56 protein-coding genes and 2 pseudogenes (1 of these 58 running past the window's edge) are annotated in these 57,369 nt (G+C 49.7%); 24 read left to right on the top strand and 34 right to left on the bottom strand.

Translation table 11 applies throughout. From position 1 onward, the window contains the following. The 7 genes and pseudogenes from rsxC to AACS05_RS10720 form a co-directional block, all read right to left on the bottom strand. The coding region (gene rsxC, locus AACS05_RS10690) for an electron transport complex subunit RsxC (protein WP_045442565.1) at positions 1–1,762 on the bottom strand (1,762 nt) is incomplete at its 3' end. Continuing rightward, positions 1,755–2,333 (bottom strand): electron transport complex subunit RsxB, encoded by a 579-nt coding sequence (gene rsxB / locus AACS05_RS10695; protein WP_045442568.1) that lies wholly within the window; start codon positions 2,331–2,333, stop codon positions 1,755–1,757. The genes rsxC and rsxB, both read right to left, overlap by 8 nt. Next, positions 2,333–2,914, bottom strand: a complete 582-nt coding sequence (rsxA, locus tag AACS05_RS10700) for an electron transport complex subunit RsxA (protein ID WP_005121199.1) — start codon at positions 2,912–2,914, stop codon at positions 2,333–2,335. Before rsxA ends, rsxB begins: the two co-directional genes overlap by 1 nt. Positions 2,915–2,990: 76 nt before the next feature. Further along, positions 2,991–3,431 (bottom strand): DUF2569 domain-containing protein, encoded by a 441-nt coding sequence (locus tag AACS05_RS10705; protein ID WP_045442573.1) that lies wholly within the window; start codon positions 3,429–3,431, stop codon positions 2,991–2,993. 90 nt (positions 3,432–3,521) lie between these two features. Beyond that, entirely contained in the window at positions 3,522–3,737 is a 216-nt protein-coding gene (ydgT, locus tag AACS05_RS10710; protein ID WP_045442575.1) for a transcription modulator YdgT, read from the bottom strand. Positions 3,738–4,032: 295 nt separating this feature from the next. Then, positions 4,033–4,161, bottom strand: coding sequence for a division septum protein Blr (gene blr / locus AACS05_RS10715; RefSeq protein WP_045442577.1), 129 nt, complete (start codon positions 4,159–4,161; stop codon positions 4,033–4,035). A 236-nt stretch (positions 4,162–4,397) separates the two neighbouring features. Further along, positions 4,398–4,751: pseudogene (locus AACS05_RS10720) on the bottom strand (Gfo/Idh/MocA family oxidoreductase); the annotation flags it as partial. Between the two features lie 2 nt (positions 4,752–4,753). Between AACS05_RS10720 and AACS05_RS10725 the strand changes: the two are divergent. Continuing rightward, positions 4,754–5,443, top strand: a pseudogene (locus tag AACS05_RS10725) (oxidoreductase); the annotation flags it as partial. Between the two features lie 81 nt (positions 5,444–5,524). On the opposite strand, the gene add reads toward AACS05_RS10725, so the two are convergent. After that, positions 5,525–6,526, bottom strand: a complete 1,002-nt coding sequence (add, locus tag AACS05_RS10730) for an adenosine deaminase (protein WP_045442580.1) — start codon at positions 6,524–6,526, stop codon at positions 5,525–5,527. 492 nt (positions 6,527–7,018) lie between these two features. Here add and AACS05_RS10735 point away from each other — a divergent pair, with 492 nt between their 5' ends. Next, positions 7,019–7,831 carry a class I SAM-dependent methyltransferase gene (locus AACS05_RS10735; protein WP_052369277.1) on the top strand — a complete coding sequence of 271 codons (813 nt, stop codon included), beginning with the start codon at positions 7,019–7,021 and terminating at the stop codon, positions 7,829–7,831. Positions 7,832–7,968: 137 nt separating this feature from the next. On the opposite strand, the gene cspH is transcribed toward AACS05_RS10735, so the two are convergent. Continuing rightward, complete coding sequence (cspH, locus tag AACS05_RS10740) at positions 7,969–8,181, bottom strand: cold shock-like protein CspH (RefSeq protein WP_071828923.1); 213 nt, start codon at positions 8,179–8,181, stop codon at positions 7,969–7,971. A gap of 301 nt (positions 8,182–8,482) precedes the next feature. On the opposite strand from cspH, the gene cspG reads away from it, so the two are divergent. Beyond that, positions 8,483–8,698, top strand: coding sequence for a cold shock protein CspG (gene cspG, locus AACS05_RS10745; RefSeq protein ID WP_045442583.1), 216 nt, complete (start codon positions 8,483–8,485; stop codon positions 8,696–8,698). 194 nt (positions 8,699–8,892) lie between these two features. Here cspG and AACS05_RS10750 read toward each other — a convergent pair whose 3' ends face one another. The 3 genes from AACS05_RS10750 to malX form a co-directional block, all read right to left on the bottom strand. Next, positions 8,893–9,063 carry a YnfU family zinc-binding protein gene (locus AACS05_RS10750; RefSeq protein WP_223306988.1) on the bottom strand — a complete coding sequence of 57 codons (171 nt, stop codon included), beginning with the start codon at positions 9,061–9,063 and terminating at the stop codon, positions 8,893–8,895. A 164-nt stretch (positions 9,064–9,227) separates the two neighbouring features. Next, positions 9,228–10,400: a MalY/PatB family protein gene (locus AACS05_RS10755; protein ID WP_045442586.1), complete on the bottom strand. Its 1,173-nt coding sequence runs from the start codon at positions 10,398–10,400 to the stop codon at positions 9,228–9,230. 10 nt (positions 10,401–10,410) lie between these two features. Further along, the gene (malX, locus tag AACS05_RS10760; RefSeq protein WP_045442589.1) at positions 10,411–12,003 is read right to left on the bottom strand and encodes a maltose/glucose-specific PTS transporter subunit IIBC; all 1,593 of its coding nucleotides are present in this window, start codon (positions 12,001–12,003) and stop codon (positions 10,411–10,413) included. A 170-nt stretch (positions 12,004–12,173) separates the two neighbouring features. On the opposite strand from malX, the gene AACS05_RS10765 reads away from it, so the two are divergent. After that, positions 12,174–13,199 carry a Mal regulon transcriptional regulator MalI gene (locus AACS05_RS10765; RefSeq protein WP_045442599.1) on the top strand — a complete coding sequence of 342 codons (1,026 nt, stop codon included), beginning with the start codon at positions 12,174–12,176 and terminating at the stop codon, positions 13,197–13,199. Positions 13,200–13,255: 56 nt separating this feature from the next. Here the strand turns inward: AACS05_RS10765 and AACS05_RS10770 are convergent, their stop codons facing one another. Next, positions 13,256–14,764: a YdgA family protein gene (locus AACS05_RS10770; protein ID WP_045449598.1), complete on the bottom strand. Its 1,509-nt coding sequence runs from the start codon at positions 14,762–14,764 to the stop codon at positions 13,256–13,258. A gap of 107 nt (positions 14,765–14,871) precedes the next feature. Continuing rightward, the gene (gene manA, locus AACS05_RS10775) at positions 14,872–16,047 is read right to left on the bottom strand and encodes a mannose-6-phosphate isomerase (RefSeq protein ID WP_045442602.1); all 1,176 of its coding nucleotides are present in this window, start codon (positions 16,045–16,047) and stop codon (positions 14,872–14,874) included. 264 nt (positions 16,048–16,311) lie between these two features. On the opposite strand from manA, the gene fumB reads away from it, so the two are divergent. Together fumB and fumC are read left to right on the top strand one after the other, a co-directional pair. Beyond that, positions 16,312–17,958 (top strand): class I fumarate hydratase, encoded by a 1,647-nt coding sequence (gene fumB / locus AACS05_RS10780; protein WP_045442604.1) that lies wholly within the window; start codon positions 16,312–16,314, stop codon positions 17,956–17,958. 142 nt (positions 17,959–18,100) lie between these two features. Further along, complete coding sequence (fumC, locus tag AACS05_RS10785; protein WP_045442606.1) at positions 18,101–19,504, top strand: class II fumarate hydratase; 1,404 nt, start codon at positions 18,101–18,103, stop codon at positions 19,502–19,504. On the opposite strand, the gene tus is transcribed toward fumC, so the two are convergent. Both tus and rstB read right to left on the bottom strand, forming a co-directional pair. After that, complete coding sequence (tus, locus tag AACS05_RS10790) at positions 19,501–20,430, bottom strand: DNA replication terminus site-binding protein (RefSeq protein ID WP_045442608.1); 930 nt, start codon at positions 20,428–20,430, stop codon at positions 19,501–19,503. The two genes, fumC and tus, sit on opposite strands and share 4 nt — an antisense overlap. Positions 20,431–20,503: 73 nt before the next feature. After that, entirely contained in the window at positions 20,504–21,805 is a 1,302-nt protein-coding gene (gene rstB / locus AACS05_RS10795) for a two-component system sensor histidine kinase RstB (protein ID WP_045442610.1), read from the bottom strand. 181 nt (positions 21,806–21,986) lie between these two features. On the opposite strand from rstB, the gene AACS05_RS10800 reads away from it, so the two are divergent. Continuing rightward, positions 21,987–22,805, top strand: a complete 819-nt coding sequence (locus AACS05_RS10800; RefSeq protein WP_045442613.1) for an aminoglycoside phosphotransferase family protein — start codon at positions 21,987–21,989, stop codon at positions 22,803–22,805. A 132-nt stretch (positions 22,806–22,937) separates the two neighbouring features. Next, positions 22,938–23,966 (top strand): HoxN/HupN/NixA family nickel/cobalt transporter, encoded by a 1,029-nt coding sequence (locus tag AACS05_RS10805; protein ID WP_045442615.1) that lies wholly within the window; start codon positions 22,938–22,940, stop codon positions 23,964–23,966. Positions 23,967–24,036: 70 nt separating this feature from the next. On the opposite strand, the gene AACS05_RS10810 is transcribed toward AACS05_RS10805, so the two are convergent. Both AACS05_RS10810 and rstA read right to left on the bottom strand, forming a co-directional pair. Beyond that, positions 24,037–25,377: an L-cystine transporter gene (locus AACS05_RS10810; RefSeq protein ID WP_045442618.1), complete on the bottom strand. Its 1,341-nt coding sequence runs from the start codon at positions 25,375–25,377 to the stop codon at positions 24,037–24,039. 289 nt (positions 25,378–25,666) lie between these two features. Next, positions 25,667–26,401, bottom strand: coding sequence for a two-component system response regulator RstA (rstA, locus tag AACS05_RS10815; RefSeq protein ID WP_167493968.1), 735 nt, complete (start codon positions 26,399–26,401; stop codon positions 25,667–25,669). Between the two features lie 126 nt (positions 26,402–26,527). Here rstA and AACS05_RS10820 point away from each other — a divergent pair, with 126 nt between their 5' ends. Further along, positions 26,528–26,863 (top strand): GlpM family protein, encoded by a 336-nt coding sequence (locus AACS05_RS10820; RefSeq protein WP_045442622.1) that lies wholly within the window; start codon positions 26,528–26,530, stop codon positions 26,861–26,863. Here the strand turns inward: AACS05_RS10820 and folM are convergent. The 3 genes from folM to ydgH form a co-directional block, all read right to left on the bottom strand. Beyond that, positions 26,860–27,582, bottom strand: coding sequence for a dihydromonapterin reductase (gene folM, locus AACS05_RS10825; RefSeq protein WP_045442625.1), 723 nt, complete (start codon positions 27,580–27,582; stop codon positions 26,860–26,862). The two genes, AACS05_RS10820 and folM, sit on opposite strands and share 4 nt — an antisense overlap. A 37-nt stretch (positions 27,583–27,619) precedes the next feature. Next, positions 27,620–29,002, bottom strand: a complete 1,383-nt coding sequence (locus AACS05_RS10830) for an amino acid permease (protein WP_045442628.1) — start codon at positions 29,000–29,002, stop codon at positions 27,620–27,622. Between the two features lie 255 nt (positions 29,003–29,257). Then, positions 29,258–30,202 carry a DUF1471 family protein YdgH gene (ydgH, locus tag AACS05_RS10835; protein WP_045442630.1) on the bottom strand — a complete coding sequence of 315 codons (945 nt, stop codon included), beginning with the start codon at positions 30,200–30,202 and terminating at the stop codon, positions 29,258–29,260. Between the two features lie 525 nt (positions 30,203–30,727). On the opposite strand from ydgH, the gene pntA reads away from it, so the two are divergent. Next, on the top strand, positions 30,728–32,257 hold the full coding sequence (gene pntA / locus AACS05_RS10840) for a Re/Si-specific NAD(P)(+) transhydrogenase subunit alpha (RefSeq protein ID WP_045449599.1): 1,530 nt from the start codon (positions 30,728–30,730) through the stop codon (positions 32,255–32,257). A 10-nt stretch (positions 32,258–32,267) separates the two neighbouring features. Next, positions 32,268–33,656, top strand: coding sequence for a Re/Si-specific NAD(P)(+) transhydrogenase subunit beta (pntB, locus tag AACS05_RS10845; RefSeq protein WP_045442633.1), 1,389 nt, complete (start codon positions 32,268–32,270; stop codon positions 33,654–33,656). A gap of 181 nt (positions 33,657–33,837) precedes the next feature. On the opposite strand, the gene AACS05_RS10850 is transcribed toward pntB, so the two are convergent. Next, complete coding sequence (locus tag AACS05_RS10850; RefSeq protein WP_045442636.1) at positions 33,838–34,872, bottom strand: AI-2E family transporter; 1,035 nt, start codon at positions 34,870–34,872, stop codon at positions 33,838–33,840. Between the two features lie 144 nt (positions 34,873–35,016). Here AACS05_RS10850 and AACS05_RS24970 point away from each other — a divergent pair, with 144 nt between their 5' ends. The 3 genes from AACS05_RS24970 to mdtI all read left to right on the top strand — a co-directional run bounded on the left by AACS05_RS24970 (position 35,017) and on the right by mdtI (position 35,976). Beyond that, positions 35,017–35,187 carry a protein YdgV gene (locus AACS05_RS24970; RefSeq protein ID WP_136345589.1) on the top strand — a complete coding sequence of 57 codons (171 nt, stop codon included), beginning with the start codon at positions 35,017–35,019 and terminating at the stop codon, positions 35,185–35,187. 107 nt (positions 35,188–35,294) lie between these two features. Beyond that, positions 35,295–35,660, top strand: a complete 366-nt coding sequence (gene mdtJ / locus AACS05_RS10855) for a multidrug/spermidine efflux SMR transporter subunit MdtJ (protein ID WP_190284577.1) — start codon at positions 35,295–35,297, stop codon at positions 35,658–35,660. Continuing rightward, on the top strand, positions 35,647–35,976 hold the full coding sequence (gene mdtI, locus AACS05_RS10860) for a multidrug/spermidine efflux SMR transporter subunit MdtI (protein WP_045442642.1): 330 nt from the start codon (positions 35,647–35,649) through the stop codon (positions 35,974–35,976). The genes mdtJ and mdtI overlap by 14 nt, the downstream gene beginning before the upstream one ends. Positions 35,977–36,011: 35 nt before the next feature. Here the strand turns inward: mdtI and AACS05_RS10865 are convergent, their stop codons facing one another. From AACS05_RS10865 to AACS05_RS10875, 3 genes are all read right to left on the bottom strand, one after another. Next, positions 36,012–36,833 (bottom strand): trypsin-like serine peptidase, encoded by an 822-nt coding sequence (locus tag AACS05_RS10865; RefSeq protein WP_045442645.1) that lies wholly within the window; start codon positions 36,831–36,833, stop codon positions 36,012–36,014. 270 nt (positions 36,834–37,103) lie between these two features. Next, positions 37,104–37,499: an acid resistance repetitive basic protein Asr gene (asr, locus tag AACS05_RS10870; RefSeq protein WP_045442647.1), complete on the bottom strand. Its 396-nt coding sequence runs from the start codon at positions 37,497–37,499 to the stop codon at positions 37,104–37,106. Between the two features lie 137 nt (positions 37,500–37,636). Next, on the bottom strand, positions 37,637–39,124 hold the full coding sequence (locus AACS05_RS10875; RefSeq protein ID WP_045442650.1) for a carboxypeptidase M32: 1,488 nt from the start codon (positions 39,122–39,124) through the stop codon (positions 37,637–37,639). Positions 39,125–39,363: 239 nt separating this feature from the next. Between AACS05_RS10875 and AACS05_RS10880 the strand changes: the two genes are divergently transcribed. Continuing rightward, the gene (locus AACS05_RS10880) at positions 39,364–39,990 is read left to right on the top strand and encodes a CPBP family intramembrane glutamic endopeptidase (RefSeq protein WP_404842380.1); all 627 of its coding nucleotides are present in this window, start codon (positions 39,364–39,366) and stop codon (positions 39,988–39,990) included. A 47-nt stretch (positions 39,991–40,037) separates the two neighbouring features. Here AACS05_RS10880 and AACS05_RS10885 read toward each other — a convergent pair whose 3' ends face one another. Further along, on the bottom strand, positions 40,038–41,291 hold the full coding sequence (locus AACS05_RS10885) for an MFS transporter (RefSeq protein ID WP_045449601.1): 1,254 nt from the start codon (positions 41,289–41,291) through the stop codon (positions 40,038–40,040). 106 nt (positions 41,292–41,397) lie between these two features. Between AACS05_RS10885 and AACS05_RS10890 the strand changes: the two genes are divergently transcribed. The 3 genes from AACS05_RS10890 (at position 41,398) to bioD (ending at position 44,466) form a co-directional block, all read left to right on the top strand. Continuing rightward, a complete protein-coding gene (locus AACS05_RS10890; protein WP_045442655.1) occupies positions 41,398–42,297 on the top strand; it encodes a LysR family transcriptional regulator in 900 nt (299 codons plus the stop codon). 128 nt (positions 42,298–42,425) lie between these two features. Then, the gene (gene mlc, locus AACS05_RS10895) at positions 42,426–43,646 is read left to right on the top strand and encodes a sugar metabolism global transcriptional regulator Mlc (protein WP_045442657.1); all 1,221 of its coding nucleotides are present in this window, start codon (positions 42,426–42,428) and stop codon (positions 43,644–43,646) included. Between the two features lie 124 nt (positions 43,647–43,770). After that, positions 43,771–44,466 (top strand): dethiobiotin synthase, encoded by a 696-nt coding sequence (gene bioD / locus AACS05_RS10900; protein WP_045442660.1) that lies wholly within the window; start codon positions 43,771–43,773, stop codon positions 44,464–44,466. On the opposite strand, the gene clcB is transcribed toward bioD, so the two are convergent. The 6 genes from clcB to AACS05_RS10930 all read right to left on the bottom strand — a co-directional run bounded on the left by clcB (position 44,422) and on the right by AACS05_RS10930 (position 50,865). Continuing rightward, entirely contained in the window at positions 44,422–45,711 is a 1,290-nt protein-coding gene (gene clcB, locus AACS05_RS10905) for a voltage-gated ClC-type chloride channel ClcB (protein WP_045442662.1), read from the bottom strand. The genes bioD and clcB overlap by 45 nt on opposite strands. A 119-nt stretch (positions 45,712–45,830) precedes the next feature. Then, positions 45,831–46,445 carry a Tat proofreading chaperone DmsD gene (gene dmsD, locus AACS05_RS10910; protein ID WP_045442664.1) on the bottom strand — a complete coding sequence of 205 codons (615 nt, stop codon included), beginning with the start codon at positions 46,443–46,445 and terminating at the stop codon, positions 45,831–45,833. Positions 46,446–46,487: 42 nt separating this feature from the next. Further along, positions 46,488–47,342 carry a dimethyl sulfoxide reductase anchor subunit family protein gene (locus tag AACS05_RS10915; RefSeq protein WP_045442667.1) on the bottom strand — a complete coding sequence of 285 codons (855 nt, stop codon included), beginning with the start codon at positions 47,340–47,342 and terminating at the stop codon, positions 46,488–46,490. Between the two features lies 1 nt (position 47,343). After that, a complete protein-coding gene (locus AACS05_RS10920; RefSeq protein ID WP_045442670.1) occupies positions 47,344–47,961 on the bottom strand; it encodes a DMSO/selenate family reductase complex B subunit in 618 nt (205 codons plus the stop codon). 10 nt (positions 47,962–47,971) lie between these two features. Beyond that, a complete protein-coding gene (gene ynfE, locus AACS05_RS10925; protein ID WP_045442672.1) occupies positions 47,972–50,410 on the bottom strand; it encodes a selenate/tellurate reductase subunit YnfE in 2,439 nt (812 codons plus the stop codon). A 149-nt stretch (positions 50,411–50,559) separates the two neighbouring features. Beyond that, positions 50,560–50,865, bottom strand: a complete 306-nt coding sequence (locus AACS05_RS10930; protein WP_045442674.1) for a DUF1161 domain-containing protein — start codon at positions 50,863–50,865, stop codon at positions 50,560–50,562. A gap of 106 nt (positions 50,866–50,971) precedes the next feature. Between AACS05_RS10930 and AACS05_RS10935 the strand changes: the two genes are divergently transcribed. Continuing rightward, a complete protein-coding gene (locus AACS05_RS10935; RefSeq protein ID WP_081918235.1) occupies positions 50,972–51,682 on the top strand; it encodes a YnfC family lipoprotein in 711 nt (236 codons plus the stop codon). 6 nt (positions 51,683–51,688) lie between these two features. Here AACS05_RS10935 and speG read toward each other — a convergent pair whose 3' ends face one another. Beyond that, a complete protein-coding gene (gene speG, locus AACS05_RS10940) occupies positions 51,689–52,249 on the bottom strand; it encodes a spermidine N1-acetyltransferase (protein WP_045442679.1) in 561 nt (186 codons plus the stop codon). A gap of 36 nt (positions 52,250–52,285) precedes the next feature. Further along, positions 52,286–52,627: a DUF1283 family protein gene (locus AACS05_RS10945; RefSeq protein ID WP_045442681.1), complete on the bottom strand. Its 342-nt coding sequence runs from the start codon at positions 52,625–52,627 to the stop codon at positions 52,286–52,288. A 141-nt stretch (positions 52,628–52,768) separates the two neighbouring features. On the opposite strand from AACS05_RS10945, the gene AACS05_RS10950 reads away from it, so the two are divergent. The 5 genes from AACS05_RS10950 to AACS05_RS10970 form a co-directional block, all read left to right on the top strand. Beyond that, positions 52,769–53,095: a YnfA family protein gene (locus tag AACS05_RS10950; protein ID WP_045442683.1), complete on the top strand. Its 327-nt coding sequence runs from the start codon at positions 52,769–52,771 to the stop codon at positions 53,093–53,095. A gap of 107 nt (positions 53,096–53,202) precedes the next feature. Further along, complete coding sequence (gene rspA, locus AACS05_RS10955) at positions 53,203–54,417, top strand: starvation-sensing protein RspA (protein ID WP_045442686.1); 1,215 nt, start codon at positions 53,203–53,205, stop codon at positions 54,415–54,417. Positions 54,418–54,431: 14 nt separating this feature from the next. After that, positions 54,432–55,451, top strand: a complete 1,020-nt coding sequence (locus AACS05_RS10960; protein WP_045442687.1) for a Zn-dependent oxidoreductase — start codon at positions 54,432–54,434, stop codon at positions 55,449–55,451. Positions 55,452–55,508: 57 nt separating this feature from the next. After that, positions 55,509–56,876, top strand: coding sequence for an MHS family MFS transporter (locus tag AACS05_RS10965; protein WP_071828925.1), 1,368 nt, complete (start codon positions 55,509–55,511; stop codon positions 56,874–56,876). A gap of 102 nt (positions 56,877–56,978) precedes the next feature. Further along, positions 56,979–57,369 carry the beginning of a mannitol dehydrogenase family protein gene (locus AACS05_RS10970; protein WP_045442688.1) on the top strand. The gene runs 1,076 nt beyond the window's last position, so the window shows 391 of its 1,467 coding nt (coding positions 1–391); its start codon is at positions 56,979–56,981; the stop codon falls past the right edge of the window.

Consider the following 57,369-nt stretch of genomic DNA (forward strand, 5'->3'; position numbering starts at 1 on the left):
CTTTGCGCGGGTCTACTGGCTCGGCCGTTTCAGCGTCTGTCTGCTGCTCAAGTTTGCGCGCTTTAGCCCGGGCAATCGCGGCTTCGACGGCAGCTTTGCGCGGATCAGTCGCCGTAACGCTCTCTTCAGACAGTGAGTTTTCCGCCTGTTTAGCTCGTGCCTGTGCTTTGCGCGCCTCACGGGCGGCAATGGCGGCGCTGTTGTCGGGTTTTTCGCCAGCCTTGATCACCACCGGCTGCATTGCCTGCGCCTGCTTTTCTTTTACGCGGGCAAGTGCGGCGGCAATGGCATCATGATCTTTTGCGGCAGGTTGTACCGCCGCGCTTTTGTGGCGTTCAAGTCGAGCCGCTTTTTCACGTTCCAGTCGCGCTTGTCTGGCTTCAAAGCGTGCTTTTGCTTCAGCGGCGCGTTTTTCTTCCTGACTAATGGCATAAAGCTCAGCTTTTTCCTGGCGGAAATATTGCACCAGCGGAATATTGCTTGGACAAACCCAGGCACAGGCTCCGCATTCAATGCAGTCAGCGATATTGTGACTGGTTGCCTTATCGTGCTGTTGTCCTTTACTGAACCAGTAAAGTTGCTGAGGCAGAAGATCCGCCGGGCAGGCATCGGCACAGGCGCTACAACGAATGCAGCCTTTCTCTTCCTGCGGTTCACCCATTTCACTGACAGATGGCGCGAGAAGACAGTTAGTGATCTTAACGATGGGAACATCAAGCCAGGGAAGGGTGAAGCCCATCAGTGGGCCACCCATAATCACCATCTGTTCAGCAGAAGGGCAAAAACCGGCGTCATTCAGCAGATGACGAACAGGGGTGCCTAACCGTGCCCAGACGTTACCCGGACGGCTGACGGCTTCACCTGTCAACGTAACAACACGCTCGGTGATTGGTTCTCCGTCTATCACGGCGCGTTTAATCGCATAGGCAGTACCGACGTTTTGCATCAGTACACCGATATCCGAGGAGCGTCCACCGTGCGGAACTTGTTTCCCGGTCAGTATTTGGGTCAATTGCTTGGCCCCGCCGGAAGGGTATTTAGTGGGAATGACGCGTAAGCTTATATCGTGCGAGTCTGCCAGCACCGCACGCAGCATTGAAATTGCCTGCGGTTTGTTATCCTCAATCCCGAGTAATATTTCGCGTGGCTGCAAAATATGCGCGAGTATACGGATGCCTTCGACGACCTGGGCCGCACAATCCTGCATTAAACGGTCATCAGCCGTAATGTAAGGTTCACATTCAGCGGCATTGATGATTAGCGTTTCAATTTTATCACCGCCGCCCTGCAGTTTGACGCCGGTTGGAAAACCTGCACCACCTAATCCGGCTACACCGTATTGGTGAATACGTGCAATTAACTCTTCCCGGCTGTGGGAGCGATAATCTGCCCAACAATCGCGTTCAATCCAGCGATCTTCTCCATCCGCATCAATGATGACACTCAGCTCGGCTAATGCCGAAGGATGCGCAGTGGAGTGAGGGGAGATGGCGGTAATCGTGCCCGAGGTCGGAGCATGAACCGGCAGCATTCTGCCACGCCCGCGGGTCAGCGCCTGGCCGCGCAGAACGTGATCACCCACGTTTACGCACAGCTCACCTTCAGCACCAATATGCTGCTTCAGCGGAATGATAAAACGCGGCGCCAGCGGAACCTGTCGCAGCGGAGTACCATTTGACTGGGTTTTCATCTCCGGTGGATGTATGCCGCCATCGAAGTCCCAAATTTTGTTTTTTCTGAATGCAGAGAATAGATTAAACATGTTGTTCCACGGGAATGATGCGCACGGGGATAGTGTTCAAATCCCACTTCCAGCTATCAGGTGTTTCGGCGACTGGACGTAATTCGATACATTGGGTCGGACACGGATCAACACACAGATTACACCCCGTGCAGAGATCGCTCATCACCGTGTGCATGGCGCGCGTCGCGCCCACGATGGCATCGACCGGACAGGCCTGAATACACTTTGTGCAGCCAATACAATTATTTTCATCAATGACTGCCAGCATGCGCACGGGCGTAAGGTCCTGCTCTTCGCCATCAATAGGTTGCGGATCGACGTTAAGCAGAGTAGCAATTTTCAACATCACCGCTTCACCGCCAGGCGCGCAGCGGTTAATTTTTTCACCCTGGCAGCCTATGGCTTCAGCATAAGGGCGGCAGCCCGGATAACCGCACTGTCCACACTGGCTTTGCGGGAGAATTTCATCGATTTTCTCCACGACTGGATCGTCCTCTACGGCAAAACGACGAGAGGCGTAACCCAAAATAGCGCCGAACGCCAGACCCAGCAGACTCACTGCGGCAACGGCAATCCAGATAGCATTCATTACAACTTCACCAAACCACTAAAGCCCATAAAGGCCAATGACATTAAACCGGCGGTAATTAGCGCAATCGCATTACCGCGAAAAGGGGCAGGGACGTCTGCCACGGCGAGGCGTTCGCGAATCGCAGCAAACAGTACCATCACCAGTGAGAAGCCGACAGCAGCGGAAAATCCGTACAGCGCCGACTGTAAAAAATTATGACCAAGATTGATGTTCAGCAATGCGACGCCCAGTACCGCACAGTTTGTGGTGATCAGCGGTAAGAAGATCCCCAGCAGACGGTACAGCGCAGGGCTGGTTTTGCGCACCACCATTTCGGTAAATTGCACGACCACAGCGATGACCAGGATAAAGGCCAGCGTGCGCAAATAAATGAGATCGAGCGGGATGAGGATCCAGGTGTCAATCAACCATGCGCAAATAGATGCCAGCGTCATGACAAAAGTCGTGGCGAGGCCCATACCCATTGCGGTTTCCAGTTTTTTGGAAACACCCATAAAGGGGCAAAGCCCCAGAAACTTGACCAGTACAAAGTTATTGACCAGTACAGTTCCGACAAACAGCAGCAGGTAATCAGTCATTTTTCGGCCTGAAATAAAAAAGCCGCCTATTATCTGTCAATCTACAACAGGCGACAACAGGTTAACTGTAAGGTTATTACGGGTTCACAAACGTTGTCTTAACGCGTTGCGAGCGTTTGAAATAGGGCACCAGCAGTGCAGCAGCTAACAAAGGGAACAATAGCTGGCGTACGGCAAAAGCGTCCGGGACTGGTGAAAACGCAAACGCTTTAATCGCCAGCAACACGGAAATTAGCAGCCATATAATGTAATGCTTAGGGACGCACTGTCTGCGTTTGAAAAACGCGATGGTCAGCCACAGCGTGTAGTACCACATGGCGATAGCTGTAATAAAGGAAATACCCCACAAGAACAGATTCATCGGGCTTTGTTCACCGAGCATTTTAAATGTGTGCGGCGTTGCCAGCGCAGTGAGATAAAGCAATAACGCCAGCGAAGCGCTCAACAACGCAACTAACAGCCAGGCCAGTGGCCCAAGTAGCCAGCCTCCGATACGTTGTGCCGGTGTCGTAGTCATCTCTTCTCCAGGTTTACGCATATGAACAGACGTGCCGTTCATTTTGGGGCAATTATTATAAAGCTTTTAACGTTGAGCGCTACTTCTTGTTTATTGCACGTAATGCCAGACTGACTTTGGCACCTGGCCTACATCAAACAGGCGTCCACCGGAGATAAGCTCCGCGCGGCGGTGGTCCGCAGCACGATACATATTGATAATGTCCCGATCGTCGGTCAGCGTGTAGTTAAGATGATCGAACAGTTTTTCCAGACTTTCGAGTGAACTGATTTTGCGGAATTTTAATAAGTAGTCCTGAACAGTCATAAACGGAGATCCATATTAATAAAATAATACCAACGGAGTAGTGAATATTAAGAAATAAACAATGTTGCACAGATAAAAGCGAACCAGTGTGCAAATACAAAAATAAGATTATTCATATCGGTAGAAAAGCAGATGCTGTCTGCACCAGGGGAAAGGGTAACGCGCTTCGCAATCGCAGGCAATATGCCCAGGGGCGGAAGCGCCATAATTCGCTTTTTCTGACAAAATTTCATCTTTTGCAGCTAAACCCAGCAGTCACTGCGGACAGTGCTGGGCTATAAAGAATTGGTGAGGCTTATTTTTTCTGCACTGAGGTTGCTGTTGGTTCCGGCGGCTGATAGTTATCAATATGATTGGCAACACCCAGCAGGATGACAGAGACCGCGAGAACAATCCAACCAGTTAATTCAATAAGACGATTCATTACTGACGACATTTGCTTTGATTTATCCTTAAACACAAGGCACAAATGTTACTAATCAATAAATAATACGGCAAGAGCATTGGGAACGATTTCTCTGACTTTTTCGCAGCAAATTTACTCTAAGTGACATATGTTTGACTTAAGTTAAGTAACAACCATTATCGTGTAGAGGTTATTAAACGGTTGTGACGTTGCTATGTATGGTGTGAAATAGATCGGACCTGAAATGAGAGGCAAAGCACTCGTCCCAGACTGCGCGCCAGCATATCCAGCTCACGAGCTTGTGACAGTGTCACGGTAAAAGGTTTATCAACAACCACATGTTTCCCGGCTTCCAGCGCGGCTTTTGCTAACGGGAAATGGGTGTCATTCGGCGTGGGGATAACAATTAAGTCAATGCTGGGATCATCAAACAAATGCCGTGGCTCAGACACAACCGCCACCGAAGGCCAATCCGCTTTAACTTTTGTTTCGTCACTACTGGACACCGCCGCCAGTTCAAGACCCGGTGTACCGACTATCAGGGGGGCATGGAAGGTTTTACTGGCATAACCGTAGCCGATTAGCCCAACGCGGATGTTGTCACTCATGTCTTTCTGTGTTCCATAATCGTCGTTGGGACAGTGATTTTCTGACGCTGAAAGCTCTGCTGGCAGATGGTGTTTTGGGCGAAGTGGCTTATTTTGAATCCCACTTCGATCGTTTCCGTCCCCAGGTCCGAGACCGCTGGCGCGAACAGGGGGGGCCTGGAAGTGGTATCTGGTACGATCTGGCACCTCATCTTCTGGATCAGGCGATCAACCTGTTCGGCTTGCCTGTCAGTCTGACGGTTGATCTGGCTCAGCTTCGTCCCGGCGCGCAATCGACAGATTATTTCCATGCTATTTTGACTTATCCGCAGCGTCGGGTGATTTTGCACGGCACAATGCTGGCTGCTGCTGAATCTGCACGCTACATCGTTCACGGATCGCGCGGGAGCTATGTAAAGTATGGTCTTGATCCTCAGGAAGAACGTCTGAAAAATGGCGAACGTTTGCCGCAGGAAGACTGGGGCTACGACATGCGAGATGGCGTACTGACGCGGGTTGAAGGCGAAGAACGCGTTGAAGAAACCCTGCTTACCATACCGGGTAATTATCCCGCTTACTATGCGGGCATCCGAGATGCGCTAAATGGAAACGGTGAGAATCCGGTTCCGGCCAGACAGGCAATTCAAATTATGGAATTGATTGAGCTTGGTATTGAGTCGGCTAAACACCGCTCCACGCTGTGCCTTGCCTGATCGAGTTTATCAACCGCCTGCAATTATCTAATTGCAGGCGGTTGATGCGTTAATGCCATCATGCATTAACGCATCACACGGTTACGCTGTTGCCACTTTCTGGCGCAGAGCCCGCTTTTCTTCATCACTCAGGAATGCCATTTCCAGGCCATTGATTTGCGCCTGGCGGATTTGCTCGCGCGTCAATCCAGCAGCCGGGGCCGCAATGGTGTATTCGTGAATAATATCTACGCCCTGAACCGCCGGATCGTCAGTATTCAGACTGGCCAGAACACCATGCTCAAGGAACGTTTTCAGCGGATGTACTGCCAGTGAAGCGACCGTACTGGTCTGGATGTTAGATGTCAGGCAGGATTCAATACCGATTCGTTGCTCGGCGAGAAAATCCATTAATGCACGATCTTCTACCGCTTTGACCCCGTGACCAATACGCTCTGCACCCAGTTCTCTGATGGCTTGCCAAATGCTTTCCGGGCCAGCGGCTTCACCTGCATGAACGGTAATGTGCCAACCCGCGTCGCGCGCACGGTTGAAGTGTGACAGGAATAAACTACCCGGAAAACCGAGTTCGTCACCGGCAAGATCCAGTGCGGTAATGTGGTCGCGATGTGCCAGTAATGCCTCCAGCTCCTGCAGGCAAGCAGTCTCGCCGAAGGTACGACTCATAATACCAATTAAGCGTGCTTCAACGCCGAAAGTCTTACAGCCTTCGCGTACACCTTCGATGACCGCTTCAACCACACCCGCTACCGGAAGTTGATGCGCCATTGCCATGTAGCCCGGAGAAAAGCGCAACTCAACATAGTGCAGACCGTTACGCGCGGCGTCTTCAATATTCTCAAATGCCACGCGGCGACAAGCATCCAGAGATGCCAGGACTTTCACACCCCAGTCAAGCTTCGACAAAAAGCTGACCAGGTCCGGTTCTGTCGATGTGACCTGTACGTGAGGAATCAGTGTTTCAAGCGTCTGAGCCGGGAGTGTCAAATTAAACTGACGGCCAAGATCGAGAATTGTCTGCGCGCGGATATTACCATCAAGGTGGCGATGGACATCGGTCAAGGGTAGGGAAGTATCAATCATGGTCGCACTCACGTCATTTAGTTAAAGTGCGCAGTATTATACAACAGAATAATAATCCTCTAATAACTTTGAAAAAATGGCACTATCACTTTGTAATTGGAGCATATTTGGGTATTCATTTCAGTTTTTCGTTGAGCAGGGCTATCTGCACACAATCCTTATTGGCCATCCGACTCAAGGAAACACCGTAAAGCATGTTGCCATAGGGAAGATCCATCAGGCTGAATATGAGAATGCTGGAGTTACACTGGCAGACAGTTGCTCAGCTCCGGTAGTCACCCGCTTGTTTTATCACCGTTTCGAATAACGCAGAGTCAGTTTTGTGTGGAAAACTCATAATTCCTTTCTATTCGTTGAAGTTATTTACTCATGTTGGGGGTAGGGTTATCCCTGCGCTGGGTAAGGACATGCGACGAGTTAAAATATCCGGCACAACGTTGCTGACTGAGTGTCTGACACTCGAAATTGTTAGACAATTTGAAGGATAGAAAGATGATGCAAGAGCACATTCCGCTTAACGAAGGGCGGGCTTTATTTGGCAGAGATACGAATGCATATCAGCAGGGCAGGCCTGATTACCCGTTACATATATTTGCATTACTTAAAGAGCATTGCGGACCAGAAATCTGCCGGAGGGCCTTCGAGATTGGGCCTGGGACCGGGCAAGCAACGGAACATCTGCTTGATATGGGATATCAGGTAAGAGCAATCGAACCTGACCACAATCTGGCTATAAAGTTAAAGGAAAGACTGGGTCGGTATTCGCAGGACTCATTCTCGATTATAAATTCCACTTTTGAGGACGTACTACTACAGCCCGGCTGCTTTGACCTGGGGATTGCAGCCACCTCTTTTCACTGGATCGAACCCGTGAGCGGACTCGAAAGGATATTCCAGCTTCTGCGTCCCGGAGGATGGTTTGCTATGTGGTGGACTGTTTTTGGCGACCCGCATAACGAGGATGCATTCATGCAAAGAACAGATCGCTTGTTTGCCCCCCTTAGCGCCAGCCCTTCACATAAGGCGGGTCACCGCCATCCTTACCCACTACAAAAAAGAGAAAGGCTCGATGATCTGGCAAACGCCGGGTTTACCGAGATTATTAGTGATGAGTTCAGATGGGCATCAGAAATGGATGCCCGACAGACCAGACAATTGATTTCAACATTTTCACCGGTTGCTCGACTGAGTGAAATGGAGCGCACGCAATTCCTCAATGAGATAGAGAGGGTAGTGAAAAAGGATTTTGGAGGAAAGGTGAAGCGTAATTTTGTTACCGCTATTTACCTTGCAAGGAAGCCTTAGTTTCGAGGCAATTACCATTCGAAATTAGTCTGGAACCCAGAGACCCTCAGTACTCAGCCATTTCTGAGCGTCTCAGCAATATGGCTTCATCCGTCGTTTAAAGATGTGTCGAACAGGGGCATGCATCAGATACTGTGCTATGAAAGATAGACATTGGCGGCAGTTGGTCCTCTCAGACCATTGATCCGGCAAAACTCTACACGTATGCCTGGAGTGAGTACTTCTGATTCGTGGGGGCTTAACGCTGAAATGTGAACCTGAACATCTTTACGACCATCTGAAGGGATGATGAGTCCTTTGCCACTCTTGCAGTCAAAGGTTTTGACAATTCCTGTCATTTTACGAGACAAATAAATTCCTTAATAGATATAACGGGGTGCACTATACGTATCAGGAGAAATAAAGCCAGAACTATTTTTTAGCACTAAGGATATCTGGACGGCTAAAATAAAAGTTGCGTAATCCAGAGCATCATGAGTTAATAGCGTCGTCGGTTTGAATGACAGACAGCATACAAAGTAGTTTACTAAAGCAGTTCTCATCACCAGGTATTTTCAGTAATCCCTTTCTTGAGTCTCCCTACTAAGCACTACGTAGTTTCTGTAATAAAGCCCCTGTTCGCCGAAAGGCTCAAGTTAAGGAATATTTAATATGTCTAATAAAATGACTGGTTTAGTAAAATGGTTTAACGCTGATAAAGGTTTCGGTTTTATCTCTCCGGCTGATGGCTCTAAAGATGTTTTCGTACATTTTTCTGCTATTCAGTCGAATAACTTCCGTACCTTGCTTGAAGGGCAGAAGGTCGAGTTCTCTGTTGAGAATGGCGCTAAAGGCCCGGCTGCTGCTAATGTCGTAGTGGCAGAGTAATAATTCCTGCTTATGCCTTTTGCGACAACGAAGACGGCTTTGTCCTGAGTAGACAAACTGGCAGAAGCACTGGAATTATACATACTTAATTATAAACCCGCTGATAGCGGGTTTTTTGCTATTTGGATTGCAGATAGAATGGATAACCGCTTTTCATCATTATAATTTTGAGCAGCAGTTATCTTAATAGCAAATTACGCGACGAGTTTAGCGTCGGACTGGAATAATTTATTGCAATGGGGGCAAATTAACATTGCACCTTTTTGTACCCGAGAGTGACTGTGTTCTGATTGTGCGGTGCAGTTTGGACAAAGACATTTGACAAGAAAATTACGGCGGGATTTATTATTTTTACGATCTGACATAGGCTCTTCCTGATTTGAGTGGAGGGCCACTATACACGATCAGATGATAAATAGCCCTTTTTACTCACAGAACCCTATAGATAAAAATTAGACAGTAATTGAAAGCGGGAAACCGGCGCCCAAATTAAGAGTTTGCGCAATGAATGGCTCATTGCGCAAACATATCAACGTACTGAACGGATTGCGTTAATCAACCCCTTAACGCCTTTTTCAAGTTTTGAACGTGGACATCCGGCATTCAGGCGAACAAAACCGCGGCCTTCTTCTCCGTAGGTATATCCCGGCATGATCGCCACTTTTTCCTGCTGGATAAGTGCATTCTGCAACGCCTGGTCATCAATGTTGAGTGGGCGCAGGTCAATCCAGGCCAGATACGTGGATTGTGGTATCTGCCAGTTCAGTTCAGGGAAGGCGGCATTGAGTTCCCGGGCGATGTAGCGCAGGTTACAGGCAAGATAATCCCGCAGTGCGTCGAGCCAGCTTGCACCGTCCTGATAGGCGGCAATATGTGCAGTAAGCGCCAGTACTGCAGGTGAAGAAAGTCCGTCACGGCCTTTCAGTGCACTGAGGTACTCATTGCGACTTTGGGCGTCCTCGATAAGTCCATAAGCGCCGGTTAATGCCGGAATATTAAAACTCTTCGAGCCGGAGGTGAGCAGTGCCCAGTTTCCTCGCGCCACGTTACTCCATGGAATGTGCGGTTGTTCTCCCCATACCATATCCATATGAATCTCGTCGGAAATAACTTTTACATCGTGGCGCTGGCACAGTTCTGCCATGGTTTCCAGTTCATCGCGGGTCCAGACTTTTCCCGTTGGGTTTTGTGGACTACAGAGCAGAAGAATTTTGCTCTCAGCCCGCGCGAGGACGGCCTCCAGTTTTGCCATGTCGCAATACCAACCATTTGCGCGTTTCTCCAGCGCAACAGGAAGTACCGCACGCTGGTTTCCTTCAATCGCCTTATAAAACGCATCGTAAGCCGGAGTATGAATAACCACGGCATCACCGGCACACGACCACTGGCGGATCAGCTCTGACACCATATAGATGACGGAGGGGCCGTAAACCAAAGACTGAGGGTCAATCCTGGTATCGTGGCGGGTAAGAAACCAGTGGCTGATCGCCGCTAAAAACTCATCATTTTTCCAGCGACTGTAGCCCAGCACTCCGTGTGAAAGGCGCTTTGTCAGCGCCTCCAGGATGCAGGGGGCGGTGGTAAAATCCATGTCAGAGATTGTGAATGGCAGCAGATCCGCAGAGCCAAAACGATCGGCGACGTAATCCCACTGGGTACACCATGTGCCATGCCTGTCCACAACCTTTGAAAAATCAAACATTTCGTTGTCCTTAAGCCTGTACGGTATTCATCAGAACCGCGATTTCGTCTTTGACTGACTGGACCTGCGGACCAATAACGACCTGAAGGTTATGCTGATTAAGTTGTACTACGCCAATCGCACGATTGTCCTTCAGTGCCTGGACGTTAACAAGCGACATATCTTTTACTGATAAACGCAAACGCGTAATACAGTTATCCAGACTGACGATATTTTCCGCACCGCCCAGCGCTGCCAGAATAGCTGGTACGTTGTAGCCAGATTTACCCGGTGTTCCCGCCATGACTTTTTCGATATTGCTGGCAATTTCAACGTCACGACCCGGTGTTTTCAGATTAAATCGCGTGATCGCAAAGCGGAAGATAATGTAGTACACCGCGAACCAGATGGCCGCCACAACAGGGACCAGATACCATTTGGTGGACAGCCCGTGCAGGATACCGAACACCACAAAGTCAATCAGGTTGCCGTCAGTATTGCCGATGGTTACGCCGAGAATTGCCATTACGGTGAAGCCAAGGCCGGTCAACAGAGCGTGAATAACATACAGGACTGGCGCTACGAACAGGAACAGGAACTCCAGAGGTTCGGTGGTACCACCGATGACGCAGGCGATGAGGCCGGAAATTAATAACCCTTTAATTTTATGACGATTTTCAGGTCGTGCGCAATGGTACATCGCTAATGCAGCTCCTGGTAATCCACCAAGGAACGCCGGCATTTTACCCTGCGACAGGAAGCGAGTTGCGCTTTCAGAGAAGCCCTGCGTTGTCGGGCAGCTCAGCTGCGCCTGGAAAATCGTCAGCGCGCCACTTACGCTATGACCACACACTTCCTGTGTACCACCTGCTTCGGTGAAACGAATGAGTGCCACCAGAATATGATGCAGACCAAAAGGCAACAGCAGACGTTCACCGGTACCAAACAGCATCGGACCAAATTCACCCGCGCTATTGATGATGTGGCCTAGCCCGGTAATACCCATGGCAAAAACAGGCCATATCAGTGGAATTACCAACCCAACCAGTCCCATCACGACCGAGGAGATGATAGGAACAAAACGGGTGCCACCAAAGAATGCCAGCGCATCAGGAAGACGGATATTGTGGAAGCGTTCATGCAGCATCCACACGATGATCCCGGCAATTACCGCCCCCAGAATCCCGGTATCGATCGACTGGATCCCAAGAATATTTTGTACGTTGTTGGCTTTCAGGATCGCCGCATCAGTCGTGGGTAAAATCCCTTTGGCCGTTAACCAAAAGTTGACGGCGAGATTCATTACCGCATAGCCGACAAATCCCGCAAATGCGGCCACGCCTTTATTTTCACGTGCCAGACCGAGGGGGATGGCGATACAAAACATCACGGGCAGGAAGCTAAAAGCGAAAGAGCCGACTTTACTCATCCAGGTAAAAATAGCCTGTAGTACTGGATTACCCAATGCCGGGATCAACGTTAAGACATCATGACTGCTTAACGAGCTGCCGATCCCCAACATGATCCCGCAAAAGGAGAGCAGAGCTACGGGCAGCATAAAGGTTTTGCCCAACTGTTGGAAAAATTCCCATAACGTTATTTTTGGTGTGGTTCTCGTCGTCATCTAACGACTCCTCATGTAAAGCTCGGTGACTAATGATGGCGAGAAGATAAAACGTTTTACCTAATTTTAGTGCGGTATAAATCACATTATCGAATGATAATAGGGCGTATAAATATAACCGATTGATAAAACGTTTTATCTGTCACGTTATCAGGGGGTTTTCCGTTTTTATGGCTATAGCCAAAAAAATCACCATCCATGATGTTGCACTGGCTGCGGGGGTTTCGGTCAGTACAGTCTCATTGGTACTCAGTGGAAAGGGGCGTATCTCATCAGCAACCGGCGAACGGGTAAATGCGGCCATAGAGCAACTGGGTTTTGTACGCAACCGGCAAGCATCAGCACTTCGCGGTGGGCAGAGCGGTGTTATTGGTTTGATTGTTCGCGATCTCTCCACCCCTTTTTATGCTGAACTTACCGCAGGGTTGACCGAAGCGTTAGAAGCTCAGGGACGTATGGTGTTTTTATTGCATGGCGGTAAGGATGGTGAGCAACTGGCGCAGCGCTTTGCAATGTTACTTAATCAAGGCGTTGATGGTGTGGTGATCGCCGGTGCTGCAGGCAGTAGCGATGCGCTTCGATACCTGGCCAATGATAAAGGGATCCCCGTTGTATTTGCTTCCCGCGCCAGCTACCTGGATGATGCAGACACCGTCAGACCTGACAATATGCAGGCAGCACAACTGCTGGTTGAACATCTCATCCATCATGGGCATCAACGGATAGCCTGGTTGGGGGGACAAAGCTCATCGTTGACCCGAGCTGAACGCGTGGGAGGGTATTGTGCAACGCTGCTAAAATTTGGTCTGCCATTTCACAGCGATTGGGTTCTGGAGTGTTCTTCCAGTCAGAAGCAGGCCGCTGAGACCGTTACGGCGCTTTTACGCCATAATCCGACCATCAGCGCGGTGGTTTGTTACAACGAAACCATTGCGGCTGGTGCATGGTTTGGCCTGATGAAAGCAGGGCGTCAGAGCGGCGAAATCGGTGTCGATCGTTACTTTGAGCAACAGGTCTCACTGGCCGCTTTTGCCGATGTGGCGGAAAACGCGCTGGACGATCTCCCTATTACCTGGGCCTGCACGCCCGCGCGTGAGATGGGTTATACCCTTGCTGAACGCGTGCTGCAACGAATTGGACATGATGAAAGTCACTCGCGCAATATGACGCTTTCCGCCCGACTGGTAACGTGCTAAGCATAAAAAAGCCCGATCAACAAAGTTACCGGGCATACGCTGATAGCAGATAAGGATTACTGCTGTGGGGTCGCCGGTGCATCCGGCTCTGAAAGCGTCGGCATACCAAACATGCCAACAAATTCATCCAGCGACATTTTTTGGCCGTTGAGAGTTACCTGACCATTTGCATACTGCAGACTGGAGCCGATGGTGTTGTCCTGCATCGTAGTTACACGGAACATTTGACCCATTGCCGCCAGACCATTGACTTGCTGCCTGGCAAGCCCTGCCGCTTCTTCCTGCTGGTATCCTTCCAGTTTGGCAATCTGTGTCATGAACTCAGTTGCCATATCTACGGGGATAGCAAGCTTAGCGTCCAGTGATTTGACTGAACGATCAACTTCCTGCGCCAGCGTTTGCGGCTCGTCCTGATTTGTCGATGGATCTTTCAGGAACAGTGACAGATTAAAGGCCGTCTCACCTTTGGCATTCTTCCAGCTTAGTGGGGCAATGGTGATAACCGGTTCGCCTTTCATCAGCACTGGCAGGGCGCTAAAGAACGCTTCTGTCACTTTTTGTTGATAAAGTTCAGGATTCTGTACCACATCGATCTGCGCCATCAGCGCCTTGGTTTGCGCGGTATACTGCTGACTGAACTGATGTAACGCCTCACCATCAATCTGGGCCACTTTCAGCGTCAGCTTGCCGCTACCTAAATCCTGACCCTGCAATTTAAGGCTGTTCAGTGCGTAATCCAGCTGGCTGTTGACAGTTTTACCATCGTTAACCAGATCGGATTTACCATCGATGCCCATGCCTTCAAGGACGGCCAGCTCTTTACCTTCAACCGAAATCGACAGCTTATCGAGAGACAATTTTTGATCGCCAATGCGTTCGCCAAAACTGGCTACGCTGCTGGAGCCTTCGGTTGTCAGGTTATTAAAGGTAACTTGTACTTTCTGGTTGTACTCATTGACTGCATTCACCACACCGCTCTGCGCTTCTCCTGTCACAGAGACTGCGTTCCCGTCTTTGTCTGCCGTGAACTGGAATTCTCCGCCGCTAAAGGCCACTTTTTCGCCGCCTTTTTCGTAGTTCAGTGGTTTGAGAGAAAGATCGGAACGGGTGTCGCCGCTATAGCCAATACGGGAATTAATGGTGAAAGGAGATTCCCCTTTAGCGATGTCAAATAGCGGTTTTGTAACGTCGTTATTCACCAGCGTTGTTTTCACTGCCGCCATGGCTGGCATAAGATTCAATGATTTAAGCTGCGCCAGCGGGAAGGGGCCGTGATCAACAGATTCATTCAGAACGATAGTTTGCCCAGGTTTCAGCCAGGCATTTTCCTGACCGGCAATAGGTTTCACCACCAGTTGCAACTGGCTGTTAAACACGCCGCGCTGGTAGTTCTGATAACTCAGTTCAATACCGGACTCAGGTGAGTAGCGTTTGATCTGATCATTTGCCTGCGTCACCATCTCGGCGAGATGCGTTTCAAGTTTCTTTCCGGTGTACCAGGCGCCGCCTGTCCAGACGATACCCAACGCAACTACCACACCCGCAGCTACCAGCGATTTTTTCATTTCGATATCCATAAAATAAATCCAGGCGTTTGAAAGCGCCTGGAGGAGTGACATGTCTTTGACTCACTATTAGCTTAGCAAGAGTTGCTAAAAATATCAGTATCTTGCTAGAGCTTGTTGTAAACCCGAGCTAAACGGCCGACGCCGCTGACATTAATCGGTGATTCGTTTGCACTAATAAATGCCGATTCACCCGGTTTCAGTACCAGTCGCTGCTCGCCTTTATGTAGCACGGCCTCTCCCTCGATACAGAACAGGATGGCGGCGCTTTGTTGGCTAATTGCCGCTTCTCCGGCTGACAGTTCATGCAGGGAGAAAGCGAAGTCATCAACCGGGATCGGGAAGTCCAGCTCTCCACCTGTTTTATTTGGGGTCGTTAGCAGTTGGTTTGCCGGTTTAGCTTCAAATTTAACGTTGGCGACCAGTTCAGGAATATCAATATATTTTGGCGTGAGTCCGGCGCGCAGAACGTTATCGGAGTTAGCCATCACCTCGAGCGCAACACCCTGCAGGTAGGCATGGGGCGTTTCAGCAAACAGAAACATAGCTTCGCCAGGATTCAGCTTAACCACGTTGAGCAAAAGAGGAGAGAAGAGACCGCTATCGTCAGGGTAGAAGTCAGCGATTAGGCGAATAGTTTGCCATGGTTCACCCTGTTGGCTGTTAAGCGCAGATTTCAGGACTGCCAGTGCGCGGGATTTCTCTTCGCCCTGCATATTCAGCAAGCTGGCGAAAAGATGGCTCAGACGCTCTGCACCTGGTTCCTGCAGGAAATGTGCAATGGCAGGATGCGCACCAGCGACAGGTTGTAACAATGCCACAATGTCAGAGAACTCGCGGAACGCATTCATGGCCAGGAAGGGCGTCAGGGCAAAAACCAGCTCAGGCTTGTGGTTAGGATCTTTGTAATTACGCTCCGCGGCGTCCATCGGGATCCCTGCGGCGTTTTCTTTAGCAAATCCAATTTCAGAGTTGCGTTTGTTAGGGTGTACCTGAATAGAAAGAGGTTGTGCGGCACAGAGCACTTTAAACAGGAAGGGCAATTCACCAAATCGCTTTGCCACGGCATCACCTAACACAGCAGATTTATCGTGTTCGATAGCATCACGCAGAGAAATTAACTGACCCTCAGCGCTCTGAACCTGAGAGCTGCTTTTCGGATGGGCGCCCATCCACAGTTCAGCCATCGGCTGGTTTGACGGATTGGCAATGCCATAAAGTTCGGTTAACGCCGTTTTACTTCCCCAGGCGTAGTTCTGCACTGAGTTGATGAGTTTTTGCATTATCAATGCCCTGTTTCAATGTTGAAATTTCTCTGTCCATTAAACCAAGAAAACCGGGGGGAAGTAACCTGCACATGTAAAAAGTCGTCTTTGTCTCAGTTTTTGTTAAAAAATTGTGTAGGATATGGTGACTCGCTTTTAATACCCTGAGCAATTCCGGTTGCAGAAAAGCCACGCCTTCTACAACCCGAGCTGCGACAGGGAAGCAGGGCAACGGAACATCTGCCCAGAGAATAACCAGACCGAGCTGTAAGTGAGAGCACAATGTCAAACAAACCCTTTCATTATCAACATCCTTTTCCCCTCAACAAGGATGATACCGAATACTATCTGCTGACCAGCGACCATGTTTCCGTTGCCGAATTTGAAGGGCAGGAAATCGTAAAAGTTGCGCCTGAAGCGTTAACTCTCCTCGCGCGTCAGGCATTTCATGATGCGTCGTTTATGCTGCGGCCTGCGCATCAGCAGCAAGTCGCTGATATTCTGCGCGACCCGGATGCCAGCGAAAACGACAAATATGTTGCCCTGCAATTCCTGCGCAACTCAGATATTGCGGCAAAAGGTGTTTTGCCGACCTGTCAGGACACCGGGACGGCCATTATCGTTGGTAAAAAAGGTCAGCGTGTCTGGACCGGAGGTGGCGATGAGGCTGCGCTGGCGCGAGGTGTCTATAACACCTATATCGAAGACAACCTGCGCTATTCACAAAATGCTGCGCTGGATATGTACAACGAGGTGAATACCGGGACTAACCTTCCTGCGCAAATCGATCTGTATAGTGTGGATGGTGATGAGTATAAATTCCTGTGCATTGCCAAAGGCGGTGGCTCGGCGAACAAGACCTATCTGTATCAGGAAACCAAAGCGCTTTTAACGCCGGGGAAATTGAAAAATTACCTGGTGGACAAGATGCGCACGCTGGGAACCGCAGCATGTCCACCGTACCACATTGCGTTTGTGATTGGCGGAACTTCCGCAGAAGCCACTTTGAAAACCGTCAAGCTGGCTTCTGCGAAATATTATGACGAGTTGCCTACTGAAGGTAACGAGCATGGACAGGCCTTCCGCGACGTTGAACTGGAAAAAGAGTTGCTGATTGAGGCGCAGAATCTGGGGTTAGGCGCGCAGTTTGGCGGGAAATACTTCGCCCATGATATCCGCGTGATCCGTCTGCCGCGTCACGGTGCATCGTGCCCGGTTGGAATGGGCGTCTCCTGTTCGGCCGATCGTAATATTAAAGCCAAGATCAACCGTGAAGGTATCTGGATCGAGAAGCTGGAAAACAACCCAGGCAAATACATCCCGGAAGATCTGCGTCAGGCAGGCGAGGGCGAAGCCGTACGTGTGGACCTTAACCGCCCGATGAAAGAGATCCTGGCCCAGTTGTCGCAGTATCCTGTTTCCACCCGTCTGTCGCTCAATGGTACGATCATTGTCGGGCGTGATATTGCGCATGCAAAACTGAAAGAACGTATGGATAACGGCGAGAGTTTGCCGCAGTATGTAAAAGATCACCCTATTTATTACGCTGGCCCGGCCAAAACGCCGGAAGGTTATGCTTCGGGCTCGCTGGGTCCAACCACTGCTGGTCGTATGGACTCATATGTTGACCAGCTTCAGTCCGAAGGCGGGAGTATGATAATGCTGGCAAAAGGAAACCGTAGTCAGCAGGTCACAGATGCCTGTCATAAACATGGCGGCTTCTACCTGGGCAGTATTGGCGGTCCCGCAGCGGTGCTGGCACAGGGCAGTATCAAAAGTCTGGAATGTGTGGAATATCCGGAACTGGGGATGGAAGCCATCTGGAAAATTGAAGTGGAGGATTTCCCGGCGTTTATCCTTGTGGATGACAAAGGTAATGATTTCTTCCAGCAGATTCAGACGTCGCAGTGCGCACGCTGCGTTAAGTAACGTCAGCCGCCCTTCGGGGCGGTTTTTTTTACCGCACGAACCACTAAACGACAGCTTTATCCTCGTTAATACTCATAAGACCAATGGCAAGTGGGCAATGTCGAAACATAACCTAATCAATAGATAATATAAGGAGCAGGTAATGGTAACGGTACGCCGCGAAAATGATTCAATGGGTGCGATAGATGTTCCGGCTGATAAACTCTGGGGGGCGCAAACCCAACGTTCGCTGGAACATTTTCGCATCTCAACGGAGAAAATGCCGGTCTCGCTGATCCATGCACTGGCGCTGACTAAACGCGCCGCTGCGAAGGTTAATCAGGATTTGGGACTGTTGGCGGCAGACAAAGCGAACGCCATCATGCAGGCGGCGGATGAGGTGTTAGCGGATAAGCATCGTGATGAGTTTCCGCTGGCTATCTGGCAGACCGGTTCCGGTACGCAAAGCAATATGAACATGAACGAAGTGCTGGCAAATAGGGCCAGTGAATTGCTGGGCGGCGTACGGGGTATGGAGCGTAAAATACATCCAAATGACGACGTGAATAAAAGCCAAAGTTCTAACGACGTCTTTCCCACGGCGATGCACGTTGCCGCGCTGCTGGCTCTGCGTGAGCACCTTATCCCGCAACTGAATGTGTTAACCACCACGCTGCGAGAAAAATCGCATGCTTTTGCTGATATCGTAAAAATCGGACGAACCCATCTGCAGGATGCCACGCCGCTGACGCTGGGCCAGGAGATCTCAGGCTGGGTCGCGATGTTAGAACATAACCTGAGGCATATCGAATACAGCTTACCGCACGTTGCTGAACTGGCGTTGGGTGGTACTGCGGTCGGCACCGGGCTGAATACCCATCCTGAATATGCCGTGCGTGTCGCGGATGAACTGGCGGCGCTAACCTCCGCACCGTTTGTTACCGCGCCGAATAAATTCGAGGCGTTAGCTACTTACGATGCGCTGGTACATGCTCATGGGGCGCTAAAAGGACTGGCTGCGTCGCTGATGAAAATCGCTAATGATGTGCGCTGGCTGGCATCCGGCCCACGCTGTGGTATTGGCGAGATATCAATTCCTGAAAATGAGCCGGGTAGTTCTATTATGCCGGGTAAAGTTAATCCGACTCAGTGTGAAGCGCTGACTATGCTGTGTTGTCAGGTAATGGGTAATGATGTCGCGGTTAATATTGGTGGGGCGTCAGGTAATTTTGAGCTGAATGTCTATCGTCCGATGGTTATTCATAACTTCCTGCAATCAGTTCGCCTGCTGGCAGATGGTATGGAAAGTTTCAACGAGCACTGTGCTACCGGGATTGAACCGAATCGCGAGCGAATTGATCAGTTACTCAATGAATCGCTCATGCTGGTTACCGCGCTCAATACTCATATTGGTTACGATAAAGCCGCAGAGATTGCCAAGAAGGCCCACAAAGAAGGACTGACCTTAAAAGCGTCCGCCCTGGCGCTGGGGTATCTTACCGAAGCCGAGTTTGACAGTTGGGTACGTCCGGAACTGATGGTCGGTAGCATGCGACCAGGACGTTAATCCGCAACATACAGGTGCAGCCGGGGGATAATGAGTCTTAACGGCTGTGCCTGAGGTTTAAAGCGGTGCTGCACGTTTTCAGCATCGTAATTCAGCAGTTCACCGATATCAGGCACACTCATACCATTGTCGCTATTAATCAGTGCAATTAGCGGAGTCGGGCAAGCATATTGCACCTGTTTTTGCTGTCCTTTGTACCAAACGCGGGCAATGGGCTGGACTTTTACCGGTCTTTTGATCTTCAGTTTGGCCTGCTGTGGCAGTGCAGCGATATCCTGATATTCACGCTCCAGTCTGGCCTGCCACTCTTCACGCGTCCAGGGATGCACGCTGCGTGGTGAGTTTAGGCTCTTTTCCAGTTGTTCCAGCACCTCATCACGTTTCAGGTTTTTAATGATGTGTTTGTTCGCCCAGCCAAATCGCAGGGTAGCCGGTTCCCTGACAACGGTTAGCGTGCGATAAGCGTTTAGCGTAATCAGGCCGGGTAAGTGTCGATGTACCCATTCGAAACGTGCTGCCGGAGCCAGCCCGGAATCCACTGTCACAATGCGTTCAAACGTTGTTTTCAACTGGTTAATGCGTTGTATTTGCTCTTCAAGTGCGGTCTGTACGCTGTTATTGACCTGGTAGCACAACACGCCAGGCAGGCGAACGGCCGCTTTGCTGCTGCGGTTCTCAGATTGCTGCTGAATAAACAGGTGGCGGAAGTGGCGTAGCGCCAGCATTTCAGCCTCTTTGCCTAAATGCTGCTTAACATCAATGCTCTCCAGCGGGGCATGTTCTGCCTCTTTTGCCACTTCTGGCAGAGAAAACACGCGCGCAATCAGCAGCGTTCGCTGCTGCAAATTTTGAGTCAGTTGCGCCAGTTCCTGTTCCATCTGGCGAAAGGTGCCGTTCAGTCGTTCGACGAGATCGTAACGAGTCATAGGGTTACCATTTTAGTTACAACATACTTTTTTATAGCACAATGTTTAGCACCTGACCACCGAGCTGTATAGGTCAGGCAGCGGAAAATTCGGGAATGTTATGCCAGACGGGCCAGCTAAAAGTGAATCTGGCTCCGCCCAACTCGCTTTCGTCACAGACTACAGTACCGCCCATTGCCAGCGCGATGGAGTGCACGATAGCTAAACCCAGCCCGCAGCCACCGGTGGCGCGGTCGCGGCTGGGATCAAGGCGAACAAACGGTTCAAAAATTTGCTCGCGGGCGTTGGGTTCGATACCCGGACCGTCATCTTCGACAACCAGTGTTGCCTGATTTCCGTGCAGCAGCAGGCTGGCTTGTACCGTAGACTGGCAATAGCGCAGGGCATTATTTAGCAAGTTATCCAGTACGCGCTCCATCAGACGCATATCCAGTGCGCCGTAATCACCGGTTATAAGATGACGCAAACGCACCGAACGCTCAGGGGTGACGCTTTGTACATCTTCCAGATGGGTTACCAGCCAAACGGGCAGGTCCGGTACACTGAGCTTTAGCTCATTCTGCGGGCGATCCAGTCTGGCGTAAGTGAGTAATTCTTCAATTAGCGCTTCCAGTTGGCCAATATCGCGGTTCAGAGCCTGAGACTCTTGCTCGGTGAGGTTATCACTCATCTCCAGTCGGTAACGTAATCGCACCAGGGGGGTACGAAGTTCATGGGCAATACCATCGATAAGCTGCTTTTTGCTGGCGATCAGCGCATTGATATTGTCCGCCATCTGATTAAACGCCACGCCCAGCCGTTCAAAACTGGATCCGCTGTCAAAGTGCAGTCGCTCACTCAGATGTCCTTCTCCAAAACGCTGCGCGGCGGCTTCCAGTCTAAGCATCTCCTGCCAGTGTGGGCGCATCCAGATTAGCACCGGGAAGGCGAGGGAGATGGCAATAAACGCCATTAGCGCGACATCCAGCAAGCGCATTTGATGCAGAAAATAGAGATAGGGAACCGGACCTACGGCCAGCACGTAATGGCTGCGGGGAATACGCTGAATAAACGTGTACTGATCGTCGAGTGCAACGATATCGCCTTCGCGCAGCCGCTGCATGGTCGGAGCATCCAGATGGTATTTATTCAGTGGCTCAACGCGGAGATCAAACGAGAGGTTCAAATCCATCTCCTTCAGCGTTTTCCCCCAGTCGCGTGGGGGAATTTCACGTAATTCGCTGCGCATCAGATACAACGAGCTTTTCATCAAATCATCAAGTGACTGTCTGCCAGCGCGCTCTGCGGTAAATTTGTACACCAGCCCGACCAATAAGGTCATGACCAGAAAGCAGACGAACAGCAAGAGGTAAAACTGCACAAACAGCTTCTTCATAAAAATTCACCGGATACTTAACATGGTAGCGATGCGTTTTAGCTATGGAGGCGTTTTTCGGTTCAGAACTGCTCTCCGTTTACCATCACGCGCACTTATCCTGGCAGAGTACAGTTATACTGCTGCAAAAGAAACTCGCTAAACGTTCTTACCCGGCAACCAAAAATGTTGGAAATAACACATGTTCAGTAACTATCTCAGTCGCTGGGGACTTATTCCTGATGGCGTTCCTGTCATAACTCATACGTCGCAGCTTTTACCGGTAATGATGCGTAAAGATCACCAGAAAGCGATTCTAAAACTCACGAATGATGATAGTGAGCGTCGAGGTTGCGAGCTAATGGCCTGGTGGAACGGGCGGGGAGCAGCGAACGTGTTGGCTCATGAGGATGGGGCAATACTCTTAGAGCGGGCGACAGGGGCTGGCTCTTTATCTACCCTGTCGATCACAGGACAGGATGAGCAAGCATGTCGTATAATCTGCCACACGGCAAGGCAGCTCCATGTACCGCCAAATGCATCTTTGCCAACGCTAATTCCACTGCATCACTGGTTTCATGATCTTGCGCCTGCTGCACAAATTCATGGCGGTATCATGATGCGTTGCGCAGAGTTGGCAAAATCATTGTTCTCCAGTCCTCGCGAGGTTGTAGTTCTTCACGGTGATTTGCACCACAACAATGTTCTTGATTTTGGTGTTTCAGGATGGCTGGCAATTGATCCCAAAGGATTAATCGGTGAGCGTGGGTTTGATTATGCCAATATTTTCACTAATCCCGATCTTGCGGATACCACAATGTCAGTTGCTATTGAACCTGAAACATTCGTACAACGCGTAGACGTTGTCTCTGAGGTTGCCGAACTTGAACGTGAACGACTCCTGATGTGGATAGCGGCATGGTGCGGGCTGTCTTCCGCATGGTTTCTGGAAGAGGGTGATAATGCGGCTATAACCCTGCGGGTGGCTGAGTTAGCCATAGCTGAACTTGAGCATAGCTAGCATCAACTTTGATCTACAGCACTGGTTGGTAATTTTTAAACGTTATCATTAGGCTGGTAAATGTTTTATTAATCAACCAGAGAACAGCGGTTCAGTTGTGTCTTTGACTACAAAATTAATTTGGCGGAAATAGTGAATTTGTTGTTTTCCTTACTTAAAAAACGCCCACACATTATTCTGCTGGTGACTCTTCTGGTCGGTGCAAATGTTGTGGCCTGGCTCTGGGCGCTCACTGCGTTTAGCAATAACACTTCACTACTGGCGCTATGTCTTATCGCATGGTGTTATGGGCTGCGCCACGCTGTTGACGCCGATCACATTGCCGCCATCGACAGTGCGACACGAAAACTTATTCAGCAGAAAAAACGCGCGCTGACCACCGGGGCTTGGTTTTCATTGGGGCATTCCACCATTGTGGTGCTGGCCAGCATTGGTATCGCCCTGACTACCAGTGCCTTTAAACAGCATATGCTATGGTTGCAAAATGTCGGGGGAGTTATAGGGACCGCAGTTTCTGCCGCATTTTTGCTTATTCTGGCTACCATCAATCTCATCATTTTTTGTCAGGTATGGAAGGCATTTCGTCACCTGAAAAAGACGGGTATCTATGCTGGTTCCACTGAAGATGTCACCGTTGCTGGTCCGCTGAGCTGGATCTTCCGCCCGGCATTCAGACTGGTGGGCAAAGACTGGCATATGTACTTTGTCGGTTTTTTATTTGGTCTGGGTTTTGATACTGCTACGGAAATTTCGCTGTTAGGTATTTCTGCTTCAAGCGCTTCGAGTGGTATGTCCATCTGGTCAATCCTGATATTTCCTGCGCTCTTTACCTGCGGAATGGCGTTGATTGATTGCCTTGACAGTATGTTGATGGTCGAAGCCTATGGCTGGGCGTTTAATAAGCCGCAACGAAAACTTTATTACAATATGACCATCACCGGGACATCAGTAATTGTTGCTGTATTTATCGGTGGGCTGGAAGCTCTGGGTCTGTTGTCAGAGGTATTTTCACTGCAGGGCGGTTTATGGGACACAGTAGGCCGCCTGAGTGAACATATGGGGAATGTTGGGTTCGTTATTATCGGCGTATTTATTACCTGTTGGATTATCTCTGCATTGAATTATCGCTGGAAAAAATACGATGGGTTGACGTTCAGTTGAAATATTAAAGCCTTTCTGTGGACAGAAAGGCTTTTGTCTGCAGAGCAATCAACGGGTTTATTGAGGACGATTAATTCGCATTGACCCGTTGCTGTGCAGGCGACTCCTTATTCAAAATACGGTTTGCTAGTACCCCAGACATCATCGAGCCATTAACGTTTAATGCCGTCCTTGCCATATCGACAATGGGTTCAATGGCAATGAAAATACCCACCAGTGCGACCGGAAAATTGAGTGTTGAAAGGACGATCAGTGCGGCAAATGTGCCACCGCCACCGACACCAGCAACCCCAATCGATCCCAGCGCAATCGCCGGTAGCATGGCAAGGAGAAAGTGAATTGAAAGCGGATCGATGCCCATCGTCGGGGCAATCATTGCTACCATAATCGCGGGGTAGATCCCGGCGCAGCCATTTTGCCCCATACTGGAGCCAAATGAAGCAGCGATATTGGCAATGGTATTTTGAACGCCAAACTTTTCCTGCGCTGTAATAGCCAGCGGAATCGATGCCGCGCTGCTGCGCGAAACAAACGCAAAGGTTAATACCGGCCAGACAGTTTTAAAATAGCGAATGGGGTTGTTACCACTCAGTACCAGTATCAGTGCGTGAACGATAAACATCATCAGTATCGCGATGTAACAGGCACCAATAAATCCCAGCAGACTGGCAAATTGCTCTAAGCGATAAGCGGAGAAGACTCCTGCCATTAATGCCATCACGCCATATGGGGTCAGCGCAATAACTATCCGCACCATTTTCATGACCCAAATCTGGATGGCATTGATCCCTGCGCTTAATTTTTCACCTTCCTCTGGCGCGTCCTGTTTGACTTTTAATAATGCCACGCCGGCGAGGAGAGTGAAGATAACAATACCAATAACTGAAACACTTCTGGCCCCCGTAAGGTCGAGGAAAATATTGGTGGGAATTAAAGAAGTGACCAGTTTAGGCAGCGAAATGGCCGCTGTTTTACTCACATCTGCATCCGTCAGCGTAGACTGCATATGACCGAAAGCACTGGCATCCAGACCTAAAACATGCGCCGTCAGTAGCCCAATAAACCCGGCAATCATCACCAGACATAACATGCATCCGACGATAGTTAGCGACATTTTGCCAATGCCAGCACTGTTTTCGAGCTTGTTAATAGCAGAGAGAATAGAGATAAATATCAGAGGGACCGCAACCAGTTTCAGTAAATTTACGTAACCGTTGCCGATGATATTATACCAGTCGATAACCGTTTTACTGCGGTCAGGAGTTATAAGATGAAGGGACAAGCCGATAATGGCACCCAAAAAAATGGCAATGAAAACACTTTTTGACAGGGAATTACTTTTTTGATTGATTCTGAATATTGCCCATGAACAAACCAAAAAAAACGCGATATACGCGAGTGTAACGAACATATTGTAGCCTCTTGCCTCATTCAGCACCTGAAATGCCGGAAAGAGTTTTGATTTCTGAAATAAACCTACGAACCCTAAGGGTTCAGGACCGGGACGGATTATAGGGAGAGAGAATGCCTGGGGCCACACAAAAAGTGTGGTTCTGACTCAGGTGTGGTTCTTATGCTTATCCAGCATACAATTTGTGTGACAGTGTCACTTTGAGGGGCTGTATTAAAGACAATAATATGTCTGAACGCAGGGGGGAACTCACCAGACCGGTTGAATCAACCAGCCTGGCGAGAACAGTTTATTTGCGCTGTTCGTCATCCCAGGCATGCGGGGCGAACAGGTAACCTTTATTGCGGATGGTTTTGATACGGTACGGTTCCGTGGCGTTATCGAGCAGCTTTTTACGCAGCCGGGAAATCGCCACATCCACACTACGGTCAAGTCCGTCATAACTCACGCCGCGCAGATTCTTCAATAACGCATCGCGATCCATAATTTGTCCCGCGTGTGTAGCCAGTTCCCAGAGTAACTCGAAATCAGCGGTCGAGAGGGCGACTTGTTCTCCGGCGAGCAGTACGGAACGGTTGGTAGGGTCGATAGTTAGTGTGCCAAAGCGCAGTGTGGTATGCGGCGTAATCGTGGCTGCCTGAATTCCTTTTGATTGTGCTGAATGTTCATTCTGACGTAAATGCAGACGCAGGCGAGCCAGTAGCACTGCCGGAGGCGTCGTTTTCAGTATGTAGTCGCAGGCGCCCATTTCAAGCGCCAGAATATGGTTCATGTCGCTGTCCAGCGATGTCAGAAGGACTATTGGACCTTGCCAACGGCTGCGTAAATCGCGGCAGATAGTCATTCCGTCTTTACCCGGAAGCATAATATCTAACAACACCAAATCGGGTTGAACGTGCAGGATCTTCTCTTCGGCTAGATCACCACGAGGCTCAACAATAACCTCAATGTCATGCCGGGCCAGATAGGCGGCAATCAGCGAGCCTACCTCGGGATCATCTTCAACAAATACGATGGTGTTCATATCATTCATTTTGAATATAAAACGCCAACATACACCGCCCCCGTTTTTCCTTCCATTAATCTTTTCTAAACGAGAACGCTTCCGTTATGCTAGAGGCTGATGTTGTCAATGTGTTAAGGCTAAGTGATGGGGCTCGTTATAAAAGCGGCGCTGGGTGCGCTGGTCGTGGTGTTGATTGGTTTGCTGGCTAAAACAAAGAATTACTATATCGCGGGATTAATTCCTTTGTTCCCGACATTTGCGCTGATCGCTCATTATATTGTGGCCAGTGAGCGTGGAATTGAAGCGTTACGTACCACCATTGTGTTCAGCATGTGGTCGATTATTCCCTATTTTGTCTATCTCATTTCGCTTTGGTACTTCACCGGTTTTATGCGCTTACCCGTTGCGCTCGGCGGGGCAGTTGTATGCTGGAGCCTGAGCGCGTGGTTACTGATTTTCTGTTGGATAAAACTGCACTAACGCAGATGACGACCGCCATCAACGGCGAAGCTACGGCCCGTGACAAAACAGCTGGTCAACAGATAGTCTATTAAATCAATGACCTCTTTTTCACCTGGAGCTGTTTTCATCAACGATTTGTTCAGCGCCTGTTGGCGATACTCGGCATCATCACCCTCGTTAAACAGGATCAGTGAGGGGGCGATAGCGTTAACTTTTACCTCTGGTGCCAGTTTTCGGGCGAATGAACGGGTCATATTGTCCAGTGCAGCCTTACTGGCTGCATAGGCAATATGCTTGTCGCTGCCACGCTCCACGACGTAATCCGTAAAGTGGATAATGTCGCTGGCTGCGTGTCCGTGACCGCGAAGGCAACCTTCCAGCGCGTGGTTAAGCAGGTAGGGGGTATTGACGTGGATCTGCATCATGCTGGACAACACTTCAGACAGCGGGGTGCCTGGTTTTTCTGCTATCCAGGCGCTGGCGTTATGCACGATAGCGCGTAACCCATTTGTGCGTGTTTTGACCTCGTCTGCGAAAGTCAGTACACCTGCATCGGTTGAGAAATCAGCCTGGATACACAATGCGCCAGCGTCACGTAGGCCATCAATGGCCGGATAATGCGTTCGATAACTGACGATTACTGGCTGTTTTTGATTCAGAAAATGCCATGCGATAGCGAGGCCGATGCGACGACCTCCGCCGGTGATAAGAATTGGTAAAGGGGGCTTATTACCCATCGTAATCTCCATTTGCATCAAACGATGGGACTGACGCTTACCCCATCAACATCCAGGTTGCCGGAACGGCGGCTACGAGTAGCAGACCGATCAATGCTATTTCCTGGCGTTTTAATACGTTATCGTGCGTGAGCGTTTTGCGGGCGTAAAGAAAAACAAGTAACCCTGGCGCATACAGCACAACAGACAGCAACAGGTGCATTGGGCCTGACGCATACAATAACCATAAGCCATAAATACATGCACCGATACCGACAGCCTGATGAATCGGACGGGTGGCGATTTTCAGCAGGAATGCGCCGACCAGGAAATAGGGCACCAGAATCATCTCTGAGGCAATAGTCAACAGCGTATTGTAGTCAGAACCTGTGAGCCAGATCAGAACCAGACAAACCTGTACGCAGATGTTGGTCAGCCACAGGGATGCTGATGGTGCTCCCTGTGCATTTTGTCGGGCAAATATACGCGGGAAGGCTTTGTGCGTGGATGCCAGGAAAGGCACTTCTGCAGCCATAATCGTCCAGCTTAAATAAGCACCGCAGACGGAGACAATCAGACCGGCGGCAATGATAATTTCGCCCCACGGTCCCATCATTTTGACCATCAAACCGGCCATCGACGGGTTGCGGATCTCGGCCAGTTCAGGACGGGCAACAACGCCAAGAGATAGCAGGGTAACTAACAGGTAAACACCCAATGCGGCGAGGACCGCCAGCAGCGTAGCGCGACCAACATCGCGTTTATTGCGCGCACGCGCAGAAACCACCACTGCACCTTCCACGCCAATGAACACCCATAGCGTGATGAGCATGGTATTTTTGACCTGCTCCCAGACGGGGACACCAAGCTTCACGCCGGTAAAATCAAGAGTAAAGGTATCGAGCTTAAACAGCATAAATGCCAATACGATAAACAATCCCAGCGGCAGTAATTTCGCCAGCGTAGCAACCAGATTGATGCTGGCTGCCGTTTGTACTCCACGCAGAACCAGAAAATGGACTACCCACAGCAGCACCGATGCCCCAACGATAGATTGCCAGGTATTGCCGTCGCCGAACAGACGCCATTCAGGAGTATCAGTGAAGAAGCTGAGCGCAGAAAAAACGATAACCAGATAGGAAACGTTAGCGATAACGGCGCACAGCCAGTATCCCCACGCAGAGCAGAAGCCAATCAGCTCACCGAAGCCTTCACGCGCATAGGTAAAAATACCGCCATCCAGGTCCGGGCGAATACGCGTCAGAATTAGCATAGCGAAAGCGAGCAGGAGGATCCCCGCACCGGTGATCGCCCAACCAATCAGTAATGCCGCCGGGCTGGCTACTGCCGCCATGTTTTGTGGCAGACTGAAAACACCAGCGCCAAGCATTGAGCTTAAAACCAGCGCTGTTAGTGCGCTCAGACCCAATTTCTTTTCCATTTGTATCCAGTTACAAAAACGAGAGTGAGAGAATAATTATTTTGGCAAACCGCATAAAAATGGTGAAAGCCACTAAGGCGCGGGATTTTACGGAGAGAAGAGAGCGCATGCAATGGGGTTAGAGAGATTTGTGACTGATAGTGTGAAAAGTCGGCTTAATCGTGATGTTTGAGTCTGGCCTGATGGCATTCTGGCTGTGAATAATCTGGCCTACAGAGCTGTAGGCCAGATAAGACATTTATAACGTCATCGACATTATTTATACAGATCGGCGCTGATGGTCATGTTGTTACCACGTTCCTGCCACTGGCGGGTAATGTGGTAGTACTTAGCACCTTTCTTCGCGGCACGTTTAGCGACCTGATACGACACTTCAGTCATATTGCCGTAGTTACCGGTGAACTTGATGCTGTCGAATGGCACCATCATTGCGGCGGTTGCTTTGTTCAATTCTTCGACTTTGGTTCCATCCGGCAGAGTGACAGTGTAACGTCCGCCTTTGGTTGACTGGGTTTCGAAGAAGCGGCCCACTTCAGCACTCGGAGAAGCGGTTGTTGCTACGCCTGGGATCTCAACTTTCTTCGCTGCCTCGCCACCTGCAGCTAACGCTGCACGACCAGCATCAGAATCCGCAGGGATTGCATCAGGGCTTTGGACAATACGTTTTTTAGCATCGGCTTTATAGATAAACGCAGTAATACGCTGGTTGCCGCCCTGGTTGGCATCGACCTGACGAACGATATAGAAAGAGTAAGCCCCTTTTTCTTTCGCCGCTTTGGTGATGGCGTCGTTTACTTCAGGTTGGCTGCGGTAGAAACCCTGTACCGTAACGGTATCAAAAGGTTCCAACAGAACGGCCTGATCTTTCGGTAATTCTATAACGCCATTGATCACGCGATTTTTGGAGACTTCCGCTTTTTCCGCGTCAGCTTTATAGACGTCGGCTACAACGCGCCAGTTACCACCACTGCCAAAATCTGAGGTATCAACAACGTAAAAGGAGGCTGCACCGTCTTTATCTGCACGGCGGGACACGGCGGTAACCGCATCGCCAATAGCATTAAAACGGCCGGTAACCACAATGCGGTCATAGGGTTTCAGGGCAGCCGCTTGCTCCGGCGTCAATTCTGTCGCTGCATTTACAGAAAAAGCAGTCGCAGAAAGGAGTGCGGACGCCAGGAGAGTGTTCTTAAGCTTCATAAAAATAATCCTTCGCCTTGCGCAAACCAGGTACTGGTATTGTTATTGACTAGAAACGTGGCTGATTATTGCATTTAAATTGTGTCAGTGTCTGCGTCATTTTTCACTCATCGTGCCACGCAAAGTAACAACGGCGATAACATTTTGTGATATGTCCAAAAATTCGACGTTTGAGCGCTAAAACTAATGAAGCAGTTGAATTTCATAAGTTAATTTAATGTTAAGCAATTGTTTTATGGTGGCGCTTAATCATGTTTTGCCGCTTCGCTTGAGCGAATTATCGGCCTTTGTGGGCTATTTCAAGGGCATTATCCCTGTCTGAGGGGAAATTCATCCCTGTTTTGCGAATTTCATAATAAATACTGTTTTTTGGCGCTAGATCACAAGCGCTAATTTCAGTAGGTTATACAGAGTTTGTTACTGTTTTATTTTGTTGAGGTAACGCTTACCTCTTACGTGAGTGCGCAGATGCCTCTTGCGAACATTGATAAACCATCATCAAAAATACAGATGGAAGGGAACATTATGCGAATTGGCATACCAAGAGAACGGTTAACCAATGAAACCCGTGTTGCAGCGACGCCGAAGACGGTTGAGCAGTTACTGAAGCTGGGTTTTAGCGTCGCGGTTGAAAGCGGCGCGGGTCAACTGGCTAGTTTTGACGACAAGGCGTTTGTGCAAGCGGGCGCAGAAATTGTTGACGGGGATGCTGTCTGGCAGTCAGAGATTATCCTGAAGGTCAATGCACCGGAAGAATTCGAAATTCCGCTGCTGAATCCGGGAACTACGCTGGTCAGCTTTTTGTGGCCTGCACAAAATCCTGAGTTATTGCAAAAGCTCGCTGAGCGGAATGTAACGGTAATGGCAATGGACTCCGTGCCGCGAATTTCGCGCGCGCAGTCGCTTGATGCCCTAAGTTCAATGGCTAATATCGCCGGATATCGCGCCATTGTTGAAGCTGCGCATGAATTCGGTCGGTTCTTTACCGGGCAAATCACCGCTGCAGGTAAGGTTCCTCCTGCGAAGGTGATGGTTATCGGTGCCGGTGTTGCAGGTCTTGCAGCCATTGGTGCGGCAAATAGCCTGGGGGCGATTGTTCGCGCTTTTGATACACGTCCGGAAGTTAAAGAACAAGTTCAGAGTATGGGCGCTGAGTTCCTCGAACTGGATTTCAAAGAGGAAGCAGGCAGCGGCGATGGTTATGCCAAAGTAATGTCCGAAGCGTTTATTAAAGCCGAGATGGAGCTGTTTGCCGCTCAGGCGAAAGACGTTGACATTATCGTAACAACCGCGCTGATCCCGGGCAAACCGGCACCGAAACTGATCACCCGTGAAATGGTTGACTCCATGAAAGCGGGCAGCGTTATTGTCGATCTGGCCGCGCAAAACGGCGGTAACTGTGAGTACACCGTTGCCAATCAGGTGACCACTACCGAGAACGGTGTGAAGGTCATTGGTTATACCGATCTTCCGGGCCGTTTACCAACCCAGTCCTCCCAGTTGTACGGTACTAACCTCGTTAACCTGCTTAAACTGCTATGCAAAGAGAAAGACGGCAATATCACCGTTGATTTCGATGACGTGGTCGTGCGTGGTGTGACGGTAGTTCGCGAGGGTGAAATAACGTGGCCTGCACCGCCAATCCAGGTTTCCGCTCAGCCGCAGGCTGCGCCAAAAGCAGCTCCTGCACCAGTAGAAGAGAAGAAACCGGTATCGCCGTGGCGTAAGTATGCATTGATGGCACTGGTAGTTATTCTGTTTGGCTGGCTTGCCGATGTGGCGCCAAAAGAGTTCCTGGGGCACTTTACGGTGTTTGCGCTTTCCTGCGTGGTTGGTTACTACGTGGTGTGGAATGTGTCGCATGCGCTGCATACACCGCTGATGTCTGTGACTAACGCCATTTCAGGGATCATCGTTGTGGGCGCATTATTGCAAATTGGCCAGGGTGGCTGGGTGAGTTTCCTGAGCTTTATCGCGGTGCTTATTGCCAGCATTAATATTTTCGGTGGCTTCACCGTGACTCAGCGCATGCTGAAAATGTTCCGGAAAAACTAAGGGGTAACACATGTCTGGAGGATTAGTTACAGCTGCATACATTGTTGCCGCGATCCTGTTTATTTTCAGCCTGGCGGGACTTTCAAAACACGAAACATCCCAACAGGGAAATAACTTTGGTATCGCTGGGATGGCGATTGCGTTGATTGCGACGATTTTTGGCCCGGATACCGGCAACGTTGCATGGATCCTGGTGGCGATGATCATCGGCGGCGCGATTGGTATTCGTCTGGCGAAGAAAGTTGAGATGACCGAGATGCCAGAGCTGGTTGCGATTCTGCACAGCTTCGTAGGCCTGGCCGCGGTGCTGGTAGGCTTTAACAGCTACCTGTATCACGATACCGGTCTGGAACCGATTCTGGTGAATATTCACCTGACCGAAGTGTTCCTTGGCATCTTCATCGGTGCGGTGACCTTCACAGGTTCCATCGTGGCATTTGGCAAACTGCGCGGCAAGATCTCTTCTAAGCCGCTGATGCTGCCGAACCGTCATAAACTGAACCTTGCAGCGCTGGTTGTTTCGTTCCTGCTGTTGGTGGTATTTGTTCGTACCGAAAGCGTAGGGCTGCAGGTTCTGGCTCTGCTGGTGATGACCATTATTGCGCTGGCTTTCGGCTGGCATCTGGTGGCGTCTATCGGTGGGGCAGATATGCCGGTTGTGGTTTCAATGCTGAACTCCTATTCAGGATGGGCGGCAGCGGCAGCAGGCTTTATGTTAAGCAACGACCTGTTGATTGTAACCGGCGCGCTGGTTGGTTCTTCGGGTGCGATCCTGTCTTACATTATGTGTAAGGCGATGAACCGCTCGTTCATCAGCGTTATTGCCGGTGGTTTTGGTACCGATGGCTCTTCCGCTGGTGATGCCGGGGAAGCAGGCGAACATCGTGAAATTAATGCGGAAGACACGGCGGAAATGCTGAAAAACTCGCATTCGGTGATCATTACCCCAGGCTACGGTATGGCAGTGGCTCAGGCTCAATATCCGGTCGCTGAAATCACCGAGAAACTGCGTGCGCGCGGCATTAAGGTGCGTTTTGGTATTCACCCGGTAGCGGGTCGCCTGCCTGGTCATATGAACGTTCTGTTGGCGGAAGCCAAAGTGCCGTATGACATCGTGCTGGAAATGGATGAGATCAATGATGATTTCGCCGATACCGATACCGTGCTGGTTATCGGTGCGAACGACACGGTGAACCCGGCGGCGCAGGACGATCCGCGCAGTCCAATTGCCGGTATGCCGGTGCTGGAAGTGTGGAAAGCGCAAAACGTTATCGTGTTCAAACGTTCAATGAATACCGGTTATGCTGGTGTGCAGAACCCGCTGTTCTTTAAAGATAACACCCATATGCTGTTTGGTGATGCCAAAGCCAGCGTGGACGCTATTCTGAAAGCGCTGTAATACGTTAGCAAAAAATACGACGGCCTTTTCGGAGGCCGTTTTTGTATAAAGAACCCGTGCATTGGGTATGCCATTCTTCCGATGCCTGATCCGATGCGAAAAAACACTCTGGTACCGGCCATCTTGTATACATCAAAACCGTGCAGAGTATCTCTATAGCGCTCTTTAGCACAACTGCGATTTACGTTTTGTTGAGGTCGCTAAGCAGGACGGCAATGCTTTGACCGCCTTCAGTTTGCTCAAGCGCAATTTTAACGATGATGGTCAGCGGCACGGAAAGTAGCATACCCACCGGTCCGAGCAACCAACCCCAAAAGATTAACGACAGAAACACTACCAGTGTGGAGAGTCCCAGCCCGCGTCCCATAATGCGGGGTTCGAGGATATTGCCGAATACCAGATTAATCACCAGATAACCCGCCAGTACCACCAGCGCATCATAAAAACCACTAAATACCAGCACCTGAGCAATAGGTGGAATGGCCGCCAGTACTGAACCGATATTAGGAATATAGTTGAGCGCGAAGGCCAGTAAGCCCCAGACAAAGGCGAAGCGTACATCCAGCGCTGCAAGCATGCCCCAGGCAACCAGTCCGGTGACGATACTGATAGCCGTTTTTAGTACCAGGTAGTGAGAGACGCTGTCGATCGCTCGTTGAATTGCCGCCATTCCTTCAAGTGGTCGGCTCATCATCTGTTGCAGTTTACAGGGCAGTTGCGGTACTTCCAGCAGCATAAAAACAACCGTCAACAGCAGCAAAAAAATCGATGACATAGCATTGGAAAGTTGTGTCAGTAAATTGGTGACCAGCGTCATTGCAGCGTTGGGATCGATATATTTGACAAGCTCGTCCACGGAGACGCCGATCCCAGCGCGCTGTAGCCACGGCTCGATATTTTTCAGCGGGATAACCAACGATGAACGGTATTGTGGAAGCGTGCGTGCCAGTTCATTTAAGGATGTACCTAAATAAGCCAAAAGCAGCACCATTAGCATGACAATAATAACAATCAGCAATGACACTGCTACTACTCGAGGTATGCGAAGTTTTACCATGCGCCGTACCATCGGATTAAGTACCACCGCGATAAATAACGCCAGGATAAATGGCACGATGATATCGGCGGCGAAGCGAATGCCGGTAAGAATGATAACCAACATGCCCAGCATGATGACTAATTTTAGACCGTTAAGGGTGATGATCGGTTTCGCCATGTTTATTCCTGATTTTTTATTTTTGAAACTGTACCTGAAATAATAATGTGACTTGTGTCGAGCCGTCCTAACAAAAAGCAAACGAACCGGGTAAAGAAGTGAAAAGGTTTTGAGTTCGTAATGAACCTATGATACAAATCATCTGTGTTTAACTACCGAGGACAATTATCATCCGCGATGACGAGAAGCAACACTGCGGATAATTGTAATATTATGGACAATATGTTCAGGCTTTTTTTGCGTTTACCTACACTTCTTCGTACCTCCTCTACTTTCCTGCTTGCGGGTGAGCAACACTGGCGCAACGCGCTTTAGTCTCTTCTTCTGCCTGAGCTGGCGTTATGCGCTGAGCTATCTGATTCTATTTTTTGGTTTGCTGCATGCAGTAGGCCCAAAGGACTATATTCTCAAGCAGGAGAAGCATCATGTTTTACTGGATTTTATTAGGTCTGGCCATTGCGGCTGAAATTACCGGAACGCTGTCGATGAAATGGGCAAGCGTAGGCCATGGCAATACAGGCTTTATTTTAATGCTGGTAATGATCGCCTTATCGTATATTTTTCTCAGTTTTGCCGTTAAAAAAATAGCACTCGGCGTGGCCTATGCTTTGTGGGAAGGCATTGGTATTTTATTTATTACGTTGTTTAGCGTGCTGTTATTTGATGAAACCTTATCCACGATGAAGGTTGCCGGTCTGGTCTCGCTGGTGTTAGGCATTGTCCTGATCAAGTCGGGTACGCGTAAGCCGTCTAAAGCGAGGAGGGAGGTGACCCATGCAGCAGTTTGAGTGGGTTCACGGTGCATGGTTGGGTATGGCCATTGTTCTGGAAATCGTCGCTAACGTATTTTTGAAATTTTCTGATGGTTTTCGTCGCAAGGCGTATGGCGTACTGTCATTGGTTGCCGTATTGGCTGCCTTTAGTGCACTCTCTCAGGCGGTAAAGGGCATCGATCTTTCAGTTGCCTACGCTTTGTGGGGCGGATTTGGGATTGCCGCAACGCTGGCTGCAGGATGGGTGCTTTTTGGGCAGCGCCTGAATAATAAAGGCTGGATTGGCCTGGCATTACTCCTGGCCGGAATGATTATGATAAAACTTGCCTGATGTTAGTGCTGCCTGCAAACGCGGGCAGCACAATGTTAATCCTTCATCAAAGCGTTCAGCTTATCGCGAAATCCGGTAACGGAAATGGCACGATTATCGGCCCGCCAGCGATCTTTTGCCGCCGGAGCAGAGCTTTGCACGCCAATCAATTGCCAACCGGAATCGGTTTTCAACATCAGTGGAGAACCGCTGTCTCCCGGGAGCGTATCGCATTGATGTGACAACACGGTATTTTGCGCCCAGCCGGTAACAACGCAGTCCTGATGCGCATACAGGTCATCCAGGTGATCTTCGGGGTAGCCTGACTGAGTCACTTTGCGATCGGCGGCTTTCAACGCCGCAGTTAACTCAGCTTTATCGCCTTCAAATAAGGGAAGTGGTGTGATTCCGCTGGGAGGATAACGCAACACCACCAGACCAAAATCCCAGGGAGCCGCGGAAGGTGGCACTATCCAGCCGTCGCCATCCGCTTTTAAACGCTTGCCAAGTGAAGCATCAACCCGACCCTCAATACCGTGGATTTCATAGCGCCAGACGCCTTTTTTCGATACGAAGCGCAGCGCGACAGCTTTATCTGGTCTGCCTTTGGGTGGGGTCAATAAACAATGTCCGGCAGTCAGGGCCAGATGAGGTGAGATGAGCGTTGCTGTACACAGGTTACCGCTGGCGGTTTCCAGTTGTCCTATAGCGTCCCAGGGGGACTGTGTCGGGTCAGTAATCTGTACGCGATCGTCAAGCCCAAAAAATAGCGTTTTTATATCGTCAGCATCTTTGCTGGTCGTTGTGGACTGCTCCGCATGCGCAACGACAGGAAAAAAACAAATTGAACCCAGTAATACCGCAATGGTTTTATGCATATCACACTCTGGTGGGGAATTATGATTATTAACAGCAAACCCTCAGTTAATACTATAGACGGGACGGTGGGAAAGTGGGAGTAAAATCAGATAACTACACTCAGGAAAGATAAAAGTGCGTAGCAATTAGGGCGCAAATTATCAGTGTAATAAGAATGAACTCAAAGCGGTAATGTGACACCATTTTACCCTCCGAAAGGCGGCGCTAAATCAGGAAGACTTAGCGCCGTATGCGATGGCGTGGGGGACGCCATTGTTATTACTGATGTCTTATGCGGCAGGTTGAGCAGCAGGTTTAGCGGCTTCGCGTTTTACTGCTTTTTTGCTGTGTTTTTTAGCAGCCTGAGCTTTCTGCTCTGGTGCTTTTTGTTCTGCAGCAGGTTTAGTTGCCGCTTTTTTGGTATGTTTTTTCGCAGCCTGAGCTTTCTGCTCTGGTGCTTTTTGTTCTACAGCAGGTTTGGTTGCAGATTTTTTAGTGTGTTTTTTAGCGGCCTGAGCTTTCTGCTCAGCGGCTTTATGCTGTTTTTTATGATGCGTTGTTTTTGCCGGGGCTGCTTTTGTGGTCGCAGCAGCAGCCGGAGCGGTGGTAGCAGTTGTTTCAGCAGCAAAAGCAGCAGAAGACAGACCCATAGCAGCGGCAACAACCAGAGCTAATACTTTTTTCATTCTCATACCCTCGATTTGGTTTTTCATTCAACCCCACTGCGGGGCCGTTGAAATAACTATATCGCTGTAATCACAAGGCTTCCGTGAGTCATTGGTATCGGCATGTAACGATATGTACAATGACTCACGGTAAGCGATTACAGATAACGGGCTTCCAGATGGGCGCGGAAATAGCGACTGCTGAGAGGTTCGCCGGTGGCCTGGATAATAAGCTGTTCGGTGGTATAACGGCTGCCATGTTGCCAGACATTCTGATGCAGCCAGTCAAACAGGGTGCCAAATTCACCTTGCGCAATGGCACTTTCTAAATCAGGCAATGCGCGGTTTGCCGCACTAAACAACTGTGCTGCATACATGGCGCCCAGCGTATAAGAAGGGAAATAGCCAAACCCACCGTCGGTCCAGTGGATATCCTGCATACAACCATTGCGATAATTGCCGATTGTTGAAAGTCCGAGCCATGCCTGCATTTTCTCATTCCACAACGCTGGGATATCATCAACTTCAATGTCGCCGTTAATCAACGCACGCTCAATTTCATAGCGCAGAATAACATGAGCGGGATAGCTGACCTCATCAGCATCCACGCGGATAAAGCCAGGCTTCACTTGTTGGTTCCAGGCGATGAAGTTTTGTTGTTCAAACGCAGGCTGATCGCCAAAATGCTTTTTAACCGCTGGAATTAGTCCCTTCAGAAATGCCTGACTGCGGCCAAGTTGCATTTCAAAGAACAGACTTTGGGATTCATGAATTGCGGTTGAACGAGCCAGTGCGATAGGTTGTCCGGCCCAGTTGCGCGGCAGATTTTGTTCATATCGGGCGTGACCGGTTTCATGGATGACGCCAAAAAGTGCGCTGAGCAATTCGTTTTCATCATAACGCGTGGTAATACGAACATCTTCCGGTACGCCGCCGCAGAATGGATGCGCACTAATGTCCAGTCGACCGGCCGTAAAGTCGAATCCCAGCCGAGTCATCGTTTCAAGGCCTAACTCGCGCTGGATTGCTGTTGGGAAGGGGCCAACCGGCGCGATGAGTGACTGTTGAGACTGTTTCGCCACTACCTTATTTAACAGATCCGGAAGCCAGCTTTTTAGGTCTGTGAAAAGTCCGTCCAGCCGCGCGCTGGTCATTTCTGGTTCAAATACATCCAGCAACGCATCGTAAGGCGTACATCCTTTGGCCTCGGCCCGCAGTTTGGCTTCTTCACGGCTATATTTAACAACGTCTTTCAGATTCTCAGCAAAACCTTCCCAGTCATTTGCCGGACGTTGACTGCGCCAGGCATGTTCACAGCGGCTACCCGCCAGTGATTTTGCTTCTACCAGCGATTCCGGCAGCAGTGCAGCCTGATGATGCAACCGCGACATCTCGCGCAGATTCGCCTGCTCTATATCGCTAAGATCCTCCTGCTCGGCGGCGGCAATCCATTTTGCCACATTAGGATCGGTTAAAAGTTGATGCTCAAGTACGCTCAGTTCTGCCAGAGCTTCACCCCGGGCTTTGCTGCCGCCGGAAGGCATCATGGTAAACATATCCCAACTGGCGATAGCCGAGAGATGGGAGAAGCGAGAGAGCCGCTGGAAGGTGCGGGTGAGCTGTTGATAATTAGCAGTGTTACTCATTTTTTAGTTCTCGTTCTGATGGACCAGACTTGAGAGTCTAACGTGATTTTAGGCATTTACCCATTCATCACGGATGCGATGTAATTTTGGTAGGTTGTAAATGATAATGATACTTTTTATCATAAACAAAAATTATCTTTAGAACGACTGACATAACATTTTGTCAAGGAGAGGGTGTGCGACAGGAAGTAAGTAACGATTATATTGCCAGGACAAAGGCGGTATCTGGCTGCTTTTCGATGTTTTTGTTGATGTTTGGCATCACGTTCATCCCGCTATTCTTTTCTGAAAGCCAGACATTACAGGCGAAGGGTTTACTTTTTCCGCTGCTGTTTATCGCGGAGTTCGTCGTGCTGGTACCACTGTATTATTTCTTCTTTCGTCAAAGAAAAGGCTTAGGGAAAGGGAGCTTCAACATAAGATGGTTTGCTATTTTGTTCACGGCGCTTTTGGTGGTGCAGTTCGTCATGCCATGGGTGCTGGGTATCAGACAGAATGAAGAATGGGTTACAACTCAGGTGTCACTGAGCAGTTACGCGCTCTGGTTATCGAGTCTGACCCTGATATTTGTTGCGCCGATTTATGAAGAAATGGTGTTCAGAGGTTGCCTGTTCAACGCCTTTCAGTACTGGTTCAATGATAAAACATGGCTGACGTCGCTAGTGGTTTCGGCGATATTTGCGCTGATGCATACGCAGTATATGGACATGAGAACGCTACTGCTGCTGTTTATTGTTTCGCTGGTGTTGATCATTGCCAGAATAAAAAGCAACGGAATTCTGATGCCGATAGTGCTGCATATTCTGATGAATGGAACGGTTATTGGCCTGCAAATTGGAGCCCAGGCGATGCTGGCATCATCGTAGTCCATATTGCTGCCCTGGTAATGTTTTGCATTCCAGGGCAACATATTTTATGCATGTAATCGGTGGTGCAAGCAGGAGCCAACGAGCAGGGCGAGGATCAGCATCAGCGCAATAAATCCGCCCACGCCGTTCCAGCCGTAGTTATGCCAGAACACCCCCCCCAGCGTACCTGCAATGCTCGACCCCAGGTAATAAGAGAACAGATACAGTGAAGAGGCCTGGCCTTTAGCACGTTTAGCCCGTGGGCCGATCCAACTGCTGGCCACGGAATGTGCCGCAAAGAAACCCGCAGAAAAGAGCAACATTCCGGCAAATATTAACCATAGCGACGTGAATAACGTCATCAGCAGACCAAACAGCATCACCCCTGTTGAGAACAACATCACCGGACCACGACCATAACGCGTGGTCATTGAACCCGCTTTTGGCGAACTCCAGGTTCCGGTCAGGTAAGCGACGGACAGCAACCCAACAATCGCCTGGCTGAGTTCCCAGGGAGACAGCATCAGGCGATAGCCGATGTAGTTAAACAGCGTGACGAATGAGCCCATCAACAAGAAACCTTCCGCGAAAAGCAGCGGTAAACCTCTGTCACGCCAGTGCAAACGGAAGTTGATAAACAGCGTCTTAGGTCGCAACGATGTGGGCCTGAAGTGACGGGATTCCGGTAATATTTTCCAGAACATCAGCGCGGAAGCCAGGGCAAAACAACCGATAGCTGCCAGCGCGATTCGCCAGTTAAAAAAGTCGGTAAATACGCCACTGATCAAACGACCGCTCATGCCACCAATCGAGTTACCACTGATATATAAGCCCATCGAGAAGGCCACAAAGCTGGGATGAATCTCCTCACTGAGATACGTCATTCCTACTGCTGCGACGCCACTTAGTGACAGACCAATCAGCGCGCGCATGATTAAAATTCCGTGCCAGCTGGTCATCATTGTCGAAAGCAGGGTACAGCAGGATGCTAACAGCAGCGCGGTCACCATCACCGGCTTGCGGCCAATTGCATCGGAAAGAGGACCGGTAAACAGTAAACCAATAGCGAGCATCGCGGTTGAGATAGAAAGTGAAATACTACTACTGGCTGGAGATACCCCAAATTCATGCGACAGCACTGGCAGTATGGGCTGCACGCAATAGAGGAGAGCAAATGTCGCCAGTCCGGCAGAAAAGAGCGCCAGTGTGACGCGCATAAAAGAGGAGGTACCGCGTTTTATATAACCATCCGGCGGGGTGATAATTTGTTTATCAATATCGCTTGCCGGTGCGGTATCGACAATAGTTGTACGACTCACTTGAAATCCTTGCTCAATCATTACGTCTACAGTACCAGCCTTAAGGGTATGAAAATCCCAATATTCTGTCTAATATATTAATAATCTCAAATAATATTTTAAAAATATGAATATTGAACTGCGTCACCTGCGCTACTTTGTGGCGGTTGCAGAAGAACTTCATTTTGGCCGTGCGGCGGCAAGGCTGAATATTTCACAACCTCCGTTGAGTCAACAGATCCAAATCCTCGAACAGCAAGTTGGGGCACGTCTTCTGGCGCGTACAAATCGTAGCGTGGCCCTGACAGCCGCAGGCAAGCAGTTTCTGGCAGACAGCCGACAGATCCTGGGGTTAGTGAATGAGGCGGCGGCAAGAGCGGAGCGTTTGCATCTGGGAGAAGCAGGGGAACTGCGAATTGGCTTTACTTCGTCAGCACCATTTATTAAAGCAGTTTCAGATACGCTGTCTCTCTTTCGCCAGTGCTACCCCGCGGTGCATATGCAAACCCGTGAAATGAATACGCGTGAGCAAATTGCTCCGCTCAATGAGGGGACGCTGGATCTGGGACTCCTGCGTAATACGCAACTCCCTGACACGCTAAGCTGGGAGGTCATCCTGCATGAACCACTGATGGCAATGATCCCTCGTGTATATCCTTTGGCGCAAAAGCCGGTTGTCACACTGGCTGAACTGGCGAATGAACCGTTTGTCTTTTTTGACCCGCATGTGGGGACCGGCCTGTATGATGATATTCTTGGCCTGATGCGTCGCTATGGCCTCACGCCGACCATCGCTCAGGAGGTTGGGGAAGCCATGACCATTATCGGACTGGTGGCCGCAGGATTAGGGGTTTCCATTCTGCCAGCCTCATTTAAACGCGTGCAGTTGTATGAGATGTGTTGGATCCCCATTGCGGAAGAAGATGCCGTGTCTGAAATGTGGCTGGTGTGGCCCAAACACCGTGAGCAGAGTTACGCTGCGCAACGCTTTCGCCAGCAGCTTTTAGCGGCCGTTCAGTGCGGTTAATTTAGTTTAAAAATGGTTGAAAATGTGCAGTAAATCACACGGCTAAGTAAAAAGTTGACGGAAGCCATTGAAGTGCTTCACCATAGCCTACAGATTATTTCGGAGCGCGAAAATAAAGGGAGTAAGTGGTGGTTGCTGATAGTCAGCCTGGGCATATCGATCAAATTAAACAGACCAATGCGGGCGCAGTTTATCGCCTGATTGATCAGTTAGGACCGGTGTCGCGTATTGATCTCTCTCGCCTGGCACAATTGGCGCCTGCCAGTATTACAAAAATTGTTCGGGAAATGCTTGAAGCACATCTGGTGCAAGAACTGGAAATAAAAGAAGCAGGGAGTCGCGGGCGTCCGGCCGTTGGTCTGGTGGTCGAAACGGAAGCGTGGCACTACTTATCGATTCGTATCAGTCGTGGCGAGATTTTTCTTGCGTTACGCGACCTCAGCAGCAAGCTGGTGGTTGAAGATTGCCTTGAAATGCCGCTTGTCTCCGAGATTCCTCTGCTGACTCGTGTTATTACACAGGTCGATCAGTTTTTTATCCGCCATCAGCAAAAGCTTGAGCGATTAACCTCTATCGCTATCACCTTACCAGGTATCATCGATACAGAAAATGGCATCGTTCATCGCATGCCGTTTTACGAAGATGTTAAAGAGATGCCGCTGGGCGAAGCCCTCGAGCAGCACACCGGTGTGCCCGTGTACATTCAGCACGATATCAGCGCCTGGACCATGGCTGAGGCACTTTTTGGCGCTTCGCGCGGTGCCCGCGATGTTATTCAGGTGGTGATTGACCACAATGTGGGTGCAGGGGTGATCACCGACGGTCATTTGCTGCATGCCGGGAGTAGCAGTTTGGTTGAAATTGGCCATACGCAGGTCGACCCTTACGGGAAACGGTGTTATTGCGGAAACCATGGTTGTCTGGAAACGATTGCCAGTGTTGACAGTGTTCTTGAGCTGGCGCAGGTACGACTTAAGCAGTCGATGAGTTCCTCACTGCACGGACAACCGCTGACGGTGGACTCACTGTGTCTGGCGGCCATGCAGGGCGATTTATTAGCGAAAGATATCATTAGCGGCGTCGGCACCCATGTTGGTCGAATTCTGGCCATTATGGTGAACTTGTTCAATCCGCAAAAGATTCTTATTGGATCTCCGCTCAGTAAAGCAGCAGATATATTGTTCCCGACTATTGCTGACTGCATTCGTCAGCAGGCGCTTCCGGCATACAGTCGACACATTGTGGTAGAGAGTACGCAATTTACTAATCAAGGGACAATGGCGGGGGCCGCGCTCGTGAAGGACGCGATGTATAACGGTTCTTTGTTGATTCGTCTATTACAGGGTTAACATTTTTTAACTGTCGTACGAAAAATTGCGCTATCTCAAGCTGGTCCTGGCTCTCATACCTTAGACTTTCTCCACTGTTTTATTTTCCTGGCTTATATTTCGAAGCATAACGGTGGAGTTAGTGATGCTGAAGCGTTTCTTTATTACAGGTACAGACACTTCTGTTGGGAAGACAGTGGTTTCCCGCGCATTACTACAAGCGTTAGCGTCAGGTGGTAAAAGTGTTGCGGGTTATAAACCCGTGGCCAAAGGAAGCAAAGAAACACCTGAAGGTATGCGCAATAAAGATGCGCTGGTGCTGCAAAGTGTTTCTTCAATTGAATTGCCTTACGAGGCAATCAACCCTATTGCTCTGAGCGAAGACGAAAGTAGCGTGGCACATAGCGGGCCTGTCAATTACACCTTGTTGTCAAACGGGCTTGCGAGTCTGAGCGAGAAGGTTGATCACGTTGTCGTCGAAGGTACCGGTGGCTGGCGCAGTCTGATGAACGATCTGCGTCCTTTATCGGAGTGGGTGGTGCAGGAACAACTGCCCGTGTTGATGGTGGTGGGTATTCAGGAAGGCTGTATTAATCATGCCATTCTGACGGCGCAGGCTATCGCCAGCGATGGACTGCCGCTAATTGGCTGGGTAGCGAACCGAATCAATCCGGGACTGGCGCATTATGCGGAAATCATTGATGTGCTCAGCAAAAAGTTACCGGCACCGCTGATTGGCGAATTGCCTTACCTGCCTCGCGCTGAGCAGCGCGAGTTGGCTCAGTACATCCGCCTGTCAATGCTGGGTAATGTGTTGTCGGTAGACAGAGTCCTGGTGTAACGTTCGGGACAGCACTGAAGCAACGACACAAGCAATCAACAAGCCGGGGAGCAGACGATACTCCCCGGTCATCTCGCAAACCATCAATGTTGACATGATCGGCGCATGCGTTGTTGCAGCTAAGAGTGTGGCCATCCCCGCTAATCCAAGCAGAACTGCAATCTCATCCGTACCGGGAAGCCAGAGTCCCCACACGCGACCAAACAGCATACCAATTGACAGTCCGACAAACAGAGTTGGCGTAAACACGCCCCCAGGCGCGCCTGACCCACTGCTGGCGAGCACAGCGAGTAATTTGCAGATAAAAATCCCACTGACAATCGACAACAGCGGTGGGGAGAGTAAAAACGACTGCACTACGCTGTAACCATTTCCCCAGACAGTCGGTGTCAGTAACGAGAGCAGGCCAACAATAAGTCCTCCCAATGCCAGTTGCCACGGAGGTGAAAGCTTCAGACGTAAAAATACGTTGTGGCTGATGGTCATAAGCCATATGAAGAGTGGCCCGCAAACCCCAGCAACCAGACCGGTGCAGACAATAATCACATACTCAAGCGCATGCAGCTCCCGCGATAAGTGCACGGTATATAGCAGGGCGTTGCTGTCGCTGAGCACATCCGTGGTCAACAGTGCAACGACGGCAGATACGACCACCGGTCCCAACGATGCCAGAATCAATGTGCCAAACAGAACTTCGGCAATAAACAAACTGCCCGCCAGTGGCGCATGATAGGCTGCGGCCATACCAGCGGCAGCACCGCAGGCAATCCACAGTTTCCATTCTGTACGCGGTGTAAAGCGTTGGGCAAAATATGAGGCTGCCAACGCTGCCAGCAAGATCATTGCACCTTCCCGACCAATGGCACTCCCGCTGGCGACAACCAGTAATGACGCCAGCGATTTCACCAGGCTTGCGCCAACGTCGAGCTGCCCGTCAGTTTGCAAAGCTTCCATATAATCTGTGGGCGCTTGCGGACGCAACTGGTTGAATTTTTGCCAGCCCCAGAGCAGTAACCCTGCAGCAAGTCCACCTAACGCAGGTGTGAGCATCCGACGCAGTGGTGACAGGTTCGTGGCCGCATTAACTAAACTGCCCGTATCGTTGCTCAGGAAAAGCCATTCAAGGAGTAGCATGGCGTGGCGAAACCCTGCGACGGCTAACGCGGCCAGAATGCCAGTCAGTGCGGCAAACAGCAGGCGGCGAAACATGGTGCGCAGGTCAGGATAAGCATGTAAATGATGCATGGTTTGCCAGACAGGAAAATTCAGACGATCTATTTTGCGGGGAATTGTTGCCGGAAGCAAAAGCACCGCGTGCGAAACGCCGGACAAAACGGCAGGGCAAAACCCTGCCACGGAAGAAATTAACGAAATAGCGGCTTAATGGCTACGGGGATCAATAACTGCGACTGCCATTCTGCCAGCGTCAGGCGAGCCAGTTCTCCCAGAGCCTGATAAAACGGATGATCCGCTTTTTCGGTAAAGACCTCAAGGAAACGTGCGGACCACGGTAACAGATGCCAGGCCAGCAATTGTTCGCACTCGGTGTGACGTTCGTTTTCGGCAAGCCAGGCAGTCAGTAACAACAGGGAGCCAAAGTGATCTTCCGGTTCATTCTGCTGCATTTCAAACTGGATGCCGTTGTCACGCATCCACTGACGTAATGCCAGCGTTGAGTCGCCAAATAGAACGTTCTCACGATCCAGCCAGACTGAGCCCCAGGGCGGAGAGGGAAGCGTATAAGGACCGATAAACAAACGCTGCCAGGCCTCTGGGAGCGTTTCATCGACTTCGGTCTGAAACTGTACAACCAGCGGGGAGAGGATATTCTCTGACAGCGGCCACTGGGCCTGCCAGCCATCGGCGGTTAATGATGAGACTAACGGAGCCGCTTCATCGCTGTCTGGCGCAAAGTAAAACAGCGCTCCCAGCACGCGCGCCGCGGTAGAAAAGTTGTCACGTTGTGAAAAATGGGTCATGCAAACAATCCTGAAAAGTGCGGGTCTCCCCGCACTCGAAAGTTAACCTGCAACAGCCATACCGACTGTCATATGCAAACCATAAAACAAGCCACGTCCGATGAGTTCACCGGCAAGCACTAAAATTAAACCCAACGCCAGCTCTGCAATGTGCGGGTCTTTGCGACGGATCAGAGGGCAAATCCAGCAACCCAGACCCGCGGTCAGCAGCATGATGCGCCAAACCTGCAGAATTCCATAGTCAGGAACCAGTGAATTTGCCTGTTGTACTGAACTGTGGATAGCGCCAAGTGACATGCCCTGTAGAACAATGACGGCCACGCAAATTAGCAAACCCAGCACACTAATAGTAGCGAATGTGGCGGCGTTAAATGAGACGCCAACGACACGCAACAGGAGCGCGGCGAATAGTGGGCCAGTCAGCAGCACGGTCATGAAAAATGCCGTGGTGGTATATCCATTATACCAGGTTGGCACCGTATCTATCTGATAAACGTTCGTCATTGCCCAGACAAACACTACGCCGAGGATCATGCTCACCAGTAGCCAGATTTTACCTAATGTGGTCGGCATTTTATCGAGAAAAGCCACCAGCCACCAGAATCCACCAACCGCAAAAAAAAGCGATCCACTGGCGATTTCATTACTCAGCGCTGATGCGCCAACTCTGTTTAGTGAGTTAAGCGCACGAAGTGGTGAACCCAGGTGCATTACCGAGGCAAGAAACCCGACTCCCATTACTACCCACAGAAAGAACATGCTGCGAACGATATGTTTTCTTGCGGCATCGTCTTTGGCAGTAAACCAACACAGTCCGCTAACAATAAGCGCGCCAGCCACGCATTGACCGAGAACTGTAAACAGTACCAGCGGCCATTCATGCCATCCATTTCCCATTTTACACCTCCCTCGGGTTTGCCAGATAACCGGAGGTATCCCCGGTTGGACGGCTATTGGTGTTAGGTTTGATCACGATATTCGGTTTAGTGAAGTGTGCACCGGGCAGTGGCGCAACGGCAGCCAGCTCTCCGTGCTTTTTACGCAGTTCATCAATCGGGCCGAAATCCAGCGCACGTAGCGGGCAGGATTCAACGCAGATTGGTTTTTTCCCTTCGGCAACACGATCGTGGCAGCCGTCGCATTTGGTCATATGCCCTTTGGCGGCATTGTACTGCGGCGCGCCGTAAGGGCAGGCCATATGACAATAGCGACAGCCAATACACACGTCCTCATCCACGACAACAAAGCCATCTTCGCGCTTGTGCATTGCGCCGCTCGGGCAGACCTTTGTACAGGCCGGATCTTCGCAGTGGTTACACGCGATGGAGAGGTAATAAGCAAAGACATTCTGATGCCAGACACCGTTATCTTCCTGCCAGTCGCCACCTGCGTATTCGTAAATACGGCGGAAACTAACATCCGGAGTTAAATCTTTATAGTCTTTACAGGCCAGTTCGCAGGTCTTACAACCCGTGCAACGGGCGGAATCAATAAAAAATCCGTATTGCGCATTCATAAGCTAATCCTTAAACCTTCTCAATCTCGACCAGGTTTGTATGCTGTGGGTTGCCTTTGGCTAACGGTGACGGACGTTGGGTCGTTAGTGTGTTCACACATGCGCCATGGTCAATTTTGTCGCCAGACATATCGGCGTCGTGCCAGGCACCCTGGCCCATTGCGCTGACTCCTGGGAGAATGCGTGGCGTCACTTTTGCGGGAATTCGTACCTCGCCACGGTCGTTAAATACCCGCACCATATCGCCATTGGCAATCCCACGTTTCTGCGCATCCACAGGGTTTATCCAGACTTCCTGGCGACATGATGCCTGCAGGACGTCAATATTGCCGTAGCTTGAGTGCGTACGAGATTTGTAATGAAAACCAAACAGTTGGAGCGGGAATGTGTTGCGTTTGGGATCGTCCCAGCCTTCAAATGTTGACGCATAGACAGGAAGTGGGCTAATGACTTCATCTTTTTGCAGTTCCCAGGTACTGGCAATTTTTGCCAGCCGGCTGGAATAGATTTCAATCTTGCCCGAAGGTGTTTTAAGCGGATTTCCCTCAGGATCTTCACGGAATTTTTTGTAAGCGACAAAGTGTCCGTTAGGATCTTTTCGTTTATAGATCCCCATTTTCTTCAGTTCATCATACGAAGGGAGTGCAGGGTCTTTTGCCAGCATTTTTGCGTACAAATACTGTAACCACTGCTCCTGAGTGCGTCCTTCAGTAAACTTTTGATATACGTCGTCGCCAAGACGTTTCGCGACTTCGCTCATAATCCAGTAGATCGGCTTACGTTCAAACTTTGGAGATGTTGCCGGTTGAATGAAAATGAGATATCCCATGTTGCCAGCGTAATCGTTAGGAATGATGTCTTCCTGTTCGACGGTCATCAAATCAGGTAGCAGGATATCGGCATATTTGGCCGAGGACGTCATAAAATTCTCAATGACCACGATCATTTCGCATTTCGTGTCATCCTGGAGGATCTCGTGCGTTTTATTGATATCTGAATGCTGGTTAGTGATGGTGTTACCTGCGTAGTTCCAGATAAATTTAATCGGTACGTCGAGTTTATCTTTACCACGCACACCATCCCGGAGGGCGGTCATTTCCGGGCCACGGGTGATAGCGTCTGTCCAGGTAAAGACGGAAATCTGCGTTTTGACCGGGTTTTCCGGTATCGGCATGCGTTCAATCGTAATGGTGTAGGTTGACTCACGTGCACCACTGTTGCCGCCGTTAATGCCGACATTGCCGGTAAGAATAGGTAGCATCGCAATAGCGCGTGAGGCAAGTTCCCCGTTAGCCTGGCGCTGTGGCCCCCAGCCCTGACAAATGTAAGCCGGTTTTGTACTGCCGATTTCTCTCGCCAGTTTAATAATACGGTCGGCTGGGATCCCGGTGATATGAGATGCCCACTGTGGTGTTTTAGCGATACCGTCATGGCCGTTGCCCAGGATATAGGCCTTGTAATGTCCGTTGGCTGGCGCGTCTGCCGGAAGCGTTTTCTCGTCATAGCCGACGCAGTATTTGTCGAGAAATTCCTGATCGACAAGCGCCTCATTAATGAGCACCCATGCGATTCCCGCTACCAGTGCAGCGTCTGTGCCTGGGCGGATAGGGATCCACTCGTCTTCACGACCGGCTGCGGTGTCGGTATAACGCGGATCGATGACAATCATTCGGGCATTTGAACGTTCCCGGGCTTGTTCCAGGAAGTACGTGATACCGCCTCCGCTCATGCGCGTTTCAGCGGGGTTATTGCCGAACATCACCACCAGTTTTGTGTTTTCGATATCAGAGGTGCTGTTACCTAAGTTTGAGCCGTAGGTGTAGGGCATTGCGGCAGCGATTTGCGCGGTACTGTAAGTACCATAATGACTAAGGAAACCGCCATAGCAGTTCATCATACGAGCAACCAGCGAGGCGTAAGGGGAGGAGCGTGTAATATTGCCGCCCACAATGCCTGAGGTGTAGTTGATATACACCGCCTCGTTACCGTACTTCTGCACTGTATTTTTCAAGCTGGTGCTGATGGTATCTAGTGCTTCCTGCCAGCTAATACGCTCAAATTTACCCTCGCCACGTTTGCCAACGCGTTTCATGGGGTAATTAAGCCGGTCCGGATGGTTAATTCTCCGACGAATCGAACGGCCTCTCAGGCAGGCTCGAACCTGGTGATGACCATAGATATCATCCCCTGTGTTATCAGATTCAACCCACACCACCTCGTCATCTTTAACGTGGAGTTGCAGAGCACACCGGCTGCCGCAGTTGACGGAACAAGCCCCCCAAACCACTTTTTCTTTAGCTGGTTGTATCGCCTGTTGCACCGCAGCGGCTGCGGTACGCATTCCAAAGGGGAGCGAGATACCCCCAGCTGCAAGCGCTAGCGATCCTATCGCTGAGGATTTAACTAACTCTCTACGACTAATACCTCCATATTGCTTTACTTCAGACATCATTCACCCCATTTTAGTTATCGCTATATATTTGATTTTACAACGAAATAAATAGCATGCTAATGATAGGGTTATTTTACCTACTTATGGGTACGCCGTATTAATGCATATCAAACCAGGGATAACCCTCCGCGAACGGAGGGGGGGATTTATTGCGGTTCGGCTGCGTGCCCATCCTGGGCAGCGCTATTATTAGTGGAGGTATTTCCGCTGTTGGTACGGATATAGAGGATCTTATGTGTATCGTTCGCACAGTGCCCAACAACCTGGGAATCCGGTTGATCGGCCTGGTCGTTGGGCACGATATTCAGCGTAAAGCTCGATTCCGCAACACCATTATTAATGATGCGTTGCTCGATATCACTTTTAACTCTCTCGCATGAGGCTGGCGCAGCCAGAACCTGCGGAGAAGCGATTATCAGCAAGCTCGCGGCAATTCCTGTGGTGAATTTCATCATCAACTCCTTTCATGACAGACATTAACTAAGATTAGCATTTCTGGTGTAAATAACTGTATTTGCTAATATGATTGAGAATTATCTCTTTATCCCGGTGAAAAATGTGAAGAAACAGACGCTGTTAGGTTTCCTGTGTGTGGTGCTGGTAGGCTGTGACAACGCCAAAGGACTGGTTTCCTTTACGCCGGAGATGGCCAGTTTCTCCAATGAATTCGATTTCGATCCGCTGCGTGGTCCGGTGAAGGATTTCAGTCAGACGCTGCTTAATGATAAAGGTGAAGTTACGAAACGTGTTAACGGTGCGCTCTCACAGGAAGGGTGTTTTGACACGCTGGAACTGCACGATGTGGAAAACAATACCGGAATGGCGTTAGTGCTGGACGCCAACTACTACCGTGATGCTGAAACGATGGAAAAAAGGATCCGGCTACAGGGTAAATGTCAGTTGGCGGAATTGCCGTCTGCGGGAGTGGTGTGGGATACAGACGATAATGGCTTTGTTGTCTCCGCAACCGGGAAAGAAATGAAAGTACAGTACCGGTATGATGCTGAAGGGTATCCGCTGGGAAAAACAACTATCAGCAAGGATAACACGTTGCAGGTGAAGGCCAGTCCATCTGCCGATCCGTTGAAAAAACTGGATTATACCGCTGTGAGTTTGCTGAACGATCACCCTGTAGGTAACGTCAAACAGACGTGTGAATATGATGATTATGCGAATCCGGTCAACTGCCAGCTTGTGATTGTAGACGAGAGCGTGAAGCCGGCAGTTGAACATCGTTACTCAATTAAAAACACCATTGACTACTACTAACCGCTCTTACTGCGCAGTAGGTTGTAACAGGTTGGAGCCTGGTGCTTTGTGTTCCGCCAGATACTGATGCTGGAAGATACACATACGGATGGTGTTACGGTATTGGCCATTGATAAAGAATTCATGGATCAATTCACCTTCTACCATAAATCCAAGTTTGCGGTAGATATGAATGGCTTTTTCGTTTTCCTTATCAACGATCAGATACAGCTTGTATAAATTAAGTACGGTGAAGCCATAATCCATCGCCAGTTTTGCTGCTCGCGTGGCCAGGCCTTTGCCCTGGAAATCCGGGGAAATAATGATCTGAAATTCAGCCCGACGGTGTACATGGTTTATTTCAACCAGTTCCACCAGTCCTGCTTTTTCACCGTCACACTCGACGACAAAGCGTCGTTCGCTTTGGTCGTGGATGTGCTTATCATAGAGATCTGACAGCTCAACGAAAGCTTCGTATGGTTCTTCGAACCAGTAACGCATGACGCTGGCGTTATTATCAAGCTGATGAACAAATCGCAAATCTTCACGCTCCAGCGGGCGCAGCTTAACACTGAGGGCGCTTGTCATATCGTATCCTTACAATTCCTTTGGTGAGTACAACTATTATGGTGCAACGGTACGGCCAGTGCGGCGGTCTAAGCAGCGCAGAGTATTAGGTTCCCAGTACGCATTGATATTAGCGCTCTGTTCGCACTTATCACGGCTGTCAAATGCCGCGTCGGCTTTGTCCCACTCTTTCTCTACACGCGTGTTGACCTTATGACGCAAATTGCGCGTATCGTTCCATTGCTCCTTTTCCATTGCAGCTTGTTGACGGCTTTGTGCACTGTCCCCGGACTCAATGATCAGTTTGCTGGTTTCAGCAAATGAGGAAGAGGTGTAGACAACTGCCGCCAGCGTCAGCATTGCCGTCAGACACAGGCGTTTGCTCAGTGTATTATTCATGGCGAATTCCTTTTATGAGAACGAGAAAAACGATAAAACAGGGCTAAATTCTACACTATTCCGGCTGTAGGGCATACCCGGTCGGCGGATATCAGTATTCTGTCGTATCATGCTTAAACCTAATGTAACTGAATAACTTCAATGCTTAAGACCACACTACTTTTTTTCATAACAGCGTTGTGCGAAATAATAGGCTGTTTTTTGCCCTGGCTATGGCTAAAGCGCGGTGCGACAGCATGGTTGCTGATCCCGGCTGGCGTGTCGTTGACCGCATTTGTCTGGCTGCTGACGTTGCATCCGGCAGCGAGCGGGCGGGTATATGCCGCTTATGGTGGCGTTTATGTCGTTACTGCGCTTCTGTGGCTTCGCATTGTTGATGGCGTAAAACTCAGTCTGTATGACTGGTCTGGTGCGCTGATCGCACTATGCGGAATGTTGATCATCGTAGCGGGATGGGGGCGCGCATAGCGCCTTTTTTGTGACCGGTTAGCGTTTTTTTGATCATCATACTTGTATGGTAGTAGCTCAGTTGAGTAAATTTCCTGCATCACAAGAAGAGATGTAAGGAATAAAGAATGAAGATTGTAGGGGCTGAAGTTTTTGTCACCTGTCCGGGACGTAATTTTGTCACACTGAAAATCACGACGGAGGACGGGATCACCGGGCTGGGGGATGCCACGCTGAACGGACGAGAGTTATCCGTTGCATCCTACCTTAAAGATCACGTGTGTCCGCAGCTCATTGGGCGTGACGCGCACCGCATTGAAGACATCTGGCAATTCTTTTACAAAGGCGCTTACTGGCGTCGTGGTCCGGTAACCATGTCAGCAATTTCTGCTGTCGATATGGCGCTGTGGGACATCAAAGCGAAGGCCGCGAACATGCCGCTGTATCAGTTGCTCGGGGGCGCATCCCGCGAAGGCGTGATGGTTTACTGCCACACAACAGGCCATACCGTTGATGACGTGCTGGAAGATTACGCCCGTCATAAAGAGATGGGCTTCAAAGCGATTCGCGTGCAGTGTGGCGTACCGGGTATGAAAACGACCTACGGGATGTCTAAAGGTAAAGGTCTGGCCTACGAACCTGCTACCAAAGGCCAGTGGCCGGAAGAGCAACTGTGGTCGACGGAAAAATACCTCGATTTCACGCCTAAGCTGTTTGAAGCCGTACGCAACAAATTTGGTTTTAACGAACATCTTCTGCACGACATGCACCATCGTCTGACGCCGATTGAGGCCGCTCGTTTTGGCAAAAGCATTGAACAATACCGCCTGTTCTGGATGGAAGATCCGACACCTGCTGAAAACCAGGAGTGCTTCCGTCTGATACGCCAGCATACGGTCACACCCATTGCGGTAGGGGAAGTCTTTAACAGCATCTGGGATTGCAAACAGCTGATTGAAGAACAGCTGATCGACTACATTCGTACCACCATTACCCATGCCGGTGGCATCACTGGTATGCGTCGCATTGCTGATTTTGCCTCTTTATACCAGGTCCGTACCGGCTCTCACGGTCCTTCAGATCTGTCTCCGGTATGTATGGCCGCCGCACTGCATTTTGATTTGTGGGTTCCGAACTTCGGTGTTCAGGAATATATGGGGTACTCCGAGCAGATGCTGGAAGTCTTCCCGCATAACTGGACATTCGATAACGGCTACATGCACCCAGGCGAAAAGCCGGGTCTGGGTATTGAGTTCGACGAAAAACTCGCGGCGAAATATCCGTACGATCCGGCTTATCTGCCCGTCGCACGCCTGGAAGATGGCACATTGTGGAACTGGTAAGGAGTCATACAATAATGAAAAGCATTTTAATTGAAAAACCGAATCAACTGGCAATTATCGAACGTGAAATTCCTAACCCGGCAGCGGGTGAAGTGCGGGTAAAAGTGAAACTTGCCGGGATTTGTGGATCGGATAGCCATATATATCGTGGACATAATCCTTTTGCGAAATATCCGCGTGTTATTGGTCACGAGTTTTTTGGCGTGATTGATGCAGTTGGAGAAGGAGTGGACAGCGCCAGGGTCGGTGAGCGTGTTGCGGTAGACCCGGTAGTGAGCTGTGGACATTGCTATCCGTGCTCTATTGGTAAGCCGAATGTTTGCACAACGTTAGCAGTACTCGGCGTCCATGCTGATGGCGGTTTCAGTGAATATGCCGTTGTTCCGGCGAAAAATGCCTGGAAGATCCCCGATGGAGTTGCAGATAAATTTGCAGTAATGATCGAACCTTTTACTATTGCTGCGAACGTCACCGGACATGGTAAACCAACCGAAGACGACATCGTACTGGTGTATGGCGCAGGCCCGATTGGCCTGACCATCGTTCAGGTATTAAAAGGGGTCTATAACGTCAAAAACGTGATTGTTGCTGATCGCATTGATGAACGACTGGAAAAAGCTAAAGAGAGCGGAGCGAACTGGGCGATTAATAACAGTCAAACACCACTTGGCGAGATTTTTGCCGAAAAAGGCATCAAACCTACATTAATTATCGATGCGGCTTGTCATCCTTCAATTTTGAAAGAAGCGGTTACGCTGGCTTCTCCGGCGGCACGGATTGTGTTAATGGGCTTTTCCAGCGAGCCGTCTGAAGTCATTCAGCAAGGAATCACCGGTAAGGAGCTCTCTATATTCTCTTCCCGGTTAAATGCGAATAAATTCCCAGTGGTTATTGACTGGTTAAGTACAGGGTTAATTAATCCTGATAAATTAATTACCCATACGTTTGATTACCAGCATGTTGCTGATGCTATTAGTTTATTTGAACAGGATCAGAAACACTGCTGCAAAGTTTTACTCACTTTTTCTGAATAATATAAATAACGGCGAGTAAGTAGTACGCATCTTACCTCTTTTTCAGAGATAACAATTATGACAATAGAAAAACATGAAAGAAGCACAAAGGATTTAGTGAAAGCCGCGATATCCGGCTGGCTAGGGACTGCTCTTGAGTTTATGGATTTTCAGTTGTATTCGCTTGGTGCAGCATTGGTGTTTCATGAAATATTTTTTCCTGAATCATCAACTGCGATGGCATTGATTCTGGCAATGGGAACCTACGGTGCTGGCTATGTCGCACGTATTGTCGGCGCATTTTTCTTCGGGAAAATGGGTGACAGAATAGGGCGTAAAAAAGTACTCTTTATTACAATCACCATGATGGGGATCTGTACCACCTTAATTGGTGTGTTGCCAACCTATGCACAGATTGGTGTTTTTGCTCCAATCTTACTGGTCACTCTGCGTATTATTCAGGGGCTGGGTGCTGGCGCGGAAATTTCTGGTGCGGGTACGATGCTGGCGGAATATGCGCCGAAAGGTAAACGCGGCATTATCTCCTCGTTCGTGGCGATGGGAACGAACTGTGGGACCTTAAGTGCAACAGCAATCTGGGCCTTTATGTTCTTTATTCTCGACAAAGAACAACTGCTGGCGTGGGGATGGCGTATTCCGTTCCTGGCGAGTGTGGTGGTAATGGTCTTCGCTATCTGGTTGCGTCTGAACCTGAAAGAAAGCCCGGTCTTTGAGAAGGTGAATGACAGCAAGCAATCCGCACCAGTAGCGGTTTCTTCCGGCAGCATGTTCCAGAGTAAATCTTTCTGGCTGGCAACGGGTCTGCGTTTTGGACAGGCAGGAAACTCAGGTCTGATTCAAACCTTCCTTGCCGGTTATTTAGTCCAAACTCTGCTGTTCAATAAAGCAATTCCAACCGATGCATTGATGATCAGTTCCATTATCGGTTTTATGACGATTCCTTTCCTCGGTTGGTTATCCGATAAAATTGGTCGTCGTGTTCCCTATATCATTATGAATACTTCTGCCATTGTGCTGGCATGGCCAATGTTGTCTATCATCGTGGATAAAACCTATGCCCCGAGCACTATTATGATTGCCCTGATTGTAATTCATAACTGTGCGGTACTGGGATTATTTGCTCTGGAAAACATTACCATGGCAGAGATGTTCGGTTGCAAAGATCGTTTTACCAGGATGGCAATTTCCAAAGAAATTGGCGGTCTTATCGCTTCTGGTTTTGGTCCTATCCTGGCCGGTATTTTCTGTACCATGACTCAATCCTGGTATCCGATTGCGGTGATGATTATGTCTTACTCTGTTATCGGTTTAATCTCTGCGCTTAAAATGCCAGAAGTGAAAGACCGAGATTTAAGTGCGCTGGAAGATGCTGCGGAAGAGCAACCGCGCACTGTAAGTGCAGTACAACCTTCAAGAAGCGTGTAAATTCTGAAACCCTTCTCTAACTGGAGAAGGGTTTTTTACTGTTAAATAATCTTTCATAAAACAAAACAGTCAGCTTGCCATATTTAAATTAAAGGAATTGTCATGGGAAATAATTTGTTATCAGCAAAGGCCACGCTCCCTGTCTATGATCGTAATAAGTTGGTACCTCGGATAGTGCATTTAGGCTTTGGCGCATTTCACCGCGCTCATCAGGGTGTTTACGCTGATATCCTGGCCGCTGAGCACAGCAGCGACTGGGGTTATTATGAGGTGAACCTGATTGGTGGCGAACAGCAAATCGCCGATCTTAAGCAACAAGATAATCTCTATACCGTCGCGGAAATGTCTGCCAATACCTGGACTGCTCGTGTAGTTGGCGTTGTGAAAAAAGCACTTCATGTGGAATTGGATGGTTTAGAAACAGTACTGGCAGCCATGTGTGAACCGCAAATCGCTATCGTCTCCCTGACCATCACCGAAAAAGGCTATTTCC

Origin of the sequence: Citrobacter sp. S-77 (genome assembly GCF_963864895.1) — a bacterium.
In the GTDB taxonomy this organism is placed as follows: domain Bacteria; phylum Pseudomonadota; class Gammaproteobacteria; order Enterobacterales; family Enterobacteriaceae; genus Citrobacter; species Citrobacter murliniae.

What these genes read in the sequence shown, in the direction of transcription:
- rsxB (WP_045442568.1), bottom strand. Translation starts at nt 2,333, where the DNA reads ATGAATGCTATCTGGATTGCCGTTGCCGCAGTGAGTCTGCTGGGTCTG.
- rsxA (WP_005121199.1), bottom strand. Translation starts at nt 2,914, where the DNA reads ATGACTGATTACCTGCTGCTGTTTGTCGGAACTGTACTGGTCAATAAC.
- AACS05_RS10705 (WP_045442573.1), bottom strand. Translation starts at nt 3,431, where the DNA reads ATGACTACGACACCGGCACAACGTATCGGAGGCTGGCTACTTGGGCCA.
- ydgT (WP_045442575.1), bottom strand. Translation starts at nt 3,737, where the DNA reads ATGACTGTTCAGGACTACTTATTAAAATTCCGCAAAATCAGTTCACTC.
- blr (WP_045442577.1), bottom strand. Translation starts at nt 4,161, where the DNA reads ATGAATCGTCTTATTGAATTAACTGGTTGGATTGTTCTCGCGGTCTCT.
- add (WP_045442580.1), bottom strand. Translation starts at nt 6,526, where the DNA reads ATGATTGATACTTCCCTACCCTTGACCGATGTCCATCGCCACCTTGAT.
- AACS05_RS10735 (WP_052369277.1), top strand. Translation starts at nt 7,019, where the DNA reads ATGATGCAAGAGCACATTCCGCTTAACGAAGGGCGGGCTTTATTTGGC.
- cspG (WP_045442583.1), top strand. Translation starts at nt 8,483, where the DNA reads ATGTCTAATAAAATGACTGGTTTAGTAAAATGGTTTAACGCTGATAAA.
- AACS05_RS10750 (WP_223306988.1), bottom strand. Translation starts at nt 9,063, where the DNA reads ATGTCAGATCGTAAAAATAATAAATCCCGCCGTAATTTTCTTGTCAAA.
- AACS05_RS10755 (WP_045442586.1), bottom strand. Translation starts at nt 10,400, where the DNA reads ATGTTTGATTTTTCAAAGGTTGTGGACAGGCATGGCACATGGTGTACC.
- malX (WP_045442589.1), bottom strand. Translation starts at nt 12,003, where the DNA reads ATGACGACGAGAACCACACCAAAAATAACGTTATGGGAATTTTTCCAA.
- AACS05_RS10765 (WP_045442599.1), top strand. Translation starts at nt 12,174, where the DNA reads ATGGCTATAGCCAAAAAAATCACCATCCATGATGTTGCACTGGCTGCG.
- AACS05_RS10770 (WP_045449598.1), bottom strand. Translation starts at nt 14,764, where the DNA reads ATGAAAAAATCGCTGGTAGCTGCGGGTGTGGTAGTTGCGTTGGGTATC.
- manA (WP_045442602.1), bottom strand. Translation starts at nt 16,047, where the DNA reads ATGCAAAAACTCATCAACTCAGTGCAGAACTACGCCTGGGGAAGTAAA.
- fumB (WP_045442604.1), top strand. Translation starts at nt 16,312, where the DNA reads ATGTCAAACAAACCCTTTCATTATCAACATCCTTTTCCCCTCAACAAG.
- fumC (WP_045442606.1), top strand. Translation starts at nt 18,101, where the DNA reads ATGGTAACGGTACGCCGCGAAAATGATTCAATGGGTGCGATAGATGTT.
- tus (WP_045442608.1), bottom strand. Translation starts at nt 20,430, where the DNA reads ATGACTCGTTACGATCTCGTCGAACGACTGAACGGCACCTTTCGCCAG.
- rstB (WP_045442610.1), bottom strand. Translation starts at nt 21,805, where the DNA reads ATGAAGAAGCTGTTTGTGCAGTTTTACCTCTTGCTGTTCGTCTGCTTT.
- AACS05_RS10800 (WP_045442613.1), top strand. Translation starts at nt 21,987, where the DNA reads ATGTTCAGTAACTATCTCAGTCGCTGGGGACTTATTCCTGATGGCGTT.
- AACS05_RS10810 (WP_045442618.1), bottom strand. Translation starts at nt 25,377, where the DNA reads ATGTTCGTTACACTCGCGTATATCGCGTTTTTTTTGGTTTGTTCATGG.
- rstA (WP_167493968.1), bottom strand. Translation starts at nt 26,401, where the DNA reads ATGAACACCATCGTATTTGTTGAAGATGATCCCGAGGTAGGCTCGCTG.
- AACS05_RS10820 (WP_045442622.1), top strand. Translation starts at nt 26,528, where the DNA reads ATGGGGCTCGTTATAAAAGCGGCGCTGGGTGCGCTGGTCGTGGTGTTG.
- folM (WP_045442625.1), bottom strand. Translation starts at nt 27,582, where the DNA reads ATGGGTAATAAGCCCCCTTTACCAATTCTTATCACCGGCGGAGGTCGT.
- AACS05_RS10830 (WP_045442628.1), bottom strand. Translation starts at nt 29,002, where the DNA reads ATGGAAAAGAAATTGGGTCTGAGCGCACTAACAGCGCTGGTTTTAAGC.
- ydgH (WP_045442630.1), bottom strand. Translation starts at nt 30,202, where the DNA reads ATGAAGCTTAAGAACACTCTCCTGGCGTCCGCACTCCTTTCTGCGACT.
- pntA (WP_045449599.1), top strand. Translation starts at nt 30,728, where the DNA reads ATGCGAATTGGCATACCAAGAGAACGGTTAACCAATGAAACCCGTGTT.
- pntB (WP_045442633.1), top strand. Translation starts at nt 32,268, where the DNA reads ATGTCTGGAGGATTAGTTACAGCTGCATACATTGTTGCCGCGATCCTG.
- AACS05_RS10850 (WP_045442636.1), bottom strand. Translation starts at nt 34,872, where the DNA reads ATGGCGAAACCGATCATCACCCTTAACGGTCTAAAATTAGTCATCATG.
- mdtI (WP_045442642.1), top strand. Translation starts at nt 35,647, where the DNA reads ATGCAGCAGTTTGAGTGGGTTCACGGTGCATGGTTGGGTATGGCCATT.
- AACS05_RS10865 (WP_045442645.1), bottom strand. Translation starts at nt 36,833, where the DNA reads ATGCATAAAACCATTGCGGTATTACTGGGTTCAATTTGTTTTTTTCCT.
- asr (WP_045442647.1), bottom strand. Translation starts at nt 37,499, where the DNA reads ATGAAAAAAGTATTAGCTCTGGTTGTTGCCGCTGCTATGGGTCTGTCT.
- AACS05_RS10875 (WP_045442650.1), bottom strand. Translation starts at nt 39,124, where the DNA reads ATGAGTAACACTGCTAATTATCAACAGCTCACCCGCACCTTCCAGCGG.
- AACS05_RS10880 (WP_404842380.1), top strand. Translation starts at nt 39,364, where the DNA reads ATGTTTTTGTTGATGTTTGGCATCACGTTCATCCCGCTATTCTTTTCT.
- AACS05_RS10890 (WP_045442655.1), top strand. Translation starts at nt 41,398, where the DNA reads ATGAATATTGAACTGCGTCACCTGCGCTACTTTGTGGCGGTTGCAGAA.
- bioD (WP_045442660.1), top strand. Translation starts at nt 43,771, where the DNA reads ATGCTGAAGCGTTTCTTTATTACAGGTACAGACACTTCTGTTGGGAAG.
- clcB (WP_045442662.1), bottom strand. Translation starts at nt 45,711, where the DNA reads ATGCATCATTTACATGCTTATCCTGACCTGCGCACCATGTTTCGCCGC.
- dmsD (WP_045442664.1), bottom strand. Translation starts at nt 46,445, where the DNA reads ATGACCCATTTTTCACAACGTGACAACTTTTCTACCGCGGCGCGCGTG.
- AACS05_RS10915 (WP_045442667.1), bottom strand. Translation starts at nt 47,342, where the DNA reads ATGGGAAATGGATGGCATGAATGGCCGCTGGTACTGTTTACAGTTCTC.
- AACS05_RS10920 (WP_045442670.1), bottom strand. Translation starts at nt 47,961, where the DNA reads ATGAATGCGCAATACGGATTTTTTATTGATTCCGCCCGTTGCACGGGT.
- ynfE (WP_045442672.1), bottom strand. Translation starts at nt 50,410, where the DNA reads ATGTCTGAAGTAAAGCAATATGGAGGTATTAGTCGTAGAGAGTTAGTT.
- AACS05_RS10930 (WP_045442674.1), bottom strand. Translation starts at nt 50,865, where the DNA reads ATGAAATTCACCACAGGAATTGCCGCGAGCTTGCTGATAATCGCTTCT.
- speG (WP_045442679.1), bottom strand. Translation starts at nt 52,249, where the DNA reads ATGACAAGCGCCCTCAGTGTTAAGCTGCGCCCGCTGGAGCGTGAAGAT.
- AACS05_RS10945 (WP_045442681.1), bottom strand. Translation starts at nt 52,627, where the DNA reads ATGAATAATACACTGAGCAAACGCCTGTGTCTGACGGCAATGCTGACG.
- AACS05_RS10950 (WP_045442683.1), top strand. Translation starts at nt 52,769, where the DNA reads ATGCTTAAGACCACACTACTTTTTTTCATAACAGCGTTGTGCGAAATA.
- rspA (WP_045442686.1), top strand. Translation starts at nt 53,203, where the DNA reads ATGAAGATTGTAGGGGCTGAAGTTTTTGTCACCTGTCCGGGACGTAAT.
- AACS05_RS10960 (WP_045442687.1), top strand. Translation starts at nt 54,432, where the DNA reads ATGAAAAGCATTTTAATTGAAAAACCGAATCAACTGGCAATTATCGAA.
- AACS05_RS10965 (WP_071828925.1), top strand. Translation starts at nt 55,509, where the DNA reads ATGACAATAGAAAAACATGAAAGAAGCACAAAGGATTTAGTGAAAGCC.